At 40.4% G+C, this 57,671-nt stretch carries 48 protein-coding genes, 1 tRNA gene and 1 pseudogene (2 of these 50 cut by a window edge); 28 read left to right on the top strand and 22 right to left on the bottom strand.

Annotated features, from left to right (window positions below; all coding sequences use genetic code 11):
* The 4 genes from G399_RS0103280 to fusA all read left to right on the top strand — a co-directional run.
* Positions 1-821, top strand: the 3' portion of a protein-coding gene (locus G399_RS0103280; protein ID WP_006012386.1) for a transcriptional regulator GcvA. 73 nt of this gene lie to the left of the window's left edge; the window shows 821 of its 894 coding nt (coding positions 74-894); its start codon lies off the left edge, out of view; it ends in the stop codon at positions 819-821.
* Positions 814-1,239, top strand: coding sequence for a DUF423 domain-containing protein (locus tag G399_RS0103275; protein WP_006012388.1), 426 nt, complete (start codon positions 814-816; stop codon positions 1,237-1,239). The genes G399_RS0103280 and G399_RS0103275 overlap by 8 nt, the downstream gene beginning before the upstream one ends.
* A gap of 3 nt (positions 1,240-1,242) precedes the next feature.
* Positions 1,243-2,373: a 23S rRNA (cytidine(2498)-2'-O)-methyltransferase RlmM gene (gene rlmM, locus G399_RS0103270; RefSeq protein ID WP_006012391.1), complete on the top strand. Its 1,131-nt coding sequence runs from the start codon at positions 1,243-1,245 to the stop codon at positions 2,371-2,373.
* A gap of 167 nt (positions 2,374-2,540) precedes the next feature.
* Positions 2,541-4,628, top strand: coding sequence for an elongation factor G (gene fusA, locus G399_RS0103265; RefSeq protein WP_006012393.1), 2,088 nt, complete (start codon positions 2,541-2,543; stop codon positions 4,626-4,628).
* Between the two features lie 82 nt (positions 4,629-4,710).
* Here the strand turns inward: fusA and G399_RS20085 are convergent, their stop codons facing one another.
* From G399_RS20085 to G399_RS0103250, 3 genes are read right to left on the bottom strand one after another with little or no spacing between them, the layout of a single operon-like run.
* Complete coding sequence (locus G399_RS20085) at positions 4,711-6,777, bottom strand: transglutaminase TgpA family protein (RefSeq protein ID WP_211229852.1); 2,067 nt, start codon at positions 6,775-6,777, stop codon at positions 4,711-4,713.
* Positions 6,716-7,762: a DUF58 domain-containing protein gene (locus G399_RS0103255; protein ID WP_006012398.1), complete on the bottom strand. Its 1,047-nt coding sequence runs from the start codon at positions 7,760-7,762 to the stop codon at positions 6,716-6,718. The genes G399_RS20085 and G399_RS0103255 overlap by 62 nt, the downstream gene beginning before the upstream one ends.
* 9 nt (positions 7,763-7,771) lie before the next feature.
* The gene (locus tag G399_RS0103250; RefSeq protein ID WP_026843408.1) at positions 7,772-8,683 is read right to left on the bottom strand and encodes an AAA family ATPase; all 912 of its coding nucleotides are present in this window, start codon (positions 8,681-8,683) and stop codon (positions 7,772-7,774) included.
* Between the two features lie 166 nt (positions 8,684-8,849).
* On the opposite strand from G399_RS0103250, the gene pgm reads away from it, so the two are divergent.
* From pgm to G399_RS0103225, 5 genes are all read left to right on the top strand, one after another.
* Complete coding sequence (gene pgm / locus G399_RS0103245) at positions 8,850-10,496, top strand: phosphoglucomutase (alpha-D-glucose-1,6-bisphosphate-dependent) (protein WP_006012404.1); 1,647 nt, start codon at positions 8,850-8,852, stop codon at positions 10,494-10,496.
* Positions 10,497-10,689: 193 nt separating this feature from the next.
* Positions 10,690-13,272 (top strand): glycogen/starch/alpha-glucan phosphorylase, encoded by a 2,583-nt coding sequence (locus G399_RS0103240; RefSeq protein ID WP_006012407.1) that lies wholly within the window; start codon positions 10,690-10,692, stop codon positions 13,270-13,272.
* A gap of 151 nt (positions 13,273-13,423) precedes the next feature.
* Positions 13,424-14,740, top strand: coding sequence for a putative bifunctional diguanylate cyclase/phosphodiesterase (locus tag G399_RS0103235; RefSeq protein ID WP_006012410.1), 1,317 nt, complete (start codon positions 13,424-13,426; stop codon positions 14,738-14,740).
* Between the two features lie 41 nt (positions 14,741-14,781).
* Positions 14,782-15,804: a succinylglutamate desuccinylase gene (astE, locus tag G399_RS0103230; protein ID WP_006012413.1), complete on the top strand. Its 1,023-nt coding sequence runs from the start codon at positions 14,782-14,784 to the stop codon at positions 15,802-15,804.
* A complete protein-coding gene (locus G399_RS0103225; RefSeq protein WP_026843406.1) occupies positions 15,797-16,213 on the top strand; it encodes an HIT family protein in 417 nt (138 codons plus the stop codon). Before astE ends, G399_RS0103225 begins: the two co-directional genes overlap by 8 nt.
* A gap of 120 nt (positions 16,214-16,333) precedes the next feature.
* Here G399_RS0103225 and G399_RS0103220 read toward each other — a convergent pair whose 3' ends face one another.
* From G399_RS0103220 to G399_RS0103205, 4 genes are read right to left on the bottom strand one after another with little or no spacing between them, the layout of a single operon-like run.
* Complete coding sequence (locus tag G399_RS0103220) at positions 16,334-17,011, bottom strand: M15 family metallopeptidase (protein WP_006012418.1); 678 nt, start codon at positions 17,009-17,011, stop codon at positions 16,334-16,336.
* Positions 17,008-18,135 (bottom strand): succinyl-diaminopimelate desuccinylase, encoded by a 1,128-nt coding sequence (dapE, locus tag G399_RS0103215; RefSeq protein ID WP_006012420.1) that lies wholly within the window; start codon positions 18,133-18,135, stop codon positions 17,008-17,010. The genes G399_RS0103220 and dapE overlap by 4 nt, the downstream gene beginning before the upstream one ends.
* Positions 18,135-18,497, bottom strand: coding sequence for an ArsC family reductase (locus G399_RS0103210; RefSeq protein ID WP_211229851.1), 363 nt, complete (start codon positions 18,495-18,497; stop codon positions 18,135-18,137). The genes dapE and G399_RS0103210 overlap by 1 nt, the downstream gene beginning before the upstream one ends.
* A 32-nt stretch (positions 18,498-18,529) precedes the next feature.
* Entirely contained in the window at positions 18,530-18,913 is a 384-nt protein-coding gene (locus tag G399_RS0103205; protein WP_006012425.1) for an ACT domain-containing protein, read from the bottom strand.
* Between the two features lie 220 nt (positions 18,914-19,133).
* On the opposite strand from G399_RS0103205, the gene G399_RS0103200 reads away from it, so the two are divergent.
* The 5 genes and pseudogenes from G399_RS0103200 to G399_RS21180 all read left to right on the top strand — a co-directional run.
* On the top strand, positions 19,134-20,213 hold the full coding sequence (locus G399_RS0103200; protein ID WP_006012428.1) for a patatin-like phospholipase family protein: 1,080 nt from the start codon (positions 19,134-19,136) through the stop codon (positions 20,211-20,213).
* Between the two features lie 233 nt (positions 20,214-20,446).
* Positions 20,447-20,523: transfer RNA gene (locus G399_RS0103195), tRNA-Val, on the top strand.
* Between the two features lie 205 nt (positions 20,524-20,728).
* Complete coding sequence (locus tag G399_RS22230) at positions 20,729-21,484, top strand: DUF6090 family protein (RefSeq protein WP_006012431.1); 756 nt, start codon at positions 20,729-20,731, stop codon at positions 21,482-21,484.
* 884 nt (positions 21,485-22,368) lie between these two features.
* Positions 22,369-22,782, top strand: a complete 414-nt coding sequence (locus tag G399_RS21185) for a serine hydrolase (protein ID WP_026843404.1) — start codon at positions 22,369-22,371, stop codon at positions 22,780-22,782.
* A gap of 220 nt (positions 22,783-23,002) precedes the next feature.
* Positions 23,003-23,401: pseudogene (locus tag G399_RS21180) on the top strand (serine hydrolase domain-containing protein); the annotation flags it as partial.
* 394 nt (positions 23,402-23,795) lie between these two features.
* On the opposite strand, the gene G399_RS22225 reads toward G399_RS21180, so the two are convergent.
* Positions 23,796-23,942 (bottom strand): hypothetical protein, encoded by a 147-nt coding sequence (locus G399_RS22225; protein ID WP_006012435.1) that lies wholly within the window; start codon positions 23,940-23,942, stop codon positions 23,796-23,798.
* Between the two features lie 191 nt (positions 23,943-24,133).
* Here G399_RS22225 and G399_RS0103165 point away from each other — a divergent pair, with 191 nt between their 5' ends.
* On the top strand, positions 24,134-24,997 hold the full coding sequence (locus G399_RS0103165; RefSeq protein WP_006012438.1) for an alpha/beta hydrolase: 864 nt from the start codon (positions 24,134-24,136) through the stop codon (positions 24,995-24,997).
* A 776-nt stretch (positions 24,998-25,773) separates the two neighbouring features.
* Here G399_RS0103165 and G399_RS0103160 read toward each other — a convergent pair.
* A complete protein-coding gene (locus G399_RS0103160; protein WP_006012442.1) occupies positions 25,774-26,649 on the bottom strand; it encodes an ATP-grasp domain-containing protein in 876 nt (291 codons plus the stop codon).
* 1,686 nt (positions 26,650-28,335) lie between these two features.
* Here G399_RS0103160 and G399_RS0103150 point away from each other — a divergent pair.
* On the top strand, positions 28,336-28,698 hold the full coding sequence (locus G399_RS0103150) for a hypothetical protein (RefSeq protein WP_026843401.1): 363 nt from the start codon (positions 28,336-28,338) through the stop codon (positions 28,696-28,698).
* A 421-nt stretch (positions 28,699-29,119) separates the two neighbouring features.
* Here G399_RS0103150 and G399_RS0103145 read toward each other — a convergent pair whose 3' ends face one another.
* From G399_RS0103145 to G399_RS0103120, 6 genes are all read right to left on the bottom strand, one after another.
* A complete protein-coding gene (locus tag G399_RS0103145) occupies positions 29,120-29,512 on the bottom strand; it encodes a DUF4149 domain-containing protein (protein ID WP_006012457.1) in 393 nt (130 codons plus the stop codon).
* A 231-nt stretch (positions 29,513-29,743) separates the two neighbouring features.
* A complete protein-coding gene (locus G399_RS20075; RefSeq protein WP_006012460.1) occupies positions 29,744-30,604 on the bottom strand; it encodes a hypothetical protein in 861 nt (286 codons plus the stop codon).
* Between the two features lie 184 nt (positions 30,605-30,788).
* Positions 30,789-32,741, bottom strand: coding sequence for an alkaline phosphatase family protein (locus tag G399_RS0103135; RefSeq protein WP_006012463.1), 1,953 nt, complete (start codon positions 32,739-32,741; stop codon positions 30,789-30,791).
* A 15-nt stretch (positions 32,742-32,756) separates the two neighbouring features.
* Entirely contained in the window at positions 32,757-34,340 is a 1,584-nt protein-coding gene (locus G399_RS0103130; protein ID WP_006012466.1) for an alkaline phosphatase, read from the bottom strand.
* A gap of 316 nt (positions 34,341-34,656) precedes the next feature.
* The gene (locus G399_RS0103125) at positions 34,657-35,622 is read right to left on the bottom strand and encodes a DUF3080 domain-containing protein (protein WP_006012469.1); all 966 of its coding nucleotides are present in this window, start codon (positions 35,620-35,622) and stop codon (positions 34,657-34,659) included.
* Between the two features lie 61 nt (positions 35,623-35,683).
* Positions 35,684-36,319: an SRPBCC family protein gene (locus tag G399_RS0103120; RefSeq protein ID WP_148277425.1), complete on the bottom strand. Its 636-nt coding sequence runs from the start codon at positions 36,317-36,319 to the stop codon at positions 35,684-35,686.
* 259 nt (positions 36,320-36,578) lie between these two features.
* On the opposite strand from G399_RS0103120, the gene thrS reads away from it, so the two are divergent.
* The 8 genes from thrS to G399_RS0103085 all read left to right on the top strand — a co-directional run bounded on the left by thrS (position 36,579) and on the right by G399_RS0103085 (position 44,435).
* Positions 36,579-38,495 (top strand): threonine--tRNA ligase, encoded by a 1,917-nt coding sequence (thrS, locus tag G399_RS0103115; protein WP_006012475.1) that lies wholly within the window; start codon positions 36,579-36,581, stop codon positions 38,493-38,495.
* An 89-nt stretch (positions 38,496-38,584) separates the two neighbouring features.
* A complete protein-coding gene (gene infC / locus G399_RS0103110) occupies positions 38,585-39,130 on the top strand; it encodes a translation initiation factor IF-3 (protein WP_006012477.1) in 546 nt (181 codons plus the stop codon).
* Positions 39,131-39,242: 112 nt separating this feature from the next.
* Complete coding sequence (gene rpmI / locus G399_RS21455; RefSeq protein WP_081585818.1) at positions 39,243-39,440, top strand: 50S ribosomal protein L35; 198 nt, start codon at positions 39,243-39,245, stop codon at positions 39,438-39,440.
* 23 nt (positions 39,441-39,463) lie between these two features.
* On the top strand, positions 39,464-39,820 hold the full coding sequence (rplT, locus tag G399_RS0103105) for a 50S ribosomal protein L20 (RefSeq protein WP_006012480.1): 357 nt from the start codon (positions 39,464-39,466) through the stop codon (positions 39,818-39,820).
* A 282-nt stretch (positions 39,821-40,102) separates the two neighbouring features.
* Positions 40,103-41,083 (top strand): phenylalanine--tRNA ligase subunit alpha, encoded by a 981-nt coding sequence (gene pheS, locus G399_RS0103100; RefSeq protein WP_006012483.1) that lies wholly within the window; start codon positions 40,103-40,105, stop codon positions 41,081-41,083.
* Positions 41,084-41,097: 14 nt separating this feature from the next.
* Positions 41,098-43,485, top strand: a complete 2,388-nt coding sequence (gene pheT / locus G399_RS0103095) for a phenylalanine--tRNA ligase subunit beta (RefSeq protein WP_006012486.1) — start codon at positions 41,098-41,100, stop codon at positions 43,483-43,485.
* A 4-nt stretch (positions 43,486-43,489) separates the two neighbouring features.
* Positions 43,490-43,786 carry an integration host factor subunit alpha gene (locus G399_RS0103090; RefSeq protein WP_006012487.1) on the top strand — a complete coding sequence of 99 codons (297 nt, stop codon included), beginning with the start codon at positions 43,490-43,492 and terminating at the stop codon, positions 43,784-43,786.
* Complete coding sequence (locus tag G399_RS0103085; RefSeq protein ID WP_226988980.1) at positions 43,761-44,435, top strand: hypothetical protein; 675 nt, start codon at positions 43,761-43,763, stop codon at positions 44,433-44,435. Before G399_RS0103090 ends, G399_RS0103085 begins: the two co-directional genes overlap by 26 nt.
* 8 nt (positions 44,436-44,443) lie before the next feature.
* Here G399_RS0103085 and G399_RS0103080 read toward each other — a convergent pair whose 3' ends face one another.
* Positions 44,444-46,780, bottom strand: a complete 2,337-nt coding sequence (locus G399_RS0103080; RefSeq protein ID WP_006012493.1) for a penicillin acylase family protein — start codon at positions 46,778-46,780, stop codon at positions 44,444-44,446.
* A 122-nt stretch (positions 46,781-46,902) separates the two neighbouring features.
* Between G399_RS0103080 and nagZ the strand changes: the two genes are divergently transcribed.
* On the top strand, positions 46,903-47,919 hold the full coding sequence (gene nagZ / locus G399_RS0103075) for a beta-N-acetylhexosaminidase (RefSeq protein WP_006012496.1): 1,017 nt from the start codon (positions 46,903-46,905) through the stop codon (positions 47,917-47,919).
* A gap of 130 nt (positions 47,920-48,049) precedes the next feature.
* On the opposite strand, the gene G399_RS0103070 is transcribed toward nagZ, so the two are convergent.
* Genes G399_RS0103070 through G399_RS0103055 form a run of 4 tightly spaced genes read right to left on the bottom strand, consistent with a single transcriptional unit; the run spans position 48,050 to position 53,964 of the window.
* On the bottom strand, positions 48,050-48,601 hold the full coding sequence (locus G399_RS0103070) for a cob(I)yrinic acid a,c-diamide adenosyltransferase (RefSeq protein WP_006012499.1): 552 nt from the start codon (positions 48,599-48,601) through the stop codon (positions 48,050-48,052).
* On the bottom strand, positions 48,585-49,868 hold the full coding sequence (locus G399_RS0103065) for a CsiV family protein (RefSeq protein ID WP_006012502.1): 1,284 nt from the start codon (positions 49,866-49,868) through the stop codon (positions 48,585-48,587). Before G399_RS0103065 ends, G399_RS0103070 begins: the two co-directional genes overlap by 17 nt.
* Positions 49,858-53,367: a transcription-repair coupling factor gene (gene mfd, locus G399_RS0103060; RefSeq protein WP_006012505.1), complete on the bottom strand. Its 3,510-nt coding sequence runs from the start codon at positions 53,365-53,367 to the stop codon at positions 49,858-49,860. Before mfd ends, G399_RS0103065 begins: the two co-directional genes overlap by 11 nt.
* Before the next feature lie 27 nt (positions 53,368-53,394).
* The gene (locus G399_RS0103055; protein ID WP_006012508.1) at positions 53,395-53,964 is read right to left on the bottom strand and encodes a PilZ domain-containing protein; all 570 of its coding nucleotides are present in this window, start codon (positions 53,962-53,964) and stop codon (positions 53,395-53,397) included.
* Between the two features lie 335 nt (positions 53,965-54,299).
* On the opposite strand from G399_RS0103055, the gene G399_RS0103050 reads away from it, so the two are divergent.
* Entirely contained in the window at positions 54,300-55,520 is a 1,221-nt protein-coding gene (locus G399_RS0103050; protein ID WP_026843398.1) for a lipoprotein-releasing ABC transporter permease subunit, read from the top strand.
* Between the two features lie 128 nt (positions 55,521-55,648).
* Entirely contained in the window at positions 55,649-56,209 is a 561-nt protein-coding gene (locus tag G399_RS0103045) for a phosphoribosyltransferase (protein ID WP_006012514.1), read from the top strand.
* A 67-nt stretch (positions 56,210-56,276) separates the two neighbouring features.
* On the opposite strand, the gene G399_RS0103040 is transcribed toward G399_RS0103045, so the two are convergent.
* Together G399_RS0103040 and G399_RS21895 are read right to left on the bottom strand one after the other, a co-directional pair.
* The gene (locus G399_RS0103040) at positions 56,277-56,921 is read right to left on the bottom strand and encodes an energy-coupling factor ABC transporter permease (protein ID WP_006012516.1); all 645 of its coding nucleotides are present in this window, start codon (positions 56,919-56,921) and stop codon (positions 56,277-56,279) included.
* Positions 56,914-57,063, bottom strand: a complete 150-nt coding sequence (locus tag G399_RS21895) for a hypothetical protein (protein WP_154658909.1) — start codon at positions 57,061-57,063, stop codon at positions 56,914-56,916. The genes G399_RS0103040 and G399_RS21895 overlap by 8 nt, the downstream gene beginning before the upstream one ends.
* Positions 57,064-57,156: 93 nt before the next feature.
* Between G399_RS21895 and G399_RS0103035 the strand changes: the two genes are divergently transcribed.
* Positions 57,157-57,671, top strand: partial view of an aminotransferase class V-fold PLP-dependent enzyme gene (locus G399_RS0103035; protein ID WP_006012522.1) — the 5' end (the start) only. Its footprint extends 1,228 nt past the window's final position; the window shows 515 of its 1,743 coding nt (coding positions 1-515); it begins with the start codon at positions 57,157-57,159; its stop codon lies off the right edge, out of view.

Genomic DNA, 57,671 nt, shown 5'->3' with positions numbered 1-57,671 from the left:
AAGCTGCTGAAGAACTTTTTGTAACGCAAGCGGCTGTGAGCCATCAAATTAAATTATTGGAAAGCCATTTAACGACAAAACTATTTCTGCGACGTAATAGAAAGTTGTTGTTAACCGAAGAAGGGCAGTCTTATTTTATAGAACTCAAAGATATATTTTCGAACTTGCAGGACGCGACGGACAGATTACTTGCTTTAGGATCTAAAGGCGCAATTACGGTCGCAGCACCACCTAGTTTTGCGAGTCAATGGTTGGTGTCAAAAGTTAGCCAATTCTCAATTAATCATCCTGATATTGATGTTCGCATCAAAGCGGTCGATTTAGATGATGGCTTTTTAGATGAAACGGTCGATGTTGCTATATATTACGGTAAAGGCAATTGGCCCAGAGTCGATGCTGTCAAGCTTCATACGGAGTATTTAACGCCTATGTGTTCTCCATTGCTCTTGCAGCAAGCTAAGCCATTGGATAAGCTTGCTGACTTGAAGAAACACGTGTTACTGCATGACAGTTCGAGAAGTGCATGGAAAAACTGGTTAAAACATTTTGGCGTTAATCAAGTCAATGTTAATCAAGGTCCCATGTTTAGCCATACTATGCTGGTTTTGCAAGCAGCTGCAATTGGCCAAGGCATTGCGTTATCTAATGTACTCCTTGCTAAACCTGAGATTGATTCCGGTCGCCTGATTTGCCCCTTTGAAGAAAGTATAGAAAGTAAAGATGCTTTTTATTTGGTATGTCATCTTGGGCAAGCGGAGGTGAGTAAAATACAAGTATTCACTGACTGGATGCTACAACAAGTGGAAGTCCAACATGGATAATCATACAGGCAATGATCGCTTGCCACTAGTTACTTTTAGCATGAGCAAAGAAACCAAAATTGGTATTTTTTTGGGTGCCCTCTACCTCTTTTTAGGCATTTTATTAGGTGCGTTTGCCGCGCATAGCCTCAAAGATACATTAGATGAATATCAAATTGGGGTGCTACAAACGGGGGTTAAGTACCAACTGATCCATGGCGTTGGTTTGATTGTGTTGAGCGTTCTATATTCGCTGTATCAGAAACATTTATTTTATATTGCTATTATTTGCGTCGCTGTTGGCGTTTTCTTTTTCTCTTTTTCGTTATATGCAATTGCCCTCTTAGGTACTTCTTTTCTGGGTGTAATTACCCCTATTGGCGGTGTTTTTATGATCCTAGGTTGGTTGCTTACAATGTACGCCGTGCTTAGGAAATAAAAAATGAAACACACCTTATTTAATAAAACCAACAAGATAAAAAGTAAATCCATGTTGTTTTATTGCCGAGAAGGTTATGAAGCAGATCTTGGGGCTGAACTTGAACATGTTTCCGCAGAACAAAAACTATATGGATATAGTCAATTTGTGCGACACAGTGCAATGGTGCAATTTCACTTCTATGACGCACTCAGCATCGAGCAACAGTTTGTTAGCCTTGCGTTAAGCGACTGTATTTTTGCAAGGCAACGCCTTTGCGTTCTTGGCCATGTTGAATTAGCCGATGCCAGTGACCGGATCACCAGTATTCTTGATTATTTGAAAGGAAACACCGAACTTAGTCAACAATGTTTGGGTGATATATTTGTTGAACATGCCGATAATGAAATAGGTAAAGAGGTAGCTAAGTTTTGCAAAAAGTTTACCGTACCCATGCGCCAGGCGCTTCGAAGGGAAGGGGTGTTAACAAGCAAGCCACATTCCGGCCTGCCTTTTATTCATTTGGTTTTCTCCGATAGCAGCCAGTGTACGGTTGCTTTTTCTTACCCTAAAAATCGCCATTCACAGCTGCTGGGAATTACTCGCCTTAAATTCCCAGCCGATGCACCGAGTCGCTCAACGCTGAAGCTAGAAGAAGCTATTCAATTATTTCTGAGCCCCGAGCAGCAAAGTGCGTGTTTGCAAAAAGGAATGACCGCGGTCGATTTAGGCGCTTGTCCCGGTGGTTGGACATACCAGTTAGTTTCAAGAGGCTTACGTGTAGAAGCGATTGATAATGGCACCATGGATGAGTCATTGATGGCAACAGGGTTAGTCAACTATCAGGCAGTTGATGGTTTTAAATATAAACCCGTAGATGGTCATGTCGATTGGTTAGTATGCGACATGATTGAAAAGCCCGAGCGTGTTGCGCAACTAATGACCGATTGGTTATGCAGTAGAAAGGCCACAAGCACTATCTTTAACCTGAAATTACCAATGAAGCAACGTTTTCAAACTGTAACGGGGTTAATATCAACTATCATCGATACCTTGAATGATCGTCAGATCAAACATCAATTAAGTGCCAAACACCTTTATCATGACAGAGACGAAATTACCGTAATGATACTTGCAGGGGCCCATTTAAGTTAATTAATTCATATGGTTAGACTATATATTACACTGTTATTGCATAATTAATGGCCTGAGGTTTACTGTGTTTAGGAATTCTTTTAAAAGAATATACTGAAAACAGTGTAATTTGTTCGTAATAATCTATATAATTCGCCCCGATTTTTTAGAACCTATAAAGTGGAAACATGACAGATTTAGCACGCTACAGAAACATAGGTATTTTTGCTCACGTTGACGCGGGTAAAACGACCACAACAGAACGAATTTTGAAACTTACCGGTAAAATCCATAAAACCGGCGAAGTTCATGATGGTGAATCAACCACGGACTTCATGGAACAAGAAGCAGAGCGCGGTATTACTATTCAGTCTGCTGCGACTACATGTTTCTGGAAAGACTACCGCATGAACATTATCGATACTCCTGGACACGTTGATTTCACTGTTGAAGTTTACCGTTCATTGAAAGTACTCGATGGTGGTGTCGGAGTTTTCTGCGGATCTGGTGGTGTTGAGCCACAATCAGAAACAAACTGGCGCTACGCGAACGACTCAGAAGTCGCGCGTATCATCTTTGTAAATAAGATGGACCGCATGGGTGCTGACTTCTACCGTGTTGTGAAGCAAGTTAAAGATGTGTTGGGTGCGAACCCGCTCATAATGGCATTGCCAATCGGTATTGAAGACGACTTCGTCGGTATTGTTGATGTGCTTGAGAAAAAAGCATACGTTTGGGATGACACTGGTCTTCCTGAGAACTTCACCGTTCAAGACGTACCGGCAGACATGGTTGACAAGGTGAATGAATACCATGTGCAACTAATTGAAACTGCATTAGAGCAAGACGATGACTTGTTGATGGCGTATATGGAAGGCGAAACACCGTCTCTAGCTGACGTCAAACGTTGTATCCGTGACGGTACTCGCAAGCTTGATTTCTTCCCAACATACTGTGGTTCTGCTTTTAAGAACAAAGGTGTTCAGAATATTCTTGACGCTGTCGTTGATTACTTGCCAGCACCTGCTGAAGTTGATCCACAAGATTTGACTGATGAATTTGGTGAGCCGAATGGTAATAAAGCGATTGTTTCTCCTACTGAACCTTTCCGTGCATTAGCATTTAAAATCATGGATGACCGTTTTGGCGCCTTAACTTTTATTCGTATCTACTCAGGTACATTGAATAAGGGCGACAGCATTCTTAACTCGTTTACGGGCAAGACAGAACGTGTTGGCCGTATGGTAGAAATGCACGCAAATGACCGTACTGAAATAAGTTCAGCGCAAGCTGGTGATATCATTGCTATCGTGGGTATGAAGAACGTGCAAACAGGTCATACCTTATGTGATCCCAAGCATGCTTGTACGCTAGAGCCAATGGTTTTTCCTGAGCCAGTAATCTCTATCGCTGTTGCGCCTGCAGATAAAGGCTCTACAGAGAAAATGGGTATTGCAATTGGTAAAATGGTTGCTGAAGATCCAACTTTCAAAGTTGAAACTGATGAAGATTCTGGTGAAACCATCTTGCGTGGAATGGGTGAACTTCACTTAGACATTAAAGTAGACATTCTTAAGCGTACTTATGGCGTTGAGTTAACGGTTGGTAAGCCTCAAGTTGCCTACCGTGAAACAATCACCAAAGAAATTGATGATTCTTATACGCATAAGAAACAGTCTGGTGGTTCTGGTCAGTTTGGTAAAATTGACTATAAAATTCGCCCTGGCGAAGCAAACACTGGCTTTACATTTGTGTCAAAAGTTGTTGGTGGTAATGTTCCTAAGGAATTTTTCCCAGCCATTGAGAAAGGCTTTAGAGGCATGATGGGTGAAGGCGTTATGGCTGGCTTCCCAGTACTTGATGTTGAAGTTGAATTGTACGATGGTGGTTTCCATGCCGTAGATTCATCTGCTATCGCATTTGAGATTGCAGCTAAAGGTGCTTTTCGTCAATCAATTCCAAAAGCGGGACCACAGTTAATTGAACCAATCATGAAAGTTGACGTTTACACGCCAGACGACCATGTTGGTGATGTTATTGGTGACTTAAACCGTCGTCGTGGCATGATTAAAGATCAAGAAGCGGGTGTAACAGGTGTGCGCGTTAAAGCTGATGTGCCACTTTCAGAAATGTTTGGTTATATTGGTTCACTTCGTACAATGACTTCAGGTCGTGGTCAGTTCTCTATGGAGTTCTCACACTACAACCCATGCCCAGCAAACGTTGCTGAGTCAGTTATTGAAGAAGTTAAAGCGAGAAAAGCAGCTAAGAAATAGTGTTTTTGTAGCTAATAGAAAGATTGAAAAACCCAGCTCAAGCTGGGTTTTTTTATATCTATAAGAACGCGCTGGCTTCAACTCATTTATTGGTAAATTGTGATTGCACCATCACTATATGTTTGTATAGGCGGTTTTTCAGTATTTTAAATGGCGCTGGTTGTTGTAAGCCTGTGTATTTCCACTCATAGTATTCTTTCACTATAAAGCCCAGTGCATTACTGGCCTGTGGTGTTAACTGCGGTTGAATGCGCTGACTAAATTGTTGCAGTGTTTCATTCTCAATACGGGATAGTTTTTGCTTTTCGAATAACTGAAACAGCTTATCTATCCATTCCATTTCATCTGACCCTTTTGCTTTTCGTTTGGGTATAAATAATAAACTAATAAACAAACCAATAATGACAAAGCTGCCAATGAGTGCATAGCTAAAGCTTTCTGCTTTCATATTTCCGAATATTTTTTTCAGTAGTGATTTTTGCCTTTCTTGGTTGTAACTCAATATGGATTGATCCCAAGTATGATCAATATTCGCCATTAATAGCCTTAATTGATTAAATACGGCATATTCTTTTAAGTTGGTGAGGGAAAAGGGTGATTGCTGTCTAAATTCTTGTCTATTTTGCACCATGCTTAGCAGGCCTGATAATACCCTATTCGGCGCGACAATAGCTGTTGGGTCAATGCGCATCCAACCTTTGTCATCTTCCCAAGCTTCAACCCAAGCGTGTGCGTCAAATTGATGTACGCTAATCACATTGCCAGACTGAACTTCCCCTCCTTGATATCCCGTGACAATTCGAGCCGGAACGTTTGCAAGGCGCAACATGTAGGTGAGGGCGGATGCATAATGCGAACAAAAGCCGGCTTTCTTTTCAAATAAAAACTCATCAATCGGTGCCGATTGCATCAATGGTGGCGACAGTGTGTAGCGAAAATCACCGTATGAAAATGTCGCCTTTAGCTTGTCTATCTTCTCTTGAGTCGTCATTGAGGTATTGATGTTTTCACTAACAAATTCGACGGTCTCGGGATTTCCGGATGACGGTATTTGCAAATATTGAGACAGATTTTCGTATCCTTTATATATGTTTAGAGGCTGTTCTACAAATGATTTAACAGCGTACAAGCCTTGCGTGTATAAAGGGGTTCTGCCGGTTAATTGAAATTGTTGGTTGGTTAAAATAGTTTGCATAGATAAGCCTTGAATTAAAATTGGGATATCTAATGAATACAGCCATTTTGTTGATGTCGGTTGAGCTATCACAACATAGTCCAATGCCTGGCCCTTAAATTCTATCATTTGTGGACCATCGAAACTTTTATTTGTGTTTGAAATGGACCAGCTTTTGCCATCAAATTCGTCCAATACAATAGCACGCCAATAGCGTTGTTGCGGAGATGGCAAAGGCCCGGTAAATTCGGCCCTAAAAACGAGCTCATCCGACTTTGCTAAATGGGCAATGTCACCCGGTGTCATTTTTTCCGACAAGCCGGTTTTGTTAGATTGGTTAACCGGCATTTGCCATAAAGGGGACAATTTTGGGGTGACAAAAAATAGCAGAGCCGCCACTGGTATTGCTTGTAAAAGAAGAATAACCGTATGCTTTGAATATGTCTTAAGGCCTGTCTCTTTAATTTTAATAGCGTGTAGTACGCAAAAAATTAAGATGATAAGAAATGCGTAAAACAAACTATTGAGCAAGCTTTGATGAAAAATAAGACCACACGCAACCAAAAAAAGCTGGATCGACGCTACCATTTGATAGTCGCCAGTGTGATGTAAATTGAGAATTTTTAAGCAACAAGCGACCACCAATAAATTAATCATGGTGTTTAACAAGCCATAATCGGCCGCTAACCAAATTAAAATTGAGATACACAGTAGTGCTAGTAAATTCAATACTGAATTTTTCAGTGGGCTACTATATGCAATTGATTTATATAAAGTAATACAAAATGAGCAGGCACATAACACTAAAACCCAACCCATGAGTGGTTCTATTAGCGACAATATTAAGGCAGCGAAAGTACCTAATATGGTTAAGGACGCAATTTTGCGATTGTAAACTTTAATTTTTTGCATTTTACGATAGCCCGGTTTGGCTAACATCAATGCCATTATTGATACCATTATTAATGCGACCATTACCATTCTCATCTAAAGTAAGGGCATGTTGTTTGTAGCGATACAGTGCAATAGCTTCAAGGCATTGCTGTTGATGCGGTATACCTGTATTTGGCATTATTTGTTGTTTTCCAATCGAAAAACCGAAGTTAGCATCTTGCTTGCTTAAAGCGAGTATTTGAAAGGTAACTTCGCTTAAAGCCTGTTCAACGTTATGGTTAAAATAATCGCTAAAATGCAACCAACCCGATATAGCTGAGCGTTCACTAAAATCTTTACTAAATAAACCTTGGCCTTTGGCAAAATGTTTCCATGACACGTGATGAATAGGGTCCGAATCGCGATAGTCTCGGATCCCCTGTAGGTCGTCTGAGGTGACTGCGACACCTGATTTATTACCTGTGTTGCCCTTAGAGTTCTGCTTGCGTAATTGTAAACCACATGGGATAGGTGCTGGAAAAACGAAAAACTGACCGGGTACGGTGAGGTGTGACCAACATCTAAATAATCCGAATGGAAAAATACTTTCAATCGATACTCTACCTAGGTGATGTAATCCTCTTGAAAAAGGACTGATCGCGATGATGTTTGAACCATCTTCTAAGTATTCATACACGGGATAACGTTTACTAAAAATAGCGATATTAGACAGCGAGTGTAGCGCGGATCTATTTTTCTTATGCGATAAATCAAGTTGTAGTTGGGCATACTGATTAGAAAAACAATTGGCCACCGGGCGAAAGACAATATGGAATTGCACAAAGCTAACATAACTATGAAACAAGGCGAGTAGCAGAAGCGAGAACACAAAGTAACAGAACATCAAAATGACATTATTCTGGTAATTTGTGCCTAGAATGAACAAACAACTCATCAAGCCCACAATGGCCCAGCCAAAGCGAGTTGGCAAAATGAACGTATTGTTTACATCCAACTGATAGGAGTGGCTCGAAGGAATACGTTTATCTAACCATCTGTCGACACGTGCTTGAGTCCAGGACTTCATAAAAATTTCCTAAGCGGCAATAGGATCGACTTTTTTCAGTAGCTGAGCGCTCAGTAAAGTCGCATTGTGAGCGTATTGATCTTGGCCTCTGAGTCGGTGTTCAGTGACCGACGGGAAGATCATTTGAACATCTTCCGGAATGACGTAAGTTCTATCATGCATAAAAGCAAAGGCTTGTGCACAATGATAAATGGCTTTTGACGCTCTAGGAGACAATGCATTTGGATATTCTGGATTGTCTCTAGTTGCATTAACCAAGGCTAAAATATAATCAACGACCGGTTCACTAACAACTACGTTAGTCACTTGTTTCTGCATATCCAAAAGCTGCTCCGCATCGATAACGGTTTTACTAAACAAACGGTCATCGTTACTTAATAACATTGATTTTTCTGCTTCAAAGTTAGGGAACCCTAACGACAGTTTCATAGTAAAACGGTCAATTTGTGACTCGGGTAACGGATAGGTACCCGATTGAAATAAGGGATTTTGAGTCGCTATTACAAAGAAGGGCATTGGTAATTCGTAACTGTTACCGTCAATTGTGACCTGGCTTTCAGCCATCGCTTCAAGTAATGCACTCTGTGTTTTCGGACTAGCTCTGTTTATTTCGTCGGCTAATAATACTTGATGAAATATAGGCCCTGGATGAAAGCTAAATTGATGTGTGTCAGGTTCATATATATTGACGCCTAGCATATCGGCAGGAAGTAAGTCTGAGGTAAACTGGACTCTTGCATAGTCCATGCTTAATACGGAGGCTAAGCATTGGCTCAATGTTGTTTTACCCATACCTGGCAAATCTTCTAATAACAGATGACCTTTCGCCAACAAGCAAACAAGCGCCAATTGTATTTGCTCATCTTTGCCTTTGATTTTTTGTTGTATGGCTGTAACACAGCTTTCTATATCTTTTCGCATCTGATTGTTATATTCGCCATATATTTTTTGCATTAACCATTATTATCTCGAGTGTAGTTGAATTAGCTGAAAACTACTCTTACCAGATTAATACCTATGTATGTATGTTTTTTTTGCATTTAAAGGTAATATATTGACGTAATAACAGCGTCGAAAAAGGAAAATTATGAGTCTTCACCCTATGGCCGGAAAGCCTGCTACACAAGATATGCTAATTAATGTTGCACGTCTAATATCTGATTATTATTCTTTGCTGCCTTCAGTTGAAATCGCCCAACAAAGAGTTAGTTTCGGCACCTCAGGGCATCGCGGATGTGCTTCTCTAATGACTTTTAATGACATACATATAGCGGCCATTTCTCAAGCATTGGTTGAGTACAGAGCGGCAAATGATATTACTGGGCCAATATTTATCGGTATGGATACTCATGCGCTTTCGGAAGCGGCAATGACGACTTGTATCGAGGTATTAGTGGCTAATCACGTTGATATTGTCATTCAGGCAAATAATGGCTTTACGCCCACTCCGGTCATTTCGCACTGTATCTTGGATTATAACAAGAGCCGAAACAGTGGTTTTGCCGACGGTATTGTGATTACGCCGTCACATAATCCGCCGTCTGATGGCGGTTTTAAATACAATTCTCCACATGGTGGGCCAGCTGACTCAAATGTCACCAATCATATTCAAAAACGAGCAAATGAAATTATTGCCAGCGGTGGTCAGCAAGTTAGAAGAATAACCATTACAAAAGCAATGCAATCAAGTCAAGTGACGCAGACTGACTTCGCCACTGCGTATATAAAGGACTTAGACCAAGTCGTTAGTATGTCGGCCATAGCTGATGCAAAATTGAAGCTAGGTACCGATCCATTAGGTGGTTCAGGCATCTATTATTGGGATCGAATTGCAGATCAATATAACCTGAATATTGAGGTCGTGAATAATAAGGTCGACCAACAGTTTAGCTTTATGCACTGCGATAAAGATGGAAAGATTAGAATGGATTGCTCATCGTCAAGCGCAATGGCGGGTCTTATAAAGCTAAAAGATAATTTTGACCTAGCGTTTGGTAATGATCCTGATTTTGACCGTCATGGCATCGTGACGCCATCCGCTGGTTTGATGGATCCAAACAATTATCTCGCAGTGACAATTAACTACCTATATCAACATCGTCCACAATGGTCTAGTGATATGCAGGTAGGAAAAACGTTAGTGTCAAGTAGCATGATAGACCGTGTTTGCTCTAGCCTAGGCCGCGAAGTCAAAGAAATGCCTGTTGGCTTTAAATGGTTTGTTGAGGGCTTAAATGCACAAACTATTGGCTTCGCTGGCGAAGAATCTGCTGGCGGTATCTTTTTGAGGCACAATGGAACGCCATGGGCAACCGATAAAGATGGTTTTATTATGTGCTTATTAGCGGCTGAAATGACTGCCGTTGTTGGAGAAGATCCATCTCAACAATATCAAAAACTAACTCAAGCACATGGAACCCCATGTTATACACGAATTGATGTTGCTGCCACATTGGAACAAAAAAATGCGTTGTCTAGTATGACAACCGACGTAGTGAAGACAACAAGATTAGCGGGCGAAAGAATTATTAATGTACAAACACATGCGCCTGGCAATAACGCCGCCATTGGCGGTGTAAAAGTAAGTACAGAAAACGGTTGGTTTGCTGCTAGACCCTCTGGAACTGAAAATGTGTATAAAATTTATGCAGAGAGCTTTTGTGGTGAAACCCATTTACAACAATTAGTAAAAGAAGCCGAAGAATTGGTCGCCTCAGTCTTGGAGAAAAGCTAAATGTTACGATATGTCATTTTTATTGTTATTTAAATGTAAATATATTTCATAAATGAGAGTATTTGAGTTATAAATACTAATAAATTTACACTTAATTAACAATTTGTCTGTATTTCTATGAGAATTAAATGGTTTTATTTCAGTTCTTGTAATAAAATTACAGGCGGTTATTTTCAATTAGAGAGATAAAATAATGGCAAATTCCAATAAAGCCAAAGGTTCGTCTGTACAAGCATCTGCAAAAAAAACTGCAAACGCTGCTCCTGTGAAAGCATCGACGGCTAAAGAAACAGCAAGAAAATCAACAAAAGCTAAATCTGCTGACACTTCTTCAATTACATATTCGAAAGCGCAAATTAAGCAGTCAATTGTAAAACATTTGCATTCAACGCTCGGAACTGATGAAAATAAAGCAAACAATCACGCATGGTGGAAAGCCACAAGCGCAGCAATGCAAGAGCTTGTATTAGAGCGCCTGCGTACAACTCAAAAAACTCACTATATAAATGATACGCGCGCAGTTCATTATTTTTCTGCTGAATTCTTAATGGGACGGTTACTCTCTAACAACATGCACAACTTTAATCTGTTTGAAACAGCGGATGCGGCGTTAAAGGAGTTAGGGGTTGAATTAACCGACGTACTCGAAGAAGAACCGGATATGGCCTTAGGTAATGGTGGTCTAGGGCGTCTTGCCGCTTGTTTTCTTGACTCCTTAGCCACCATGGATTTGCCTGCAATTGGTTATGGAATTCATTACGAGCATGGTTTATTTCGTCAAGAGATAAAAAATGGAGCACAAATTGAGCGACCTGATAGCTGGAGACATTATGGAAATCCGTGGGAAATATGCCGCCCTGAATCAATTCAGGAAGTACCTCTATTTGGTTATGTTGAAACCAAATATGGAGCAAATGGTCGGGTTAAAAAAGAATGGCACCCTGGTAACATAGTCAAAGGTGTTCCGTGGGATATTCCTATCGTGGGTTACGGTGCAAAAACTGTCAACGTGCTGCGTTTGTGGCAAAGTGAGTCGTCGGACTATTTCAATTGGGATGTATTTAATTCCGGTGGTTATGTTGATGCTCAGCGAGAGAATATACAAGCGGAAACTATTTCAAAAGTATTGTATCCGAATGATGAAACCAGAGCGGGTAAAGAGCTGCGTTTAATTCAGCAGTATTTCTTTTGTGCTTGCTCCTTGAAGGACATTATTCGTCGTTATAAACGAGCCCATGGAGATGATTGGAGCAGATTTTCTGAGCAGGTTGTTATCCAACTCAATGATACTCATCCCGCGATTGCCATTCCAGAACTAATGAGAATACTGGTTGATAGAGTAGAGCTTGATTGGGACACAGCGTGGGGTATTTGCACCAAAACATTTGCCTACACAAACCATACTTTGCTACCTGAAGCATTAGAAAGGTGGCCAGTAAGAATGATTGAAAAAATCTTACCAAGGCATATAGAAATTATTTATGAGATCAACCATCGTTTTCTGTCGCTCGTTGAGAAAAAATGGCCTGGTAACAATGTGATAAAAGCCAAACTTTCTATTATTGAAGAAAGTACAGAAAAAATGGTTCGAATGGGTAACCTTTCGGTTGTTGGCTCATTTGCCGTTAATGGTGTGGCCGAAATTCATTCGAAATTAGTTAAAGAGAATCTGTTTCCTGAGTTTGAAGCACTTTGGCCGGGCAAGTTAAAAAACGTAACCAACGGAATTACGCCTCGTCGTTGGTTAAAGGCATGCAACCCTCTATTATCTGAACTTATTGGAAAGAAAATTGGAAACGATTGGCCGTCCGACTTAACCCGTTTAAATAAGCTTTCAGAGTTTGCTGACAATACCACTTTCCAGAATCAGTTCATGAAGGTAAAACAAAAAAATAAAGAAGCACTGGCTGCCGAGATAAAACATCTGACCGGCATTAGTGTCGACACGAAAGCTATCTTTGATATTCAAATTAAACGTTTACACGAATATAAACGCCAACATCTAAATTTAATACATATTATGGCATTGTATAAAAGGTTGTTAGAGGATCCCAGTTACGATATGCATCCCCGGGTTTTTATTTTTGGTGCAAAAGCAGCTCCAGGGTATACCTTAGCTAAGGATATTATTTTTGCGATTAATAAAGTTGCTGACAAAATAAATAACGATCCACGTGTAAATCATATAATTAAGGTCGTATTTTTACCAAATTATCGCGTGTCACTTGCTGAAAAAATGATCCCGGCAGCCGATGTATCTCAGCAGATATCAACGGCAGGTAAAGAAGCTTCAGGCACGGGAAACATGAAGTTGGCGCTGAATGGTGCAATTACTATCGGTACATTGGATGGCGCTAATATAGAAATTGCTGAAGAAGTTGGTGATGACAATATCTTTATTTTTGGTATGACAGTGGATGAAGTAACGGAACTGTCAAAAAAAGGTTACAATCCATTTGATATTTATTACCATAATAACGAAGTAAAGGCAGTACTCGATTGGTTAGACACTGACTACTTTACACCGGGCCAACCAGGTGCTCTTTCTTCATTGAAAAACAGTATGTTATCAGGTGGCGACCCATATATGTGCTTAGCTGATTATGAATCGTATAGCGAAGCTAATAGAGCCCTCAATATCGCGTATAGAGACAAGTCAAGATGGGCTAAAATGGCTATTCTGAATACAGCGAAGATGGGTAAATTTACGTCAGACCGCTCAATTGCTGACTACGTAGAACGAATTTGGAAATTGACCCCTTGTACCGTTGAATAATCCAAAAAAGTGTTTGCAGGACAACAAAAGCCAACTTCTTGTTGGCTTTTGTTGTGAAAGGTTTATCATGGAGTCTGTTTTGTTGTATAATAATTAATCAATATAGATTCAGCAGCCTTTATATTCACCTTTTTTCGGCGAACCATTTTTTATGATCCAAAAGCACCAAAGTTTGTCCACGCTTTCTAACAGATATCACTTCATCGATATGATTGAAGGCATTGCAGACTCAAATTCTTATTTTTCACTAATGCTTGTGGATGTCATGCGTTTTTCAGATGTATCCTCTGCCTTTGATCACAAAGCTGGTGATGAAATTTTACTGCAAATTGTTAACCGTATTCATGTGATATTCGGTCCGGATTTGATCCTAGGACGGGTTAGTGGTGATATTTTTGGCTTAGTGTTTGAAGGGCGCCAAAGTGAATCGGTAATGAGAACAAAGTTTCAACGCCTCATTGAACATTTTAAAACACCTTTATATACCAATGGAACTGCATTTATTGCCGACTTCAACGTTGGTATTGCAAGCCGTACGCATAAGAATGTGACAGCTACAAAACTGATATCCTTAGCTGAAGCTGCGCTGAAACAAGCCAAAAATAATAAGCATCAGAACTGCAGCTTTGTAAATGATAACGAAAACTCAGTGACGGGTAGAGGTCTAGCCTTAAAAGCAGACTTGACTCGTGCAATGAAGAATGACGAATTAGAACTTTATTTTCAACCAAAAGTTAATTTACTGACAACCAAAATTATCGGCGCTGAATGTCTGCTCAGATGGAATCACCCATTGGATGGTGTTTTATTTCCGGGTTCGCTTATTGAGGCCGCAGAAACGTACAATATGATGAACGAGCTTGGGCATTGGACAATATCAAGTGCGCTGAACAGAGTGGAGCAATTAAACAACGTAGGGATCAATATTTCTATTTCTATTAATTTGTCACCTAGCCAGTTATACGATGTTGGTCTGCCAAAGTTATTATCAGACCTGATCCAACGCCATAAAATACAGGCAAATATGATCGAGCTTGAATTAACTGAAGATGTTGCATTATCTAACTCTCTAATGGTGAAAAGGCAGTTAGACGAAATACGTGTAATGGGTTTAAACGTGTGCATGGATGATTTTGGGAAAGGTTACTCAAACTTGTCGTTTCTTCGTGACTTACATTTAAGTGCTATAAAAATAGACAAGACATTTGTTATGGAACTTGAGCAAAATCCAGTTAATAAAGCGATCGTTGAGGCAACAAAACTTATCTGTGATGCTAAAAACTGTGAAGTAGTTGCTGAAGGAATAGAAACTGTTCAGCAACTAAATATTCTAAAAGAGTTAGGGATCTACAGTGGACAAGGCTTTTTATTTTCACCAGCAGTAAATTTTGACTCCTTTATCAGGCTTTGTGAAATCGGCAATTTTGAACAGGTATTGGCAGATAAGATACGAACAGCAGCAGGTTAATGTTATCATTAAAACGTGTTCAATCATTTTAGTTAAGAGACATGTTAACGAATCCAATTAGCTTCTTAGAGCGCTCAAGATTTTCACCTGAGTCCCTACAAACAAATAACAAATTTCAACTCAATAATGGCACAACAGTAGAAATTTGTTGTCCTGGTATCATCACATTTGAGCCGGCCTTTATGGGTGTGGCAAAGACAATTTTACTCTCATCAGGTGTGCATGGTAATGAGACCGCGCCAATTGAGATCTGTGATAAATTGGTCGAAGACTTACTGAGTGAAAAAAAACAATCAAACCATAGAGTTATGTTTATATTTGGTAATTTACCTGCAATGAATATAGGCGAAAGGTTTATTGAAGAAAATCTAAACAGGTTATTCAATGATTCGTTATCTACCGACAATCAAGAGCAAATACGTGCGCAAGAGATAAAGCGCGAAGTTAAGCGTTTTTTTAATACTGACTCTGTAGTGCCCTCATCACATGCAGTTTCAAAGCGCATTCATTATGATTTACATACAGCGATAAGAGAATCAAAAAACGAGAAATTTGCAGTTTATCCCTATCTGCATGGACACGAATATAACAAACAACAGTTACAGTTTTTGTCAGCCTGTGCGGTTAATACAATCCTTCTTTCGCAATCACCGACATCTACTTTTAGTTATTACACCTCGCTTAATTACTGTACGCATGGTTTTACTGTTGAGTTGGGTAAGGTAAAGCCTTTTGGTGAAAACAACATGCAGAGCTTCACTCACGTTATTGATATGTTAACGCAGCTTATCACTCAAAAAGAGCTTGTTTTACCCGCGCTTAAAGAATGTCAAATGGATATATATGATGTTAAACAGGTTATTGATAAGCGCTCTGCTGATTTCGCATTACACTTTGCCGACAATATTCCTAATTTTACTGGTTTTAAAAAAGGCACGTTATTAGCCACCGATGGTGATATTGAATATCGAACACTTGAAGAAGGTGAAGCGATAGTTTTTCCAAATTCAAATGTGGCTCTCGGTCAGCGGGCATTATTAACGGTGGTGCCTTGTGATATTTGAATTAGATAAACGTTTGCAGAGTGACAGCTTCTGGGTATGCAAATTATCTCTTTCTCAAGTTCGATTGATGAATGACCGGCAATTTATTTGGTGCGTGTTAATTCCAGAAATCAATAATGTGACAGAAATTATAGAGCTGAATGAAGCGCAACAATCTGAGCTATGGAAAGAGTCTGCAATGCTCAGCAGGGCGTTAAAAAATGGCTTTAGTCCGGACAAACTAAATGTAGCCGCTATTGGCAACATTGTTTCGCAATTACATGTGCATCACATTTGTCGCTTTAAAGTTGATATTGCTTGGCCTTCTCCTGTTTGGGGACGTCAGCCTATGATTGACTATCAGGAAAATAAACAAGTCGCGTTGAGTGAAAAGATTTGTGAATTATTAACGCAGCAGCAAGCTATCTAGGTGGTTTGCGTATATAGGCTGGCAACATCAGCGCTGCTTACCGTTGAGTAAGGCTGCAATCGTACCAACAATGAAGATCATTGCAATTACGGTACGATAACAATTGCCCAGTCGAGATGCTCATTGAATCCCTTTATTTAAGGTGTAACGCTCAAACAATGTATTGAGATGCAACAAGACAGTATCTAAGCCCAAAATGTCTGATTCAATTAATTGTTTACGTAATAACTCAACTGAAAATGATGTAATGATGCGCGCCGCAATTGGTGTATAAGACAAATGCCAAGGTTCAGCCGCAACGCCGCCAACATATTCTGCATAAGGGCGCTCAAAGTCAAACTTGGCCGCATTACCTTGTATCCATTTGGCTAAATCAGCACACGGACCATCGCCCTCATATTCTTGCGGAACAAGCTCAAAAGAAGCACCACACGCATTAACTTTGCTGCGGTCAAATACATCAAAATCAGTGCCCCAATGGTGGCGACTTCCACCGGGAAGCGCGGAGAAGAGTAAAATGGCATGCATTTTTTGTGTGTCATCAAGTGACGCCGTATCGCGTACACTACCATCGAGGGTATTCAACTTTAGTTCGCCTTTCCATTTTCTATCCCAAATACTGGCTTGTTTTGAAAAGCTACGGTAGCTGCTAACAATCTGTAAATCATGACCTTCCAGCTTGGCGGCGTCTTGCATTTTTAAAAAGGCACTGATAACGGCTGGTTGCAACTGATGTTTATCATCAATATAAACCACATGTTGATTATTTAGGCCAAGTATTTGTTGTACTGAAATCATGCTAAAACACGAACCAATGTTGCGTAATATACGTCTTCCAAGGTCTCTATATTTTCAATACTAACGCATTCATTCAATTTATGAATGGTTGCATTTTCAGGACCTAACTCAATAACTTGTGCACCCGTTGGTGCAATGAAACGCCCATCTGAAGTACCTCCAGCCGTAGATAACTCTGTGTCTATTCCGGTTACCTCTTTAATGCTTTCAACAACAGCGTCAATTAATGTGCCTCGGGGTGTTAAAAACGGTTGCCCGTTAAAGGTCCATTTAATTTCATACTCAATGCTGTGCTTTGCCAACAAGGCAACGACTCTTTCAATCAGTTGTTGGTCAGTAACTTCTGTTGAAAACCGGAAGTTAAAGCAAATTTCAACTGTGCCTGGTACAACATTGCCAGCGCCTGTCCCTGCATTGATATTTGATACTTGAAAGCTAGTTGGTGGGAAAAAATCATTACCTTGATCCCATGTTGTGGATGCTAACTCAGTCAACACTGGCGAAATTGCATGTATCGGGTTTTTTACCAAATGAGGGTAGGCGACATGTCCTTGTATACCTTTAACTATGAGGTCGCCAGTTAACGAACCACGTCGACCATTCTTGATAGTATCACCGGTTTTTAGCGTGCTTGAAGGCTCACCTACAATACAGTAATCAATTTTTTCATTTCTCGCTTCTAAGGTGTCTATGACTCTTGTTGTACCATTGATGAAAGGACCTTCTTCATCACTGGTAATCAGGTATGCAATTGACCCTTTATGATCTGGATAGTCCGTTACAAAGCGCTCAGTAGCGCAAAGCATTGCGGCTAAACTGCCTTTCATATCGGCAGTGCCTCGACCGTAAATAAAACCATTATCGATGGTTGGCTCAAATGGTGGATATTTCCACTTCGCTGTGGGACCTGTTGGCACAACATCTGTATGCCCAGCGAAGCAAAAAACTGGCTTGGCCTTGCCTTTGCGTGACCACATATTAGTTGTATCTTCGAAAACCATGATTTCATTTGTAAAGCCAAGAGGAGATAAAATGGCATCCATATAACCTTGGCAGCCTTTGTCATGTGGCGTTACTGATTGGCGCGATACTAAATCGAAGGTTGTTTTAATTACATCACGCATTAGGCAAACACCTTGCTGTAATTGTCGGCACTAAATCCAACAAAATAACTGTTTTGGGTATGCAAAATAGGGCGCTTTATCATGGCTGGAAGTTCAAGCATAAGTGCGAGTGCTGCCTCCCTATCGATATTGTCTTTTTGTTCCTCGGATAATTTACGAAAAGTGGTCCCACGTTTATTCAACATACTTTCCCAACCGACTTTAGCTTCAATGTTGATTAACCACTGTTGGTCAAGACCATCTTTTCTATAATCATGAAATTGATAATCTATTTGATTAGATTCAAGCCACTTCTTTGCTTTTTTTATTGTGTCACAGTTAGATATACCATATAGCGTTGTCACTTTTTTTGTATCCTTCATATTGGTGTGTTTATCAATATGGCGTAAATTACTTATTGTAGCACGTCATACCGAGCTTTCTTTAATGCGGCAACCGCTTTTGATAGCGTTTCTGATTTTACCAAAAAGTAGTCTGTTTCGAACGTTGAAACGACAAAAATACTAATTTTGGCAGCGGCTAGAACCGCACTAATCTGAGCCATTATTCCGACCATCGATAGATTCAATGGACCGAGTACTTCAAGAACCCGCCAATCATAATCAGATTCGATAGCGTCAATAACAATATCCTCTTTTACCACGAGCGACAATTCATCATGTGTTTTGCCGATAAAATAAAAATTACTACTAAGAACGGCTGCCGGTATCGCCTGTTCCTCACTCAAAGAATGAATGGTAAAAGTAGAGTCAAGAACTGAAAGTGTTTGTTTTGCCAATGTTATTCCCTCTTATCCACCGAAGTTGTGGATAAACTTGTGTGCGACTTCTGCCTAAGTGTATAACGCCATGTTTTAAATAGTAAATATTAATTGGCTATATTACGTGCACTTAGTTTATTAATATTTAAAAATAGTCCTGCAGGTCTGTATTTACGGTTAGTTTTAGCGCAAACTATGGTCTTTATTCGCACAAACTGAACAAAAAAATCAGGGATACATGTCTTTACTTAATATTTATGCTGGTAGCGTTGCGCGCAAACGAATTCAAGAAGAGGGGTTTCATGCTGGACTGTTTGGTGGTTTTTTGGGGGCTTCCGGCGGTCCTAAATGGTTCGTACTAGCAGGTTTAGATAAGGTTATCTTCCCAGAATTTCTTGATGCCAACAAAACGCCCATAGATATTATGGGGAGTTCAGCAGGGGCTTTTAGAGCGGCTTGTTTAGCCCAAGACAAGCCCGCCGAAGCGATTAACCGCTTGGCAACAAATTATGCAAGTACTGTTTATTCTGCAAAACCAGATGCCAAAGAGATTACGCTAAAGGGTTACGATTTACTGCATGCAATGCTCGGTGAAACCGGTATTTGTGAAGCGCTACATTCAAACAAAAAGAACGTACATTTTTTTGTTCAGCATTGCCATGGTCTTGTTGGTTCTGAAAAAAAACTGCCGCAAATTTTAGGTTTATCGGTGGCTGCTGCTAAAAACATGATGAACAGGAAATTTATTGCAAGTCATTTTTCGCGCGCTGTTTTTTCAGCAAGACCCAAAAAAGACTTGTTTATAGACCCCTATGATTTTCCTACAGACTACTACGCACTTGATAAAGAAAATTACGTATTATCGCTAATGGCATCAGGCTCAATCCCAATTGTTTTGGAAGGCATAAAAGATATACCTAATGCAAAGCCTGGTATTTATCGAGACGGTGGCATTATTGACTATCACTTTGACCTTGCTTTTAAACAGTCTGAACTGGTGCTTTATCCGCATTTTTACGCCACCCCGACCCCGGGGTGGTTTGATAAGAATGTGCCAGGTAGGCAATGCCATCAGAGCAGTTATGAAAATGTGGTTATGTTAGTACCCAGTCAAGAATTTATCGCTAAATTGCCATATTCTAAAATTCCAGATAGAAAAGACTTTCAGGAGATGGAGGCGCAGCAAAGGATTAAGTATTGGCTTGAAACAATTAAGCAATCTGATCGCCTTGCAGACGCGTTTTTACACTACTTACAAAGCGACGATATCATGGCAAAAATCAAACCGATAGATTTACACCGAAAATCTCGGATGTAAACTCGGCTAAGGCTAACAATCACTTGAAAGATCACTTGAAAGTAAAGCGAAGCGGGCACCGAAGTCTTCTAATATAAACGGGTAACCTAGTGGCTTACGAAATAACTTGAGTTCTTGGATGCTTTATAAATTTGAAACAGCTGAGGTTTCTATGATCTTAAAGCGAAATATTTAAAAAAAGCACTTGCGCATTTTCATATGCATCGTTATCATGCGCTCCGCTGAAATGCATCACGACTATAGCTCAGTTGGTTAGAGCGCTACCTTGACATGGTAGAGGTCCCCAGTTCGAGTCTGGGTAGTCGTACCATCCCATGAACGCTATCATTTCCAAGTTGGTTGCGGAAATCCATACTCTGCAAGTATATTATTCAAATTGTTTTCTTTGTCATCAAGCTGTTCAAACAATCAGTTAATCAGTCAATTACTTAAGCACCAACGAAATCCAGTCATATTGCATAGTTTAGAAATGTGGTTTATTGTTCTATAACTCTTATTAGAACAAATTATAACCAATGTTAAGATTTTTCAGTAAAATTCGCCAGCGTTTACTGAGTGATAATAAACCCAGTAAATATCTACTTTATGCAATAGGTGAAATTGTTCTAGTGGTAATTGGTATCTTGATTGCTCTGCAAGTGAATAACTTGAATACTATTCGTTCTGAAAAACAAAATCTAAACAAGTATTTAGAAAAAATTTCAATCAATATAAAAGACGATATTTTGACGGCAAAAAGTATGTTGAAATCAAGAGTAGAAGTTGCGCAACTTTGTCAAAAAGCGGCTGAATTGATAGTAAACAGAGATTTTAGTGAACAAACTATTATTACAAATGCAGTATTTGCAATGACTATTGAACAACATATAAACTTTAACCGAAGTGGTTTTGAGTCACTTAAAAACTCTGGATACCTGCGATATATTTCTGATCCCAAATTAGAAAATCTGTTATACAAATACAATAATGCTGTTGATGAAGTTTTATATGAAGAAGCTAGTTTACAAGTTTGGGCTAATGACTTGGAATTAGAGTTAATGAAAAATGGATTTACTGCTGAATGGCTGGAATTAGACACTAAACCCAATCGAAAATTACCTGATTTAATTGGAAATTATAGCAAAGATCTTTATCAACACCCTGGACACAATATCACTCTTGCTCTGTTGTTAAGAGGTCATCTTTTTCCTGCCTTTTTAACCGGGTTTTATGAGGAACAAATTACTATTGGAGCAGAACTTTTAATCGTTATTGATGAATATAGAAAGTAATGAAGGCACCCATAACGTTTAATGGAAGACTTATCAGGAAACTAAATTAGTCAACCCAGTATCAATGTCACACACCTTTTACTATTGCATGATTATTCAGAATCGTTGGCATAGGCGGACGCTTACTAAAATGTCTTCTAAGAGCGTGAGGCAGCCAGGGGCAACTCGCCAAGCTAATGGTCACTTACTATCCAAGCCCTGTGAAAACTTCAATTTATTCATTAAAAACGTGGCTACGATAAATATATTAATTATTGTTCACCATTTGATCATAAAAACCCTCGGCTTAGACCAAAAGGTGATCAATAGTCTCACACAGTCTGGATCCATAGTGCGCATTAGCGATCGTCTATTGATGGGTAAGTATGTGCCCGGAGCGGTCAGTGGGGCTTACTTAAATTGAACTGACTTTTGCCACCCTGCATCCAAATAGCGCAATCAAGGATGAAGCGTTGCTAGTATTTCAGCAAACCACACAATACAAACGTCACCGCCCAGAAAACACCTTGCTTTACCAATTGGTAGAGCGGCATTACCCAATAAGGCAGTGGGTGTCGAGTCTACCTATCCCCTTGAGATTGATGTTGGCTAGATATCCCAGTGAATTGAGTAAGGTTGGGGGGATTATTCACCGAGCAATATCCAAAAACATTGTGAGCCGCGCCCGCTTTTCCAACAAACAAACAAGCCAATACGGTTGCTGTTACTATCATTCAACGTTTTGGCAGCGCCCTTAATCTAAACATTGATTCCGATTATCGCTATCATTCTTGTTATATCGATTTAGTGCTAAATCATCCCCTAATCGCGAGACCGTATTGGCTATGAAGCCATTTATTATCTTTTATACTCAAAAAATATGCATAATATGCCAATAACAGGATGTGATTAATGAGACTCCTTTTCATTTTATTTGTAGCTACTTTTTTATTTCTGCGTGCACTGAGGCGCCGGGCAAGGCTTCTGAACAAACTGTTGAAGTTGCGAAAGACAACGATATTAGTCGTATTGAAAGAGGCTTAACAGCCGCCGTAATAATCAAGGGGCAAGCACCGCAAACCTATTCAATTGAATCTCGTTTAGCACATCATAAAATACCGTGGGTAAGCCTCGCGGTAGCTTATGAGGGGGAATTATTGTGGAGTAAAGCATATGGTTTTGCTGATATTGAAAAACCAAAAGAAATGACCACAGAAACAATGTTGTTGGCAGGCCCAATCAGTAAACCGGTGTCTGCACTTAGGGCTCTTCAATTGCACGATCAAAGCAAGTTCTTAATTGAACGAAAACGTAAATAGCTATCTTAGCACATCGCAATTGCCGGATAATGTATTGACCGAGACTGAGAAAGTGACGTTAAGACGTATATTAAATCATTTGGCGGGTTTAACGGTATAGGGTTTTCCAGGGTCTGACAAAGGTGATGACATTCCTAGTACCGTTGATGTGCTAGATGGCTTGGGCAATACTGATGCCGTAAGAGTATATAAAACGCCCGAATAGAGTTGGCAGTATTCTGACGGTGGCACGACCATCATGCAATTGGCGATATCAGATATTAAACAAGTGCCGTTTGCTAAAACCTTGAAAGATAATGTGTTGAATTCCTTGGGCAGGATTAAAAGCACGTTCGAAAACCCACTGCCTGAACAATTTCATTCTATAGCGGCAACCGGTTATCGCAGTGATTTAAACGAAGTTGAAGGAAAGTGGCCTATTTATCCTGAAATGACTGCGGCGGGACTTTGGACGACACCGAGTCAACTTGTGAAATACGGTATAGAAATTCAAAACATTATTGCTAATAAACAAGACGGCATCATATCTTATGAAACAGCATTACAAATGCTTACACCAGGCGATAACGACCATGGTTTAGGGCCTGTGGTAAAAGAGCATGCCTTTTCTCATCAATGAAATTTTCGTGGCGTGGTAGAACAGCTATATTGCAGAGGGGATAAGCATATGCTATCAAGGATATTACTGGGATTGATTATTCGGACTTTGTGGATGCACACATTGAAGGAAAAGAAACGATACCAGTTTCACAATACGTTGACTTGGGTAGAGCGAGTTAGGACCTTACTTTCAACCGTGACGAATTGATTAAGCACAAGTATCCGTTCAATACCTTGGTAATTGAATTCAAACACAAGTTTAAATTTTAAAGCCGCTCACAATTTACTATTCGTTAGTGACGTCTGTTTGTTAAATCATAGATGTTTTAAGGTGAACGCTGGCATCAGCAAATTGCACGAATGTCTGTTTTGCAACCATGCCTATCGTCGCCTTTTCGCCTTAACTTAAACGGCTAACTTAAATAGGCTATCCATAATGACCTGCCTGTTTTTTGCACTGCATTAAGCTTTAATAAAATCAACTGAAATAGTTGCAGGGTCGCTGCCGCGGTAAGTCCTGCATTTCCGGAACCCATTACAATAGCGTCAAAATTGACCATTAAACATCTTTTGTATCTATAAAATTTTATCTTTTGGGCGGGGTTTTATTTTTTGCTGATTTATTTTCTATGTGTAAGTTTCAAGAAAGATTCAACTGTTAATCTTTGCCTTGAGGTCTGGTTGACAACTCTCTTGATTAAGCTGCAGATACATTATGGATCTGATTTTTACAACATTAAAAGGTACTAGTATGAAAACCATTACTTTATTTATTACTCTCATGCTAGCTGGATGTTCAGTTACCTACACAACAGAATCATTTGTTTATCAAGATGATAAACCAGAAAAAGAACTTAACATTGGTAAAATTCAAATGGAGTTAGTTGAAGCTGAAATTTCAGCTGTAGTAAACACTGTGAGCTTAAGTACACAAGATGGTATTGAACTTAGAGGCGTGAAATTAATCAATAAAAATGCACTCGTAAATATTGTTTTTTTTAGTGCTAATGGAATGAAAATAAGCTCTTCGTCAAAAATACTTAATAAATTTTCTTTATTACCTGCCAATGTAATTTGGTTCGATTATAGAGGTATGGGAATTAGCGATAAAAACGATAAATTATCCGTAAAAAATCTGCAGCTGGATGGATTAAGCGTATTTGATTTTTCAAAAAACGAATTCCCTAAAAATTTACCGGTTCTAATTCATGGCTTATCAATGGGTTCTATAATCGCTAGTTATGTTGCAAATAATAGAGAAACTGATGCATTAATTCTTGATGGTGCTATCAGTACAATTCCACAGTTAGTCGAAAATGCAGCACCAACTTGGTCTAAGCTATTTTATTCAATTAATTTGTCTACCGAACTATCAAAGATTAATAACATGGAACTAATTAAAAAGTACAACAAGCCATTACTTTTATTGATTGGAGAGAATGATTCAACTACGCCGGTTGAAAATTCAAAAGCGCTTTTAGATTTGTCACCAAGCGAAGCTAAGGTATTAGCTATTATTCCAAAAACTGAGCACGGAGAAACAATGAAAAAAGATAAAGGAATTAGGGCGTATCAAGATTTTATTAATAACCTCGTGTGCTGTACAAGTGAATAATAAGCTTTAATCGCGTTCGCTAGTCTCCAAGAACAACCAGATAGCTTTGTTATTGACCGTTTTTATAACTCAATCTTTTATAAAATCAATTAAGGAATATTCACATGCAACTATCTAGAGAAAGTAGAGAATAGGTTAAACAAACCGTCATTTTTCATAAAATAACAATATATGATTCCTCATATTTGCCATATTTACATCTATTTGATATCCATGAGGGAGTAAACATCAGATATTTTACTTCTATTACTCCACCGTTCTTACGTATTTCAGAATTCAAAACAAGCACCTCCGGCTGCTGTGCAAACCAGTTTTAAATATTGCTTTTGTTTATGATGATGGACTGCTTTTATTCAAACAGACTTGTCTGAGGCTGCGCTCTACTTTGTGGGGGGCAATGATTGACGACTTCGTCATTTTTCGTATTAAGGTGACTGAGTATCTTGTTGTGGTTTGCTGCAATGCCAGCACTGTTCTGATACTTGATTACGTAGGGTTTATTTATATACCATCTGTCGGTCCTGACAAGTTAATCTTCAAACGGTCATTACGTTTACACAAAGGAAAGCTATGTAATATCGTTACGGACAAATAGCGGGGCTAGGGGTGGCTAACTTGTTAATACCTAAATTGATTAAAACCAGCCGTGCTTTCAATACACGCTAATAAAAATCCACTCCAGGCAAAGTCAATTGTTAATCACATTATGTGAAGAGTTTGGCGTCCCGCGCCAAAATAATTATGCATGAAATGCAGCTTCCGCAGCCACAGTAGCATCAAACCAAATTATTTCCAGGCCTACCTTTGGTCCTTTTTTTAAGATCCGCAGATCTATGAATCAAATAGGAGGCGGTGGCTTCGAGGGGATCGCGACCAAGGACGGCAGTCGCTCCGGGATGAAAGCTAGAGACTGGGTTCAGGTCGATGAAAACTGGATTCTCCTTTTCATCCAAAAGGTACTCGACTGCGCCGAGCTCCATCCTTGCCGCCTGTATAATTTTTTTGACTGCCTCGGTCACTTTTGGGGCAATTTCGGGAGGAGACCAAAGGGTAACATCCGATTCCGGGTGAGCCATGCAATAGTTGAAATCGTCAGCTCTAAGCGGGGAGCGGGCTTCGTAAAGGATGTCGGAGCCGAGGACTTCGACTCGGTGGACGCAGCCGTCTGCGGCGGTCAGCATCTCTTGCTCAATCCAGCCTTCTTCTCGACTGAAAAGTCGATCCGGGGCGGTTTCGCCGTCTCCAAGCATCCGAATCCCTCTCCCAAAACCACCTGCAGGTGGTTTGAGAAGGACCGCTTTTCCATGTATGGCGCGTCCGCCTGGAACAGCGGGGTGCGTTCGCGGTGTACATACTCCGCACTCGGTAAAAAGCTTGGCTTGAGCCAGTTTACTGTAGCCGGTCTGGAAGCAGAATGATCCGTTGATCACAGATCTACCCTCTGTCTCCCAGGTTCGCAAAGAATTGGTGATCAGATCCGCCCGAGCCCTATCCCCCTCAGCAAGAAGGGAGGATACGCGGTTGACGATCAACCCATTCGTTAGAATTTGCTCGGGATCATCAGCGACTTGTACTTTAATGCCCCTCGATTCTAAAAGGTCAACGAGGGGGCGAACCCATTCTGGGATATCTGTGAGAATTAAAATAGACATTGACTAGTATCCGGCTGCCTGAGATTCTTAGAAAGAATAAAGCACATCCCTAATCTATGCAACAGGGATTGATTTCGTTGGTATTTTGGTGTTATGCACCCTCTTTGGATCCCCAATCAAAGTTGTGCTGAGGTGGCGCTCATACCGGTGGCTGTAAATTCGTTTTTTTTGTCAAGGAGAACGCTGTCAAAACACCCTTTAGCCAGCATTGGGCATGTCCGAAATGTAAACAGGGAGAATTAATGTTGGTGAGTTCCAGCTTATTGCCGGCGCATCAACGCAACACAGGTGAGGTATATCTTTTAAGTGGCTGATCAAACTTAACGAAAGATAAGCGGGCTAATCAAATATCGACAATGTTATTCGGTGGGTTGTTTGTTGCCTAAATTGCCAATTAAGTTTAATACTAGATGTCACGGACTAAAAATCGAAGGGAGCAGTAGAGCATGACAAAGAACAACCAAATAATCGTAAACCTCTTTCACCAATTAGAAGCTCATCCCAACGTTGAGAAATTTACAAATTTCTACAGCATAAATCAGACCAAAAATTATAGAAGCTGTATGCAAACCCTTTAACACAGGTTTATTTGGCATGAACAGCATGCCGAAAAAACACTAAGTTGTTCGCCGTAATGTTCGAAATACCGGTTGTTAAGAGAGCTCTTAAATTTAATGAATTAAATTCGAAAGTGTTTTGGACGACAGTCATTTCTCCTATGGTAGTTGGGCTTTTCGCCCACTATTTCATTGACGGAAAAGCAGCTAACGTAAGTGAAATGATTCAGCCCTTTTTCTTGGTTTTATTTTTTACTATTTGGTTATTTTTTATTTGTATAGAGATTAACAAAACAGAATCGCCAAGAACGTTTTTGAGAATATATACGAAACATTAATTTGATGCTTATTCTCTCAAGAGTCAACGTTAAAGCTTTTAAAAAATTAGTTACGGGTTTTCGTGAATTCGCTCTTTGGTCTTCGCTACAATAAATCAGTTGTTGTATTAGCAATAATTGAGTAATGTTTCAAAATCAAACAACGTCAGGGAGTGACAATTGTTCTTACCAATCTTCTATCAGCATAGTGCTAATACATCAGCAGGTAACAAACGCATTAACTCACTCGCTGCGCTCGGGCGCATTTCGCTATATTCAAAAGATGCACCAATAAACTTGCCCGTTATGCGGGTTGTTATGTAACTAAGTAAGGGAAGCAATTGAAAAAAGAAATCATAGGGAAATACGTTACAATCTTGGGCTTATTGCTTTTTTGGGCGCCACTTTGGGGGGCGCTGATACGTATTTCGTAATGTCCTCTTCATTCCAAGAGATAACTCTGTTTGAAACTAATGACCCTACAATAGCGCCAGGCGCCTTGTCATCAGCAGCGATGACTACAGCAATAGGATTTCTCTTATGTATGCTGGGGTTAATCCTTTTGGCAATTTCCGTTATAGGCCTAAATTATCGAACTGGTTCGCTGTTTTAGACACTAATAATATATTCGACTTTATTATTATTTATGATTCCAATCGGTACTTTGTTAGGGTTAATAGGGTTGACAGTGCTAGTTTTAAATAGGAAAAATTTGGACCAGATAATCACATTACATAACAAAGAAATTGAAGCGGGCACTCACAAAAGCGGTCAGCGTCGATTAATTTGGTGTGGTGTTTCTGAGGATTCACATGTCGTTTAGAAGTAAAAAATTCTACGGTGTTAGCTTTATAGCCTGTCTGATTTCGGCGATTCTGGTTAAAATAATCAGGCAAATTTACTTTGGATTTAATGACTTTTTAGATATCTTTCTCGGTTCAGCACCAAGTTTTTTGTACTTATTCGGATCGATTTCGCTTATTCCGGTCATAAAAGAGAATATCTCGTTTACTTCTTACAAAAAAGCAGCACTTATGTTTACTTTAGGCGCCCTGCTATATGAGGCAGAACAGGCTTGGACGGAAAGAGTTTTTGATTTTTATGATGTTCTTGCTACTGTTTTTGCATATACAATAATTATGGCAATTAACACTAATGAGCCTGTGAAAACATAATAAACGAATTAACTCACTCACTTTATTCGCTGGAAAATTACACGCTCGTATTTCGCAGCGCTCGAGAAGAGGGCCAATGAAATTTCTCGTTATGCGAAGTGTTAATCTGAATGTCTCTTATCGAGATACACTAAATAACAAGCCTCGTCATTTCATTTGTTAAGATACTAATGACTTTAATTTCAATCAACGGTTGATCGTCGGCTTAGATATGCTCGATTATTCTATACTGAAATGTTCCGAAATTTGCTAATTATGAGCCTTAGATAAAGCTTCGCCGACTAGCTGCAATTTGCGCCAAGCTACCTAACGCCGCCACAGAATTAAGTATATATTAATTACTTTATTGTTAACCCGCAATTAGCCAAAGCTAATCCCAAAACAAACTGCAGATAGCAGCCCATAGACAAAAACGATAAATTTATACTAATACCAACGCACTAAAAAAAGCGACTAATTGTAGCGTGTTGATGACCACTGTCCCTCTATGCAATAAATCAAATTTTGATTTTTGGTTATTGTCAGACGCTGCGTTTGCCATTGGCATTAGTATTTGGCGGGAAATCAAGAAGCCCACCAATGCAACACCTGCAATAATGGCTTGAATACCATCACCTTCCAGTAAACAAACGATTAAATAAGCGAAGCTGAAAATAGAGAAATACAGATAGTAGAAAGGAAAGAAAGCTCTAATAAAAGGTCGAGCGGTATCGATACTTAGTTTGATAAACACCAAGGGCGCAAAAAGAATTTGAAACGTGACCATTCCGCCAAATATAACGGATAGTAAAACTAACTGAAGTGTGTCGAGCATGCTTGCGGTTCTCTTTTTTGTTAGTTGCAAATGATAAGCTCAAATAAATAGGTTTATATAAATGAGCTTGTATATTTAATCCCGTATACTCAAGTGTCTTAATCTAAAAAGACACTTGGTAAGTTATATACCGATAAACGCAAATAGAAGTTCGCTTTGCTTTTCTTTCCTCGACTTTTGTCCTAACTACTGAGTATCTCAAAATTTAGTGGGCATGGTCTTTGTTATCAGTCATGGCGTTTCCTTGAGTATCATAAAACCCAAAGCCCCCGATTCTATAAAACCCAAGTTCGTCATGTTGGTCAAAAAAGGGTCGGTATGGTCATCACCAATATCAGCAAAGTCAGTTGCTAAATAGGCATGTCTAGTGTTGAAAAAAGGGATGATTTGGTCACTACTTAGTTGAATCGATTGCAAAGACCATGATTCTAACGTAGTGCCAGATTGCTTATCTTTTATACTAAAGGTATTGACAATACGTAGCTCAGAAAACCAAGTAAGGTCCATCGTAATCTGACGATTAGTATAGGTTTTACTTTCTAACCGGTTACAGTCCTCATTACTTACCTTTGTAGTTGTAAACTTATTTAGGAGTGAATCGCTTATCAATTGATTGCGATAGGACCAGTCGGTTTCTGTTTTACCATGTACTCTTTCATTCGGTTGATATTCAATAACTCGTGCATGCTTATCGAAAAATCGAACGCTTTTTATCTGCTCCGCGTGATTTAATTGCCAAGACTCAGTAATCCCGGTTTGAGGGTATTGATGCGCGACTTCGTTGCTGTTTCTAACTAATATTAGCTGTATAGCTTGGATTAATTTATTACTCGAGGCACCGCTCTTTACAATTTCATGCTTTACAATTTCATGCTTTACAATTTCATATTCTGCAATAAGGTGACTCGCTGATAAAGCTGGGTCGCTGCATTGGCGCTGGAATGATGATGGAGTTGCCTTTGATGGGGTCTTAGCGCCAATCGTTGAATTACCATAGGCTTGGGTGCTAAACGCAATGACAATGACGATTAGAAGGCACTTGTTATTCAGGCTTTGTATCAGTCTTGTTGTAAATAAGAATAAAAATTTCATAGTGTGTGGTCATCCGTTTTCATTTTAATTATGGCTTAATTCAGCTTCGCAACGCAGTTCACGTTAATTGATGTTTTGATCGGTTTGTAATTTATCTATTAATAATGGATATATAATAATCAGACTGCATTGGCTCAACGACAAAAAGCGGATGGTTAAACATCCGCTTTACCTTAAGGCTCAGTTATAAATTACTATTTGCTTTACCTGTTAAATCGCTAGCAAAGTCCATTACGTGATAAATCATGTGCTGTTCATTGGTACCATTGACTAAAAAAGCGCCCGGTCCTTTGGCGTAAATCCCCACATCTTCACCTGAGTGTGTTTCACTCGTTAGTGGCACCAATGCTTCTTGGTGAAAACCAGCAGATTCCGTGTCTACGTCAGTTAAGTCGTGGCGACCTGCAGCGATTGGCATGGCATAAGCGGCATCGGCGTTGGTGATCTGATTGCCTAAGTTTTGGAAACCTCTTCCATTGGCATAGCCCAGCGTCGTAAAAGGTTTGCCATCAGCAGCGAGTGTCGCTTGTGTTTGGCCAACACCAACAACTTTACCTAATATAGGATTGCCGCGTTTCGGGTATCCAGCAATGGTGAATACGTGTCCATGGTCGGCGGTCACAATAATTAGTGTGTCCTCGTCATTGGTCATTTCATCAGCAATTGCAATCGCCTCTGAGAACGCAATCGTGTCTGTTAATGCACCATAAGCGCTGCCAGCATGATGGCTATGATCGATACGACCAGATTCAACCGATAGGAAAAAGCCTCTTGGATTGTTGTCCAAAATTGCAATAGCCTTGCGAGTCATTTCTGCAATGCTAGGTTCGCCAGCAATATCATTGCTCCGATCTGCCTCGTACTGCATGTGTGATTCGTTAAACAAGCCAAATACATTAGTTGCTATATTGGTATCAATTGCATCAAAGCCAGTTTGATCAAACACATAAGACCCTGCAGGATAGGTGGTAGACCACTCCGCTGTTAGGTCACGTCCATCGGTGCGATCGCCTTCTACATTACTGGCCGCATCGGGGCTATTAAAGGCGGCGTCTTCTGGTAGGAAGTGACGTCTACCACCACCAAACACGACTTCAAGTCCATTCACATCAACACCGTCAAAACGCGCTTCCAAATTCACCTCAAAGTTAATCAGTTGCTCGGCTATGTCTTTACAACCGGCGGTTACAGCAGCGTCGGGCATATCAGAAATATCTTCCCAATTACGGTCGGCCGACTTAGCATAAGTTGCTGCTGGCGTTGCGTGGGTGATCCTAGCCGTGGATATAATACCAGTTGATTTACCTGCTAACTCTGCAAGCTCAAGAGCGGTAATAAGTTCATTTCCAGCGACGGTTGAGCAATCTCCGCGGACAATATCCTCGTCAACACCAATGACACCTACATCGGTTTTAACACCACTTACCATCGCTGTCATTGTGCCTGCTGAATCGGGTGTTTGTGCGTTTACATTGTAGGTTTTTGCTAAACCGGCAAACGGAAATCGGTCGAAAGAAAGGCTGTTTCCTTCGCCCAATTGGCCTTTTATCTGACCTTCCAATATTCGAGATGCTGTCACCGTAGATACGCCCATGCCGTCACCAACAAACAAAATTACATTTTTAGCTGAGCCTTTTAGTTGTTGAATTAAGGCTGCTTGTTGCGCTGCGCTATTCGTTGAATAGGACGTTACTTGCTGTGTATCAGGTAGGTTGCTTTGCACACCAGTACTGCTGGTCGCGGTGAGCCATGTATTTTTATTCGCAGAAACCAGCGCTGCTCCGTCAATAAACCAGTCGTTATTTAAACTGCTAAGAAGCTGGGTAAAGCTCACTGATGTAACCCCAGGAACACACACGTAGTTTGTATTGGTGATTTCGCTGATTTCTAAGCTGCCGCTGGCATCTGTGTCAATACCAGAGTCAAATTGCACACCGCTATTTGGACAATCGGTATCGCCAACAGCAAGATTGGTTTGCATAACTAAGCTATTTACGCCAGGTGAACCATTTTGACCGTCTGCGCCTGTTTTTCCTATCTCACCCTCAACGCCATTACTGCCGGTATCGCCTCCTAATAAACAACCATTTAATCCAATTACGGCAACAGCGATAAGACTGAATTTTAAATATTTCATGCTAATTTTTCCTAATTATTGGTTGATAAGATCAAGCGCTTGGTTGATGACATGAAATAAAGCACTTTGCTCAATAACACCCTGAACTAACTGTGCTCCTGGACCACTTGCATGCAGCGCTACATCCTCACCGCTATGAGTTTCAGATGTTAATGGCACTAACGCTTCTTGGTGAAAACCGGGAGACTCAGTGTTAATCGCCGAGATGTCTTTGCGCCCGGCATTAATCTCCATGGCATAACTTGCGTCAGCGTTTGTTTCACTTCCCAAGTCCATCATACCGCGACCATTGGTGTAGCCTAATGTTGTGTAAGGTTGTCCTTCGGCGTCCTGTGCTGGTGTATCGGAATTGACGCCAACTACTTTTCCAAGGATCGGATTACCGCGCTTCGGATACCCTGCAATGGTGAAAACGTGACCGTGGTCAGCAGTAACCAAGATGAGAGTGTCTTCTCTGTTTGTCATGTCATATGCTTTTTTTACTGCATTTGATAATTCAATTGCATCTGTTAGCGCGTTATAGGCACTGCCAGCATGATGACCATGATCAATGCGACCAGATTCAACCATTAAGAAAAAACCTTTTTCTTGATTATCAAGAATATCAATGGCTTTTTCCGTCATCTGCGTCAAGCTAGGTTCGCCGGCGATATCATTTAGGCGGTCTGCTTCATATTGCATATGCGACTCATTGAATAAACCAAATGCTTGTTTTGTGGTTGCTGCATCAATTGCGTCAAACCCCGTTTGATCAAAAACGTAGCTACCCTGAGGGTATTTTGCTTTCCATTCCGCCGTAAGATCGCGTCCATCGGTACGATCACCCTCAACAGCACTAGATGCATCGGGGCTATTGAATGCTTCATCTTTAGGCAGGAAGTGACGGCGACCACCGCCAAAAGCGACATCGATTCCGTCTACATCTACACCGGCATAACGAGCTTCTAAATAGTTTTCAAAATTTACTAGTTGGTCTGCAATATCTGTGCAGCCAAAGAATACAGCTGCTTCAGGCATATCAGATATGTCTTCCCAGTTCCTGTCTGCAGACTTAGCATAAGTTGCTGCGGGTGTTGCGTGAGTAATACGCGCGGTAGAAATAATGCCGGTGGCTAACCCTTTAATTTCGGCTAGTTCGAGTGCGGTAATAACTTCGTTACCAGCAACGGTAGAACAGTCACCGCGAACAATATCTTCATCAACACCAATAACCCCGACGTCAGTTTTCAATCCTGACATCATTGCGGTCATAGTACCGGCAGAGTCAGGCGTTTGTGCATCAACGTTGTAGGTTTTAACAAGCGCTGTATGGGGGAATTCCTCGAAGCTGAGGTAGCCCTCTTCGCCGAGTTGATCATTTAGCTGACCTTGCAAAATACGCGCAGATGTCAGTGTGGAAATACCCATTCCATCACCAATAAATACAATGACATTTTTGGCTTTAAAGCGGTTGTTAGTTTGTAGTTTTTCCAGCAATTTACTTTGCGCATCTGTATACCAGGCGTTTGACGTTTGATGCTCAGGTAATGGAGTTGCCGCAGCAATTGCACTTAGGCTCGCTGTTAGTGAACAAATCGCTATCTTTCTTATAAAATTCATAATTTTTCCTAGACAATCCAAGTTGATCGATTTAGCGCTAATCAATGAAAATAAGTTTTCATTGGACCGCTTTAGACTAGAAAGTAAATATGACAATTAAACGACCGAAATATGAATAATTAAGGAACAAAAAATGACAGTGATTTTACGCTTTTATGAACCATTTCTTTCGCTTTTGTGAATGCAAGTGCGCACTTTTATGCAGTGCCAGCTCAAATGCAAATAACAGCAGATTTGAGGCGATAGAGGCGATAGAGGCGATAGAGGCGATAGAGGCGATAGAGGCAGGATGACCACCTATTAATAATAAATGAGGTTAATCACACTTTTTAAAAATACCTTGCCACATCTCTATATGAGTCAGCATTGCCTGTTGGTATTCATTAAATTGTGTCTGATTATGTTGTTCTATTGTCAATGTGAAGTTGATTGGTAAATGGTCATCGTTACTGAGTTTTAAAAACTCAGGCTTTAAAAGGTAATGATAGTGATTAACTTGCGCACCAATTGCTTGCACATTTTGAATAAAAAATAGGGTAAATACATTGCGAACAATGGCTAACTTTTCCTTGTCCTTGTTAGTTTCACAAGTAAATGTGAGTGCCCATTGCGATATATCGGTTGTCATTTCGTTAAGGTAATTGCGCAGCAGTAATTGTGAGCGCCACAAACGGGCATAAATACGGTGTTTTGCAATCGATTGTAAGCTGGCTTCCATTTCCATTATATTGGCGCTAGGGTCATCTTTAATAGCAATTAAGTTTTTTAAATCAAATAAGCCGTCTGTAAAATTATCATTCTCGTTACCCTCAATAAAACCTGAAGACGCACTAATCCCCAGATAAAACTCATTACTCTGGGTCATCATGTTGGCCCAGTTTAAAGGCAATATAGCTTGTTTTTGTAATACCCAGTCTTGCATTTTTTCAATAGTGGCGTCGGTTTGTTTATTTGAATTACTGCTAATACACTGTTGCAATCGTTCGATGAGGACCCACTCATAGCTAAGGCGAACGGAGGGCAGTTGAATTTTACCTAATGCTGTATTTCGTTCAGCGACCAATTGTTTTATTGCACAACCTTCGATCGCATAGAATTCACGCATTTTTATATTCAAATCAGGTATGTCGATGGCAAAAGCGTTTTTATCTGGAAATTCAAGAGTAGCAAACGTGGATATGTCTTTTTGTTCAAGGTCTAATACCTTATACATTCGCTCACTATAATTTTCTAAGGCGTTTGGTAAAGCTTGATGGCGCTGACACGACTGCAGTAATAACATACAGAAGATTAAAAAGAAACATTGGCTCAACGCTGTTTTATTCCGTGTTGTGCGGCTCATTTTACTGCGATCCCTCATCTGGCTTCTGGGATAAAGCATAGATGTTTTCGAATGTCTTCGTGGTTGATTGTAGTAACATGTGTTTTAACATAAAAGCAGGAATAAAAACATCAGCATCCGCTGAGCCAACATAGCTTAATTCATATTGAGTGCCCACAAGCGACACGCGCCATGTGCCCATGGGGTGTTTTACTAATACGCTATTTTCCAAGTCCTGCGCTGAAGGTAGCAAATCAGATTCACTCACGTATACCGTTACTTCAGTTCTATTTTGATTAAATTCTATGACCGATTTAGTCAATATTAAACGGTCACTAAATGGCCATGGGCTGTCAATTCGAGTTTGAATTTCTCTTGTGTTATCACTGGATTTCTTAAGTAATATCACTGACTTGCAATTATGCATCCACGCGCAACTCTGTGGAGTACTGTCAAGTAGCTTTATAAATGCGATGGCTGAAAGCTGTGTCTGCATTTTTGCTTCAACTTGCCATTTTCCTTCGGTATCGTTAATGGACACATCAATGCTCGGTTTTTGCTCTGTTGCGTTAACAAATAAAGAGCAAATTAACATAGGAAGGACAAACAGGAATGTCAGCTTTCTACTGATACAAATAACGGTAAATGGCTTATTCAAAATATCGCGTTCTCTTAAAATGGGTTTTATGCTCTGTTTATATTGCATTAAGGTGAGTTAATAATTGCATGTTCGACAACCATATCGGTATAATTTCATTTTTTAGGTGCTTATTGGCTTCTTTATAGTTGACCGACAAGTATTTCTCCGAGTTCGGTGACCACTTTTATGTAGTAAACCACCGATTTTTATTATACGTCATTTTAGACTATTTATATCAAGTGGCACATCGTAGGTGTCACCACTGTTAAGGATTTTTATGCCAGTCATCACTCTTCCGGATGGAAGCCAGCGTAGTTTCGATAACCCAGTTTCAATTGTAGACGTGGCTATGGACATTGGTCCAGGCCTAGCTAAAGCTACGATTGCCGGTAAAATAAATGGCAAATTAGCTGACGCATGTGACATGATAAATGCAGATGCAACGTTGCAAATCATTACTGCCAAAGACGATGAAGGCTTGGAAATTATTCGCCATTCTTGCGCCCACTTGATTGGACATGCAATTAAACAACTTTACCCTGATGTTAAAATGGCGATTGGTCCAACTATCGATAATGGTTTCTATTACGATGTTGATTTAGACCAACCGTTAAATCAAGACGATCTTGAAAAAATCGAAAAGCGGATGATGGAATTAGCAAAAACAAGCTACACAGTTGTTAAGAACGTTGTTAATTGGCAACAAGCGAGAGACACTTTTGAGTCTCGTGATGAAATGTATAAAATACAAATCCTTGATGAAAACATAGCTAAAGATGATAAGCCTGGTTTATATCATCACCAAGAGTATGTCGATATGTGTCGTGGACCGCATGTGCCAAATATGAAATTTTGCCAACACTTCAAACTAATGAAAGTGGCTGGTGCATATTGGCGTGGTAGCAGTGACAACAAAATGTTGCAACGAATATACGGCACGGCTTGGGCTGATAAAAAGCAATTAAAAGGCTATTTACAACGTCTAGAAGAAGCTGAAAAAAGAGATCATCGTAAAATTGGCAAAACACTTGACCTATGGCATTGGCAAGACGAAGCGCCGGGCATGGTGTTTTGGCACAATGATGGTTGGACTATTTATACTGAAATAGAAAAGTTTGTGCGTCAAAAGTTACGTGAGTATGATTACGATGAAGTGAAAGCGCCCTTAATGATGGATCGCTCACTTTGGGAAAAATCTGGACATTGGGATAAATATGCTGACAACATGTTCACAACCGAATCTGAAAAACGTGAATATGCAATTAAACCGATGAACTGCCCGGGGCATGTTCAGATATTTAATCAAGGTTTAAAATCGTATAGAGATTTACCCTTAAAAATGGCTGAATTTGGCTGTTGCCACCGTAATGAGCCAAGTGGTTCTTTACATGGTTTGATGCGCGTACGTGGATTTACTCAAGACGATGCACATATTTTTTGTACCGAAGACCAAATTCTTGAAGAAGTAAGCAAATGTATTCAAATGGTCTACGACACATATGCTGCGTTTGGATTTACTAACATTGCGGTTAAATTGTCTACCCGCCCTGAACAACGAGTTGGATCTGATGAAGTTTGGGACAAGTCTGAAAAAGAACTAGCAGATGCGCTAAAAGCAAACGACATTGAATTCGAATATTTACCCGGTGAGGGCGCTTTTTATGGTCCCAAAATTGAGTTTACTCTGCATGACTGCCTTGAAAGACCATGGCAGTGCGGCACAGTGCAACTCGATTTTTCAATGCCCGGTCGTTTAGGTTCAACCTACGTAGCCGAAGACGGTGAGCGTAAAACTCCCGTCATGATCCATCGCGCTATTTTAGGTTCACTTGAGCGCTTTATTGGAATTTTAACTGAAGAATTTGCGGGTGCGTATCCACTATGGTTAGCGCCAACTCAAGTTGTCGTTGCAAACATAACTGACAGCCAGTCAGAGTACGTTAAATCGGTAGTGGCGCAATTAAAAGCAGCTGACATTAGAGTGAAATCTGACCTGCGTAATGAAAAAATAGGTTTTAAGATACGCGAACATACACTGCGTAAAGTACCGTACTTTATTGTTGTTGGAGAAAAGGAAAAAGAGTCCGGTATGGTTGCTGTTAGAACCAGAAAGGGAGTTGATTTAGGCATCATGTCAGTAGCAGATTTAGTGACACTTTTGCACGATGAGATTAAAAGTAAAAAAATTCCGTAGCAGGAATTTTAAATATAGGTATAATATGCACGATTCGAGGAGCTTTGGTATAAAAAAGCGTCTCAGTTTTTTTTAATGTTTAGGAGCAAATGCAAATTAAAGGCGCTAATAATAAAGCACAGAGCGATAAAGCTCGTATTAATGATGAAATAACAGCCACTGAAATTCGATTGATAGGCAAAGACGGTGAACAAGCAGGAATCGTCTCATTAGCTGAGGCTCAAGGTTTTGCTGATGAAGCAAGCTTGGATCTTGTAGAAATTAGTCCCAATGCAGCCCCACCCGTATGCAAAGTAATGGATTACGGGAAGTTCATATTCGAAAAGAGTAAAGAACAGAAAGAACAGAAGAAGAAACAAAAGCAAATTCAGGTCAAGGAGATTAAATTTCGCCCTGGCACTGATGAAGGCGATTACCAGGTAAAACTGCGCAACCTGCGTCGCTTTTTAGACGGCGGTGATAAAGCCAAGGTAACGATACGCTTTCGCGGTCGTGAAATGGCTCACCAAGAGATCGGCATTGACTTACTAAAACGCGTTAAAACCGATTTAGAAGACATTGCTAATTGCGAATCTTTCCCCCACAGGGTAGAGGGACGTCAAATGATCATGGTGCTTGCCCCACTCAAGAAGTAGTAATGGTCTAAAGTAGGTTAAGCTGCACACTTAATCTCACCTTGCTGCTAAATATGAACCACTAACAGGGTCTGCAACCTAGTTAGACATTTAACAATGCGGAGTTTTAGCAATGCCTAAAATGAAATCCCACAGCGGAGCTGCGAAACGGTTTAAAAAAACTGGTTCTGGTCGCTTTAAAAGTAAACAGTCTCACTTGCGTCACATTTTGACCAAGAAGAGTTCTAAGCGTAAACGTCATCTGCGTGCTAAGAAACTTGTTCACGGTAGTGATCATGCTCTTATACAACGTATGTTGCCATACGTATAAACTTAGAATTAGGAGATTGAACAATGGCTAGAGTAAAACGCGGTGTAGTAGCACGCGCACGTCACAAGAAAGTATTAAAACAGGCTAAAGGTTATTACGGAGCTCGTAGCCGAGTGTATCGCGTTGCGGTACAAGCGGTAACAAAAGCGGGTCAGTATGCATACCGTGACCGTCGTCAAAAGAAACGTCAATTCCGTCAATTATGGATTGCTCGTATAAATGCAGCTTCACGTCAAAACGGACTGTCTTACAGCCGTTTCATCAACGGTTTGAAAAAAGCGTCTGTTGAAATCGATCGTAAGATACTGGCTGACATCGCTGTACACGACAAGGTGGCATTCACTGCACTAGTTGCAGCAGCAAAAGGCGCATTAGCGTAATTCATTAACCAAGCTAACATAGTTAGCGAGTTTAAGTTCTTTTTGAAAAAGCGAGCAGGAAGCTCGCTTTTTTGATCCTGGGTATAAAGAGATTGCGTACACTGAGCAAAAAGACGTTTCTCTTAACGTCACAAGCAATATCAATTAATCCACCATAATCCTTGTTTATCTTGAAAAATCTTGCGTAAATCCGATTAAAAACGTGTAAAATGCGCGGCTTATAGAGTTAGTTTGTAGTTTGCAAAAGCCATAACAAACGCCAACGTTCAAGAAGAGGAAGTCATGGAGCTTGAAGCCATCATAGAAGAAGCGCGTTCAGCGGTTGAAAATGCTAACACCCCAGCTGAATTAGACGCGGTTCGTGTCGCCTATATGGGGAAAAAAGGTAGAATAACCGACCTAATGAAAGGATTGGGTCAGTTATCTAACGAAGAGCGTCCAGCAGCAGGTCAAAAAATTAATCTAGCAAAGCAAGAAGTGCAAGGATTAATAAGTGCGAAGTTAAAAGCACAACAAGAAACTGATTTGAATGAAAAACTTGTCTCAGAATCGATAGACGTTTCGCTTCCCGGTCGTGCACAGCGAGTTGGTAATCTCCATCCAGTTAGTCGAACTATTGCTCGCATTGAATCTTTTTTTGGTGATTTGGGCTTTGAGGTAAAGACCGGCCCAGAAGTTGAGGACGGTTTTCACAACTTTGACGCTTTGAATATTCCTGCAAATCATCCAGCGAGAGCAGACCACGATACTTTCTACTTTAATCCTGATGTGATGCTAAGAACGCAAACATCGGGTGTGCAAATTCGCACCATGGAAGCGCAAAAGCCACCCATAAGAATTATCTCTCCTGGCCGGGTTTATCGGAACGATTATGATCAAACACATACGCCAATGTTTCACCAAGTGGAAGGCTTGATGGTTGACAAAAATGTCAGCTTTGCAGAGTTAAAAGGTATATTACACGACTTTTTAAATCACTTTTTTGAACAAGAAATGACGGTTCGTTTTCGACCTTCTTACTTTCCCTTTACTGAGCCATCAGCAGAAGTTGATGTAATGAGTAAAGACGGTAAATGGTTAGAAGTATTGGGCTGTGGAATGGTTCATCCAAACGTGCTCAAAGCGGTCGATGTTGACCCTGAGCAATACACAGGCTTTGCCTTTGGTATGGGTGTTGAGCGCCTAACCATGTTACGTTATGGCGTTAACGATTTGCGTGCATTCTTCGAAAACGATCTTCGTTTCCTCAAGCAATTTAAGTAAGACAGAGTTTAATAATGAAATTCAGTGAACAGTGGTTAAGAGAGTGGGTTAATCCTGCAATATCAACAAATGAATTGTCAGAGCAATTGAGTATGGCAGGTCTAGAAGTTGACGACATTGCAGCCGTTGCCGAAGAATTTAGCGGGGTTGTAGTTGGCGAAGTGGTTGAATGCGGCCAACATCCAGATGCTGACAAACTGCAAGTGACTAAAATTAATATTGGTGGCGAAGTGCTGCTTGATATCGTTTGTGGCGCTCCTAATTGTCGTTTAGGTATAAAAGTAGCGGTTGCTACCGTTGGCGCAGTGTTGCCCGGTAATTTCAAAATTAAGAAAGCCAAATTACGTGGTCAGCCTTCTTTTGGTATGCTGTGTAGTTTTTCAGAACTAGGTATGGGTGATGATCATAGCGGTATTCTGGAATTGCCAAGCGGCGCGCAAATTGGTGCTGATTTAAGAGATTACCTGCAACTTGATGACAACAGTATTGACGTTGATTTAACTCCTAATCGTGCTGATTGCCTCAGTATCAAGGGCATTGCACGTGAAGTCGGTGTATTAAATCAATTAGACGTTACCGAACCCGACATCCAAGCTGTTGCTGTCACTATTGACGACGCTCGTAATATCTCACTATCAGCACCTGAGGCTTGTCCTCGCTATTTAGGTCGAGTTATCAAAGGTATCGATTTGTCTCGCCCGAGCCCCTTGTGGATGCAAGAACGGTTGCGTCGAAGTGGAACCAGAAGCATCGATGCAGTTGTTGACGTAACTAACTATGTTTTGCTTGAGTTAGGCCATCCAATGCACGCATTCGACAACCACAAGTTATCTGGTGATGTTGTTGTTCGAATGGCACTAGAAGGCGAAAAATTAACGTTGCTCGACGGAAATCAAATGAGTCTAAAAGCAAATACATTAGTGATTGCTGATACCCAAAAAGCATTGGCAATGGCGGGTATATTTGGCGGTTTACATTCCGGTGTAACGGCCGCAACAACAGATATTTTCCTAGAAAGTGCATTCTTTGCCCCTGACGCAATTATGGGCAAAGCGCGTCAATATGGTTTGCATACCGACGCATCTCATCGTTACGAGCGCGGTGTCGACCCATCACTGCAATTTCAGGCAATGGAAAGAGCAACTCAGCTTTTAATAGATGCTGTTGGCGGCAACGCAGGGCCAATTGTTGAAGCTAAAGATGAAGAGTATTTACCAAACCCTCGTTCTATCACATTAAGAGCAGCAAGGCTAAGCCACGTGCTTGGCATCAATATCGCTGCTGACAGAGTTACCGATATCCTCAATAGATTGGGATTGGACGTTACGTCAAAAGAAGGAGCTTGGGAAGTCGTAGCACCGTTATATCGTTTTGATATGAATATTGAAGAAGACTTGATTGAAGAAGTTGCTCGAGTTTACGGTTATAACAATATACCAAATCAAGCGCCCGTTGCTAGTTTGCAAATCCGAGAGAGTAGTGAATCAAAAATTAGTACCTCTCGCTTTAAAGAGGTATTAGTTGACCAAGGTTTCCATGAAGCTATTACTTACTCGTTTGTAGATCCTAAAAAACAATCATTAATGTTCCCAGATGTTGAGGGTTTAGTTTTACCCCATCCTATTTCAGCAGAGATGTCGGTTATGCGCGTCAGTTTATTGCCAGGGCTGTTACTGGCATTGTCATATAACCAAAAGCGTCAACAAAGTAATATCAAACTGTTTGAGACAGGTTTGCGATTCACTCCCGACCCAACTGAGAAGTCAGGTGTACAACAACAAGAAATGATTGCAGGTGTGATGTCGGGCAATGTTGCCAATGAGCATTGGACAATTCCGTCCGTTGCGCTGGATTTCTTTGATATAAAAGCAGTCACTGAAGAATTAATTGGACTCGGCATTGCTGACCAAGATATTGAATTTAGAGCCGAAAGGCACACAACTTTCCATCCAGGACAATGTGCAGGTATCTATATTGGTGACAAATGCATTGGTTTTGTTGGTGCAATTCATCCAAAATTGGAAAAAGGACTAGGTTTAAGCGGTAAGGTCTTTGCTTTTGAGTTGGAATTGGTTAGTATTTCATCAAGAACATTGCCTCGGGTCAAAGCTATTTCTAAATTTCCAGTGAATAGAAGAGATATAGCTGTTACAGTACAAGACAATGTCGATACAGGTAACATATTAAAATGTATCGGGAAACTCGGCGTGACCGATTTAATTGACCTGAACTTATTTGATGTATATAAAGGTAAAGGTATTGAGAGTGGTTTTAAAAGTTTGGCCCTTTCAATTTGGTTGCAAAACTCAGAACGAACATTAGAAGATGCAGATATACAAAAATCTGTCGATATAGTAGTGAAAGCGCTGGAAGTTAACTTTAGTGCATCTTTGAGAGATTAATCGAATGGCATTAACCAAAGCCGAAATGGCTGAACATTTATTTGAAAAGTTGGGTTTAAATAAGAGAGACGCAAAAGACTTGGTCGAAGCGTTTTTTGAAGAAATTAAAGCCTGTCTAGAAGTCGGAGAGCAAGTTAAACTCTCTGGTTTTGGTAATTTTGATCTGCGCACTAAAAATGAGCGCCCTGGTCGAAACCCGAAAACAGGCGAAGATATCCCTATAAAGGCCCGCCGAGTTGTTACTTTTAGGCCGGGTCAAAAATTAAAAAGTCGTGTTGAAAACGTCAAAATTGGTTCCTAAAAGGAGTTTCAACGCCGTTGCTTTTAAGCGAATATATAGGCTAGTTTCGCCTAACATTCTGAAATGCTCGCTTTATGCGAGTTTTTTTATTGGCGTAACAGCATGTCAACCACAACAAAACAGCAATGATCCCAATGTAACAAGTCCCCTGCACACATCCTCTCAACCCGTTGAGAGCTTACCACCGCTGCTTACCTTAGATGAATTACTCAATACAGATGATTTTCAGATGGGAATAAAGCAATCTGTTCTTAACGATGACCAAGCGTCACTCAGAGACTGGCAGCAACAATTACTGGCAGTAGCGAAGGAAGTGCGTTTATCTGAGCGCGATCTAGCTCGAATAAGCGGAGAGCAGGGTTTAGTCTTTATAGAATTTGAAGCTAAAAAACAGCTGTTTCATGATGAATTTATAGAACAATTTATGAATTTTGAAAACATAGACGACCTCATACAGAAATATCCCTACTTAAGTGGTCTACATCAAAGAGCATTGTCACTTCTTAATGCACGTGATACTGCCATACAACGAGCTGCAAAATTATTATCCGATGATGGCCTCCAAGGTGTTGATTATACCCAAGAGGCGAGGGCGCAATGGAAAGCCTACATGATTAACAGTGGTAAACTTGAAGAGCTAAAAAACTAAAAAGACAATTAGTTTGTGCTATGTATTTTCGGTGAGATGATAATTGTATGTTTACTCTTACCTGGCAGTAACGGTGTGTTCTGGGCTTGTGCATATGCCATAAAGCCAGCATTGTAAAACGTCGATAGTGGATGTCCAGACTGTCCACCGGGCACTGTTAATATTCCTTTATCCTCATTTCCTGGACGCACAATTAATCGTTGCGAGGCACCAAACTTTGGCAACTGCACCGCCGGCATATAACTATCACCAAAACCATCAACTTCGGGCATGTTGAGCAAACCTGCTAACGGGCCCAACTGACTAGCAAACGGATGTTGTACTTTTAGCTTATTCACGTTACCCCATTCCAGCCCTTCGAGGGTGTCAGGGTTGGCGTCATACTGCTTGACTAATTCTGCTTTTGTACTTTCATAGCTCGCAAATAGAAAATCGTTGTATGAGGTAAACTCATTTGGTAACCATCCCATTGCCTCGTTATCTAATAACTGCCAAATAGCCGGTTCAATACTTCGTAATGCGGTTTTCAACGCTAGGTCAGTGTCTTTGATCCCGTCATAGATAGGACCTAACAAAGAATTAATAACGGTTGAACGGTAACGGCGAGCCAAAGTGTAACCAATCGACTCGGTGCATGCGCAGTTTTTCCATTGTACTAATATTTCAATATCTTTGGCGTATAAGTCGGGCTTCGCGCTCAGGATATCAATGAGTTTGGCATGCCATGGCATAATAAAACGCGCTTCATTGTCCATTTGTATTGAGTAGAAATCCTGTTCGTTAAAGCTTTTTTTCTCAAACAAACGATCTCTAATTTGTAATCCTCTAGCGCCAACGGCATAACCTCCATCACCATATCTAGGGTAGTCATCCGCAGAAATAACCCGTGCATTTGCTGTCCACAAACGTCCATGGCTCGGATTAATATGGCTCGGTAGGTTTGGTTCTTGCTGTAACCAAAGGTCAGAATAGTGTTCTTCATCTATAGCAGATAGGGTTGGTGTCTTGCGTGCTGTAACTGCTCCAATTGGACGCCAGCCAGCGTTTCCTTGTGCATCTGCAAGCATCAAGTTTTGTACCGGAATGCGAACTTTTTCTGCAATCGCAAATGCTTCCTCTAAGTTTTGAGCTTCAGCCATTTCCATTATTGACATATTCACAGCATAGTCTTGATGAGCCACCCATGCCAACGCATAACGTTTACCATTTATGGTTCTTACAGGTCCATATTTGCTCATTTCTATGTCGAGTACTCGTTCTCCATCTTTTAGCTTTATTACTTCGGTAACCATCTTAGTTTTGGTGTCATCGTTAAGCTTAATCCAATCAACATTATCTAGGTTCGCGTTGGTAAATCCCCACGCAACATGGCCATTAGAGCCAACAATAATGATTGGTGTACCCGGCAAGGAGACACCCGTAATTGTTGTTCTATTTCCACTTGAAGTATAATTCAACTGCGCCCGATACCATATAGGCGGCACTCGTAAGCCTAAATGCATATCGTCGCTAACCATTGCACTCGTAGAGTCAGTTAGGGCTCCAATGACAGCCCAATTATTACTGCCAATATCCAAAGGTTCAGCAATACTATTAAATGACAGCAACCCAGTTTTTATGTCGGTGTTATTCGGGCGTTTAGCTGATTCAATATTCAGACTAGGAATGTCGGCTCTGGGACCACCGATAATGCTGCCATCTAACGCGGCCTGATAAGGGCTTTGCATATTGAAAAAATCCAGCAAAGCATAACCAAATTTATCGACGAGGACGGTGTTTACTAAATCTCTTTCTACTTGACCACCTTGTAGGTCGAGATACATACTGTAGCTGACTAGCAGGCTATCCTCAGGAAGCCATTGTGTAAACGTGGTGCTGGTCAGTAAATATTCAAACGGTTTTGCGGTATATTCGCTGGCTGCTAAATTGACGCCTTTTGCATAATTTTCAAGTAAGCGTTGTTGTCCTTCGGGTAGATTGTTGACCGCTTTGTTGGCACGTTGGCGGAATTGGTGGAAGCGTGCTTTTTTGTCCACATTAATTGCTATGTCGCCTACAATTTCAGATAGTTCGCCAGCGGCACTGCGGCGCAGTAAATCCATTTGGAATAAGCGATCTTGTCCGTGTGCATAGCCTAAAGCGAAAACCGCATCAGAATGTGACTGAGCACTAATTTTTGCGACACCAATGTTGTCTCTTTCGATAGTCGTGTTAGCCATAACCAATTGCGTCGAAAATTTATTATCCAGCGAGGGTAAGCTTGCGCGTAAAACAAAATAGACGACGATGAAAATAAGTATGACGAGAGACAATATAGTAAAGAGTAGGGGTTTGATTAACTTCATTTGTTTTTCTTTTTACATTTAACCTTTATTATGGCTAAGGCTAAGTCAAACCTACTTAGCTTACAAGTATTATCCCTAACGTGTTTTTTAAAACATAATGGAAATAGTTAAAAAGGAACACTATGTCACCTGTCATTCTTGATGTGCAAAGCTTTGAACTTAGCCCAGTTGAAAGAGAAATGTTACAACACCCTTTGTGTGGTGGTTTGATATTATTTAGCCGTAACTATGCTGAAAAAGCACAATTGTCGGCGTTGATAAAAGACATTAGGCGCTCTGTAAAAAAGCCGTTTTTAATTTCTGTTGATCATGAAGGTGGCAGAGTACAGCGTTTTAGAGAGGGCTTTACACAAATTCCTGCAATGGCAAATATTGAAAATCTTGAAGTGTCACAAAAAGTGCAACTAGAGTTAGCTCAAGCCATGGGATTTTGCATGGCTTATGAATTACTTCAATTGGATATTGATATTAGTTTTGCACCGGTTCTTGACCTTAATGGGGTTAGTGAGGTGATTGGTAGTCGGGCATTTTCATCTGAGCCTGATCAAGTCATTCGCTTAAGTGGTGCATATATTGACGGTATGCATAAAGCCGGAATGAAAAGCACCGGTAAACATTTCCCCGGTCATGGCTCAGTCACTGAAGATAGTCACACTGCTATGCCTGTTGATCAACGTAGTTTTGAAGAAATACAAGAGCAAGATATGCGGGTATTTCAACAGCTCATTGCGGCCAAAAAGATAGATGCAGTAATGCCCGCACATGTAATATATCCGAGTGTAGACAGCAAACCCGCAGGCTTTTCGGCAATTTGGATAAAGCAAATTTTGCGCAAGCAATTTGGCTTTGAAGGTGTCGTATTTTCAGATGATTTAACCATGCAAGCAGCAAGCGTTGCCGGCAGTGTGACCGATCGCGCAGAGCATGCTATAGAGGCTGGTTGCGATATGGTATTGGTATGTAACTCACCCTCACAGGCTGAAAAAGTGTTGGATGGGCTGAGTCAAAAAAAGGTTTATAGTCAACGGTGGCTTAATTTACTTCACAAGGAGCAGTGTAAAGAAGTACCTGTTAAACCAGAAACACAAGCTACCTACCTTGAAAGTGTCAGGCTAATCAATTTGGCCAATGAGCAGTGATTTTAAGAACAGAATGCAGTTAAATTAAAGGCTTGAGTGGTCTTTTTGGTCTTACAACTGGGCTCTATAAAACTTATCCTAGAGGAGTAACAAGCCCTGCTGATGAGACTGCAGCAGGCATAAATATTATCTACACTTCAATATCTGCAATTTGAGCTTTGAAGTTAAACGCGCGAGCAGCAACAAAAAAGTAATCGGATAGGCGGTTCAAATATTGGATGCAAATAGTTGGTACATTTCGCTGTTGCGATACAGTAACTACAGCTCTTTCTGCTCTTCTGGCAACGGTTCTGCATATATGAGCCTGAGCAGCTAATTGACTGCCGCCGGGCAAAATAAACTTAGTTTGTGGCGGTAATTCGAGTTGCAGTTTATCGATCGCTTCCTCTAGTACCTGCGTTGCATTCTCATCAATTTGTGGCTTATCAGAAATAGCAAAACCAATGCTGAATAGGGTTTTTTGAATGTCGAACATAAAAGACGCACTAAGACTAGTTTCGTCATTGCTACTATTGCTTGCGTCTACACTACCTAGTAATGCACTGAGTAAACCAATATGACTGTTTAATTCATCTATTGAGCCATAACATTCTAAAATGGCATCGTTTTTATCCAAACGTAGCACTTCCGATGTATAAACCTGCGTTGTTCCCTTGTCACCCGTTTTAGTATATATTTTCATTGTCTTCTTCTTTAGGCTTTTCATAGCGTTGTAGTCTGATAATGAGTCCCATTTTGGGATGATCAAAATAGTGAATTTGTTTGCTTATCACACGTCTACGTTGCTTAAACGGGTATTGTTCAATTGTAGCTTCGCCAAAACTATTAAGTTGAAATTCATGAAATTCAAATTCGGATTCAATATGTAAGTATGGAACTCTATTTATGTACTTCAAATACACTTTTACTTTGCCGTCGAGTTCCCATACATCATCAATTGAGCTTGTTTTAACCGAGTCATCGGCCTGAACGCTGGCTCTGCTTTCCCAATTGACAGCTTTGGCTTCGCTTAATTGCTGCTTTAATTCGGCAAAAAATGTTTCTGAATTTTGGTCAATAATGCTTTTTAATTCGGGGTCATATTGTTGCTTTAATGTTTCATAAGATGGCGCTGATCTCTCTGGTAGCGTTAACTTATCACCAGAGAATACGCGATAAAATGAAGCATTCTCTTCTCCAAAGAAAACGGGTTGGCGCCAAGCCATGTGGCTCAACGCACTAATATCCCGTTGAGCAAATAATTTTTTTGCATAATCGACAAGTGAGAGTTGATTATCATCTAACAAACGCGCGTTATTAGTAACGCTAATAGGGGGTTGTTGCAAGTAAACCGAGACTTTGTTGACACTGTTAATACGTAGCAGTGAACTCGCTATTTCTTGTTTTCGAACACCACAATCCTCTGAGTCCAACAACATACTAAAGCGTGCTTCGCTGGTCAATATTGGAGCAAGCAGCTTGTACTTATTAAGTGCGTCATCTTGAATCGTTTTGTTACTGCTGACGGCTCCACTGCTGACGGCTCCACTGCTGATGGCTCCAATGCTGATGGCTCCGACGCTCTTATCGATATCAACTGCACTGATGCTGTTGCTCAACAGAGGCAGATTGGACTGATACAAGCTTGAATTAAGTGAGCACTCATAAAGCATGCGTTGTAAATCAATTAGGGGGTTTGCTTTGCGGTACAGCAGGAGGCTAATCAGGTCCGTTGCCTTTGCTGTTGATATTTCATGGTTTATATAACTAAAATCTTCTTCGAGTGCGGCAGTTGAAGTATTCCGTTTGAATGCAATAATTTCAACGTCAAACCACCAGTCTTCCTCATCCTGGGACATCACCTGCATTGGTGCTGCTAGCAATACCAATGCAGCGCCAGTGACCACCTTGCGCCTTGCATCTGCAACGCAATTAATGAACAGCTTGAGAAGTGAAGCACTAGCTTGCATGGCATTCCTTTAAAAATTTATCGAGTAACTCCCTTACATGATCCAATTTTTGCGGCGCACTGTCGAGCTTTTTCATGAATCTTAGTTTTTGAGGACCTTCAAACTTATACTGACTCGGATACTTTTGAATAAGCTGAATTAAGAAACTAGCATCTATGGTTGTGGTTTGGTCAAAATCTATGAGACCACCGCTTTGTGTGGTTTCAATTTTTCGAATACCTATTTTTTGTGCTGTTAGCTTTAGACCTGATTGCTTAACTAAGTTCTTAGCGCTATCGGGTAATAAACCAAAGCGGTCGATTAATTCAATCTGATATTCGTCAATTTCATTTTGATTTTTACAACCAGCTAATTTTTTGTAAAGTGATAATCGTGTATTTACGTCACCAATATAATTTTCAGGAAGCAGTGCCGGTATGCGCAAATCAACTTCAGTTTGGCCGGCAAGTACATCGTCAAGTGACGGCTCTCTGCCTTCTTTGAGTGCCTCAACAGCCTGTTCTAACATTTCCATATAAAGGCTAAAACCGATCGTATTAATTTGTCCAGATTGATCGTCTCCCAGCAACTCACCGGCACCGCGGATCTCTAAATCGTGTGTTGCTAACGCGAATCCTGCGCCTAAGTCCTCAAGCGAAGCGATTGCTTCGAGGCGCTTTGCCGCGTCCTTGGTCATTCGTTTGGGATGAGGTGTTAATAAATAGGCATAAGCTTGGTGATGAGAACGACCCACACGCCCTCGCAGTTGATGCAGTTGTGCCAAACCTAAATGGTCAGCTCTATCCATAATGATAGTGTTTGCTGTGGGTACATCAATTCCTGTTTCAACAATAGTAGTGCACACCAATACATTATAGCGTTGGTGATAGAAATCGTTCATCACATTTTCTAGTTCACGCTCACGCATCTGACCATGCCCAATTGCGATTCTCGCTTCAGGAATGATTTCTTCAATTTCTCGCGCGGTTTGTTCAATCGTCTTGACTTCATTGTGTAAAAAGTAGACTTGGCCACCACGCAATATCTCACGCATAATTGCTTCACGAATAATGTCTGTATGGCGTACTTGAACAAACGTTTTTATCGCCAGTCTTTTTGCGGGCGGCGTAGCAATAATGGATAAATCACGCATACCACTCAAGGCCATATTCAAGGTTCGAGGAATAGGCGTAGCGGTGAGAGTTAGTATGTCAACGTCGGAGCGCAATGCTTTGAATTTTTCTTTCTGGCGGACGCCAAAGCGATGCTCTTCGTCAATAATAACCAGCCCCAAATCCTTAAATTTCACATCATTTTGCAGTAGTTTGTGTGTGCCAATAACAATGTCGCCTTGACCACTGGCAAGGTCATCAATCACAATTTTTTGTTCTTTTGCACTGCCAAATCGAGAAATAACTTCGATTTTAAACGGCCATTGTGCAAAGCGGTCTTTGAAGTTTTCATAATGCTGTTGCGCTAAAAGCGTAGTAGGCACCAAAATGGCAACTTGTTTGCCGCTTGATGCGGCGATAAATGCAGCACGCATGGCAACTTCGGTTTTACCAAAACCAACATCACCGCATATCAGTCTGTCCATCGCATTGGGGCTTCCCATATCTTGCAGAACGGCGTTAATAGCAGTGTGTTGGTCAATTGTTTCTTCAAATGGAAAGCTTTCTTCAAAGGTTTTATATTCGCCCCAATCGATTGGGTACGCATAACCGGGTTTCGCTGCTCGTTGTGCATAAACATCCAGTAACTGGGCTGCAACATCTCTGACTTTCTCAGCGGCTTTGCGTTTAGCTTTGGTCCAGGTGTCATTGCCTAAATTATGCAACGGCGCATGGTCGGCATCACCACCACTAAAGCGGCTAATCAGATGTAAACTTGATACAGGTACATACAATTTGGCTTGTTTAGCATATCCAATAGATAGATACTCAGTAGCTACGCCGCCTGCATCCAATGTTTTTAAGCCAAGAAAACGACCAACACCGTGGTTAATATGGACCACCGGTTGGCCTTCAGTTAACTCAGCAAGATTCCTAACAATTGCACTTTCATCGGTTGCTTTGCGTTTGTCTTTTAATTTTCTTTTACTAACCTTGTGGCCGAGTAATTGTGTTTCAGTGACGAATAAAAACGCTTTTTTTTTGTCAGTAAATTCAAAACTGTTTTCGACCATACCCACACAAATGAAAACAGAATGTGTCGATTCATTTAACGCAGCATCAAAAGTAGGACTGTTAACTGGAAATATTTTGGCTTTATGTAATACATCAATTAAGTTTTCTTTGCGGCCCTGTGACTCAGCACAAAAAATAACTTTTTTGCCTTTTTCTTTGGCTTTTTTAACTTCAGCCTGTATTGCTTGGTAAGGATTGGTTGCGGTTAAATCAATACCAATACCTTCAATTAGACGACAATCAAAATTATGTCTACCCGCTTTTTTGGGTAATGAGTCACTTATTAATTGTGCACTCGGCCATTGTTTGAGTCTGGTCAGTAATTCATTCGTATCAAGATATAAATCAATGGGAGATAACAATGGTCTTGCTAAATTATAGCGGTACTGCTCATAACGTTGTAATAAATCTTTGGTGAATCGTTCGGATGCTTTAGTCAAGTCGCCGTAATAAAGCATTAGCGCATCGTCATTTAGATAATCAAATAAGGTCGATGTGGTTTCAAAAAATAGGGGTAAATAGTATTCTATACCGCTGGGCATCGTGCCTTTGCTTACTTGGTAGAAAATAGACTCTTTATCAGCGGTATTGCTGCGCTCAAATTTATCGAGGTAGCGTTCTCTAAACCCGGTTATGGCTTCTTTATCTGTTGGGAATTCTCTAGCAGGCAGTAAACGTATTTCTTTAGTTTGTTCTAATCCTCGTTGCGTTTCTGGATCAAAATACCGAATTGAATCTATTTCATCATCAAATAAGTCAATCCGGAAAGGTTGCTCGCTGCCCATAGGGAACAAATCAATAATACTGCCACGCACTGAAAATTCGCTGTGTGTCATTACTTGACTAACATGCAAGTAACCTGATTTCTCAAGTTTGCGTTTAAATTCATCGGTATTGATTGTTTCACCAACTTTCAAATACATCAGATGTTGGCCGACATAATCAACGGGCGCTAAGCGCTGTAGAAGAGTGTTGATTGGCACAATAAAGATGCCGGGTTGTTTTTTACTGAGTAAGTAAAGCGTTTCTAAGCGTTGTGAAACAATATCTTGATGAGGTGAGAAACCATCATAGGGAAGTGTTTCCCAATCAGGAAAAAGTTGCACGTGAACATTTTTACTACGAAGAAAAAAAGCGAGTTCTTTCTCAAGCTTAATTGCACTAGGACTATCCTCTATTAACACTAATAGTGGCCCATTGTGTTGTTCCGCCGCATTAGCGATGCTAAGCGCTTGGCTGGCACCTTTTAATTCACCCCAGTGAATATGGTCAATAACATTTGAGTTATTTAGTGATTTCGCCTTTGGTAAAGGCACAGAAAATAGATTCGACATGCGGCTTAATTGTTTCTCTATGGTTGTTTAACGATTACGTAATTGACTGGTTTGCAAATGAAGGCTGGCCCTAACAAGCAGCTCTTGGTCCTGATCGCGAATGTGCGTATAAACGTAACTAACGTGATAAAGATCATCGACAACGTCAACCTCAATCACTTCGGCTAAACAATAAATAGCGGCAGCTTCCTTCTCTAAAAATACTTTAACTTCTACTAAAACCCCGATTTCCATGCAAGAGGTCTGACTCACAATGATACCACCACCGCCAAATTTGACTGCTTCAGCCCGCTTATTTTGATCATCTTGCTGGATCAGAATATAAGACATCATAAGATCAATTTTGCGTGCTTGCAGTTGCAGATAGTTAACTAAGCCTTCAAGCTTTTCACCCATTGAACGCAATGGTTTTAGGGCTTGCGATTCAATTTCCGACAACTCGGAAGCAATTTTGAAAGCATAAGGCATATTACTTTCAAACTCCTCCATTGACTGGGTTGCTTGCTCTGCGTCAACCACACTTATATTAACTTTGGTTGGGTGATTGATTAAAAAGAATGATTCAAATCTCTTTTTTTTCTCTTCTAATGAGTTCAAATGCAATGTCCTATGCAAAAATTACGTTAACGTGGTGCTATATTCTGAGCTGTTAATCTTTTAATATAAATTGTTACTATCTAACATCAGATGTTTATAATAACAATGTCGATTAGCATTATTTGCTGCTGCAGTCAGACAGCGCGTTAATTCGATTCGCTTTGCCTGAAATAAGTTTAGGAATACGACAACGCTAGCAATGCTGCTAATCTACCAAAAAACGACTCAGGTTTCACTCTGGTTTGCGATCCTTTGTCTTTATATTAATTAAAAAAACGCTGAGCGGCGTTTAATACTCGCCCAGTGATTTACAACAAGGTCCAAAAACTAAGCTTATGCGGTTCTCCTTACTCCCGTCATTGCCGATATCAGCCTTTATTGGTTTACGATATTCGAAAACGTCCAATAAACGCAGCTTTGTTTCCTTCATCAACTTGTTTTCAGTTGTCGGGATTGCACTTGGTATTGCTTCATTAATTACCGTACTTTCGGTTATGAATGGTTTAGAAGGGCAACTTAAACAGAAAATATTAGGCATTTTACCGCACATAGTGGTGGACAACAGAGGGCCTATATTATTGTCGCCAGCGTTGCAAAACCAAGTTTTGGCCAGCACTGACTTTGTGGAGCAAGAAGTCGTTGTGCAATCTAGTACGTTAATCAAAGGGCTGTTTTTGCAAGGTATCGATACCTCCGCAGAAAAACGCCATTCTATTATTGCCAAAAATATCATTGCTGGTGAATGGGATTCCTTGCAACCTGGCAGCTTTAATGTGCTTATTAGTCAGTCGTTAGCTAGTCAATTGCGGGTTTCTATTGGTCAGCGATTGCGTGTTATTAGCCCTTCGGCTAGTACTTATACTCCGTTAGGGCGAATGCCTAGTCAACGTTTAGTGACGGTTGCTGGTTTGTTTCAATTAGATTCAGAAGCCGATGAGAAAGTAATGCTAATGAATATAAACGATGTTGCTAAGCTATCGCGCAAGCGAGATTTAGCTTTTGCAGGAACGCGTTTATATTTGAATGATGCATTCCAATATCAAGGCATTGTTGATGAACTTGATAAACAGGGACTCGGATACACTACTTGGCGTGAAAGACAAGGGCCGCTTTTTGATGCAGTCGGTATGGAGAAAAACATGATGTCGTTGATGTTATTTCTGATTATTGCAGTCGCTGCATTCAATATCGTCTCTGCGTTAGTGATGGTTGTGACCGAAAAAACCAGTGATATAGCAATACTTCAAACCCAAGGTTTAGTGCCAAGGGACGTGATGCTCATCTTTGTTCTTAACGGTATTTTTAATGGTATTAAAGGTGTCATATCGGGTGTCGTTATTGGTCTGTTATTGGTGTACTTCTTAAATGATATTTTAACGCTACTTGGTTCTGGCTTAGCTTTTGGTCCCAATGGATCTGGTTTGCCTATTGAAATGAAATTTTCAGAAATTGTCATTATATCTGCGGTTTCATTGGGTCTTTGTATACTTGCTACTCTATATCCAGCTTACAAGGCCGCATCTATTCAACCTGCAAATAGCTTACAAACGCAATAGACGTTATAATTAACATTAATCTGTGATGGCTGAATTGTTTGCTGCAAGAACGAGCGACGAGTTATTAGAAAATGAGCGTCCATACACAATCATTCAATTTATTTACACCTAGAAAGAGAATTTACATTTTGAGTAAAAATTACATCAGCTCACAATCATTGTTAGAAGACAGTTTTCGTCTTGCGTCTAAAGTTTTTAATGATGGATTTCGTCCTGATTTTATTATCGGGATTTGGCGCGGTGGTGCTCCAATAGGTATTGCAGTGCAAGAATTCTTTGAATATAAGAATACACCAACAGACCACATTGCGGTCAGAACATCTTCGTATTACGGTATTAACAAGCAGTCAAAAGAAATTAAAGTACATGGTCTGCATTATCTCATTGAAAACGCGAACGCGAGTGACCGTTTGTTAATTGTAGATGACGTTTTTGATTCTGGACGCAGCGTAGAGGCATTGATTAAACAAATCGAAGTGCTGATGCGGTTAAATACACCCAAAGAAATCAAAATTGCTACGCCTTGGTATAAACCAGGTAATAACAAAACAGGCGTTGTACCTGACTATTACATCAACGAAAGCGATGAATGGTTAGTCTTTCCGCATGAACTTGCTGGCTTGAGTAAAGAGGAAATAAAGCAAGGTAAGTCGGAATTAGCAAATATCCTAGATATCATTTTTGATTAAACGCTGAACGACAATGACGTTGACAAACCATTGTCGTTTTTGTTTTTATTAAAGGTCAATCTAATAGCTACTTTCCATCGATATAAAACTTGTCATGAAAGGTATACACCCATTCTGGCTTATTCACTACCAACGAGGTTATTGTGAAGCCATTAAAGAAGGCCTCTGAAAATAACAGTAGGGGGATTAACAACACGTAGTTCTGGAAAATAACGTCCCAGCCCAAATTAGTATCTAGTTGAAAGTAGCCAGCCATCGCAATTATTTTTAATGAAACCGTGATTGCTCCAGGGAAAAAAGCGCAGACAAAAATGTAAACAAATACGTTTCTGGGTAACTTGTGAAATGACCAACTAAAAATGGCATAGGTGACGGATATTGGAAGTAATGTGCCTAACAACCAGTTTATGCCCAACATAGAAAATTTTTCGTAGCCGACGACGGTAATCCCTAATAATACCAAGCTTGACGATATCATCGCCCATCTGAATCCTAAGATGAGAGCAAGTGATGTTAACCAAATGAAGTGGACCTGCAGTTCATCAACTATACCGACACGAAAAATCCAAAGTACGAAGACGGCGGCGCTGGCACCAAAAAACCGGTGTTGAAAAGCACTGTCATCGACTAACTGTCTGAGGTTAGTGTTTTTAATAATGATAGCTAATCCTATAAAACTAGCTATGGCTCCTATTATTTGTAGTTCAGTCATGCTTACTCGGTTTATGTTGCGTTGTTGGTAGCGTGCTCGGATGGTTGTTGGTCATAAACACTTGCAATTGATGATGGCGAGTGCGAAGACCATTAATATTCAAACAAACGATGCTCATTTTGTTATTATTCTCGTTAATCATTGGGAAACTACCCGTTAACACCTATATTATACGGGTATCAGTTCAATATTAATTGAGTATTTTAAAATTAATCAAAACCGCTGAAGGGTTTACGTGTTTACAAATCAATTTCCATTTTTTACTAACAAGCCTGAACAGGTCTATTTAGACAGTGCTGCAACGACGCAAAAACACCAATCGGTTATTAAAGCGGTAAATGACTATCATTGTTTGTCTAGTGCTACGGTTCATCGCAGTGCTTATGCAATTGCAAATGAAGCGACGTTGCTTTATGAACAAGCCCGCGATTCAACCGCGCAACTTATTAATAGCCCAACTGTTGAGCAAATTGTGTTCAACAGTGGTGCAACTGAATCAATCAATACCATTGCCTCAGGCCTACAGTCGCATATGATAAATGGACGTAAAATATTGATATTAGCCAGTGAACACCACGCTAATATTCTGCCTTGGCAACAACTATCAAAAAGGCTTGGGCTAAGTATTGAAGTGGTTAACTTGTCAGCACAGGGCCAATTTACTCAGCCAGAATATGACGCGTTTGTAAAACAACTCAACACGAATGTCGCTATTCTTGCAATGGCGCATGTCTCAAATGCATTGGGTAA

The sequence above is a fragment of the Brumicola pallidula DSM 14239 = ACAM 615 genome (assembly GCF_000428905.1).
GTDB classification, from domain to species: Bacteria; Pseudomonadota; Gammaproteobacteria; order Enterobacterales; family Alteromonadaceae; genus Glaciecola; species Glaciecola pallidula.
This window is presented reverse-complemented; position numbering and strand designations above follow the sequence as displayed.

Coding starts and splice junctions, on each gene's coding strand:
- G399_RS0103275 (WP_006012388.1), top strand. CDS start 814: ATGGATAATCATACAGGCAATGATCGCTTGCCACTAGTTACTTTTAGC.
- rlmM (WP_006012391.1), top strand. CDS start 1,243: ATGAAACACACCTTATTTAATAAAACCAACAAGATAAAAAGTAAATCC.
- fusA (WP_006012393.1), top strand. CDS start 2,541: ATGACAGATTTAGCACGCTACAGAAACATAGGTATTTTTGCTCACGTT.
- G399_RS20085 (WP_211229852.1), bottom strand. CDS start 6,777: ATGGTCGCATTAATAATGGTATCAATAATGGCATTGATGTTAGCCAAA.
- G399_RS0103255 (WP_006012398.1), bottom strand. CDS start 7,762: ATGAAGTCCTGGACTCAAGCACGTGTCGACAGATGGTTAGATAAACGT.
- G399_RS0103250 (WP_026843408.1), bottom strand. CDS start 8,683: ATGCGAAAAGATATAGAAAGCTGTGTTACAGCCATACAACAAAAAATC.
- pgm (WP_006012404.1), top strand. CDS start 8,850: ATGAGTCTTCACCCTATGGCCGGAAAGCCTGCTACACAAGATATGCTA.
- G399_RS0103240 (WP_006012407.1), top strand. CDS start 10,690: ATGGCAAATTCCAATAAAGCCAAAGGTTCGTCTGTACAAGCATCTGCA.
- G399_RS0103235 (WP_006012410.1), top strand. CDS start 13,424: ATGATCCAAAAGCACCAAAGTTTGTCCACGCTTTCTAACAGATATCAC.
- astE (WP_006012413.1), top strand. CDS start 14,782: ATGTTAACGAATCCAATTAGCTTCTTAGAGCGCTCAAGATTTTCACCT.
- G399_RS0103220 (WP_006012418.1), bottom strand. CDS start 17,011: ATGATTTCAGTACAACAAATACTTGGCCTAAATAATCAACATGTGGTT.
- dapE (WP_006012420.1), bottom strand. CDS start 18,135: ATGCGTGATGTAATTAAAACAACCTTCGATTTAGTATCGCGCCAATCA.
- G399_RS0103210 (WP_211229851.1), bottom strand. CDS start 18,497: ATGAAGGATACAAAAAAAGTGACAACGCTATATGGTATATCTAACTGT.
- G399_RS0103200 (WP_006012428.1), top strand. CDS start 19,134: ATGTCTTTACTTAATATTTATGCTGGTAGCGTTGCGCGCAAACGAATT.
- G399_RS22230 (WP_006012431.1), top strand. CDS start 20,729: ATGTTAAGATTTTTCAGTAAAATTCGCCAGCGTTTACTGAGTGATAAT.
- G399_RS22225 (WP_006012435.1), bottom strand. CDS start 23,942: ATGGTCAATTTTGACGCTATTGTAATGGGTTCCGGAAATGCAGGACTT.
- G399_RS0103165 (WP_006012438.1), top strand. CDS start 24,134: ATGAAAACCATTACTTTATTTATTACTCTCATGCTAGCTGGATGTTCA.
- G399_RS0103160 (WP_006012442.1), bottom strand. CDS start 26,649: ATGTCTATTTTAATTCTCACAGATATCCCAGAATGGGTTCGCCCCCTC.
- G399_RS0103150 (WP_026843401.1), top strand. CDS start 28,336: ATGTCGTTTAGAAGTAAAAAATTCTACGGTGTTAGCTTTATAGCCTGT.
- G399_RS0103145 (WP_006012457.1), bottom strand. CDS start 29,512: ATGCTCGACACACTTCAGTTAGTTTTACTATCCGTTATATTTGGCGGA.
- G399_RS20075 (WP_006012460.1), bottom strand. CDS start 30,604: ATGAAATTTTTATTCTTATTTACAACAAGACTGATACAAAGCCTGAAT.
- G399_RS0103135 (WP_006012463.1), bottom strand. CDS start 32,741: ATGAAATATTTAAAATTCAGTCTTATCGCTGTTGCCGTAATTGGATTA.
- G399_RS0103130 (WP_006012466.1), bottom strand. CDS start 34,340: ATGAATTTTATAAGAAAGATAGCGATTTGTTCACTAACAGCGAGCCTA.
- G399_RS0103125 (WP_006012469.1), bottom strand. CDS start 35,622: ATGTTATTACTGCAGTCGTGTCAGCGCCATCAAGCTTTACCAAACGCC.
- thrS (WP_006012475.1), top strand. CDS start 36,579: ATGCCAGTCATCACTCTTCCGGATGGAAGCCAGCGTAGTTTCGATAAC.
- infC (WP_006012477.1), top strand. CDS start 38,585: ATGCAAATTAAAGGCGCTAATAATAAAGCACAGAGCGATAAAGCTCGT.
- rpmI (WP_081585818.1), top strand. CDS start 39,243: ATGCCTAAAATGAAATCCCACAGCGGAGCTGCGAAACGGTTTAAAAAA.
- rplT (WP_006012480.1), top strand. CDS start 39,464: ATGGCTAGAGTAAAACGCGGTGTAGTAGCACGCGCACGTCACAAGAAA.
- pheS (WP_006012483.1), top strand. CDS start 40,103: ATGGAGCTTGAAGCCATCATAGAAGAAGCGCGTTCAGCGGTTGAAAAT.
- pheT (WP_006012486.1), top strand. CDS start 41,098: ATGAAATTCAGTGAACAGTGGTTAAGAGAGTGGGTTAATCCTGCAATA.
- G399_RS0103090 (WP_006012487.1), top strand. CDS start 43,490: ATGGCATTAACCAAAGCCGAAATGGCTGAACATTTATTTGAAAAGTTG.
- G399_RS0103080 (WP_006012493.1), bottom strand. CDS start 46,780: ATGAAGTTAATCAAACCCCTACTCTTTACTATATTGTCTCTCGTCATA.
- nagZ (WP_006012496.1), top strand. CDS start 46,903: ATGTCACCTGTCATTCTTGATGTGCAAAGCTTTGAACTTAGCCCAGTT.
- G399_RS0103070 (WP_006012499.1), bottom strand. CDS start 48,601: ATGAAAATATATACTAAAACGGGTGACAAGGGAACAACGCAGGTTTAT.
- G399_RS0103065 (WP_006012502.1), bottom strand. CDS start 49,868: ATGCAAGCTAGTGCTTCACTTCTCAAGCTGTTCATTAATTGCGTTGCA.
- mfd (WP_006012505.1), bottom strand. CDS start 53,367: ATGTCGAATCTATTTTCTGTGCCTTTACCAAAGGCGAAATCACTAAAT.
- G399_RS0103050 (WP_026843398.1), top strand. CDS start 54,300: ATGCGGTTCTCCTTACTCCCGTCATTGCCGATATCAGCCTTTATTGGT.
- G399_RS0103040 (WP_006012516.1), bottom strand. CDS start 56,921: ATGACTGAACTACAAATAATAGGAGCCATAGCTAGTTTTATAGGATTA.
- G399_RS21895 (WP_154658909.1), bottom strand. CDS start 57,063: ATGATTAACGAGAATAATAACAAAATGAGCATCGTTTGTTTGAATATT.